We start from the raw sequence: 41,594 nt of genomic DNA on the forward strand, positions 1-41,594 counted from the left end.
ATTTTTAACGGGAGGATTATTTGTGAATAACCTATTTGAGCGTACTTCGATCAAAAAGGCCTATTTTACTCTTGCACTACCGGTAGTGTTAAGTATGGCTGTAACGCTTATTTATAATCTGGTTGATACTTTCTTTGTTTCTAAGACTGGTAACCCTGACCTAGTTGCTGGAGTATCTCAGGGAGCGCCAATTTTTACCTTGATGATTGCGATTGGTGATATTTTCGGTCTTGGTGGCAGTTCATTAATTTCACGGCTTTTCGGTGAGCGTAAGGATCAACTTGCAAGAAACGTTTCCGGCTACGCTTTCTATTACTCAATAGCCTGTGGAATTGTTGTTACAATCATTCTATTAGTCTTTCAAAATCCAATCCTTCACCTACTCGGGGCCTCACCTAGTACCTGGAAGTACGCCCGTGAATATTACCTGGTAATTGCTTGGGGAGCGGCATTTATCATCTTTGGTTTATCGCCAACCAATATTCTTCGAACGGAAGGCCTAGCGATTCAGTCAATGATTGCCTCAATGGCTGGAACAATCATTAACATCTTCTTAAACCCGATCTTTATTTTCACCTGTGGATTAGGAGCTGCCGGCTCTGCCCTGGCAACGGTCACTTCAAGCGTAATTGCAGATATTATCATGATCTATTACCTCAGAACGAAGAGCAAGAAACTGACGACCTCAATTCATGAAACGAAAATTAGCCGGCATTACCAACTTCAGATCTACGCCATCGGGATTCCCGCATCAATTACCAACATCATGGTCTCCTTTGCCACTGCAATGACTAACCGCTACTTAATTTCATATGGAGCCAATAGTGTTGCTGCAATGGGGATTGCGATGAAAGCTAATTCAATCATTATTATGATCATGGTCGGTTTTGCCTTTGGTGCCCAACCATTAATTGGTTATGCCTACGGTGCCCGAAACGAAAAACGCTTTTACGAAATTATCCATTTTGATTTATTTGTTATTTCTTCAATTAACATTGTCTTAACAATCCTTCTTCTTATTTTTGCTCCTGAAGTAATTCGTATCTTTATGAACGATCCGGTAATCGTTAAAGAAGGAGCCTTGATGCTTCGCTGGTTATCTATAACAACTACTTTAGCTGGGATAATCCTGGTATTTACCACCGCTTTCCAGTCAATGGGAAAGGCTGTCCCGGCTTTTTGGTTATCATTCAGTCGTCAAGGGTTAATCTTTGGCCTAGCTATCGTTATTTTGGCTCATTTCTTTGGTTATACGGGAATCTTAGCTGCTCAAGCATGTTCAGACGTGCTAACTTTGATTTTGGGACTAATCTTCTACAAAGTCTATGAACCACACTTTGATAGAAAGGAAAGCTGAATAATAAAGCTTTTTAAGTTTCCGATTGGTTCTCCATAAAAAGAAGACTAAAAAACTTGGGGACGGAAAAAATTTTCCGTTCCCAAGTTTTTTAGATTTTTCTTGAAAAGTAATGATCCAACTTTGCTTCAGGGTAGAAGCCCGTTACCTTTTCTTTAGCAACGCCATCGCGAAAAAGGATCAGGGTTGGGATGCTCATTACTTTGTATTTAGCAGCCATTTCTTTATTATCATCAACATTCAACTTCAAAAACTTAATTTTACCGGCATACTTTTTTTCGAGGTTTTCCAATGCCGGAGCCATCATCTTGCAGGGGCCACACCAGGGAGCCCAGAAGTCAACCACCACCACTGGAGCAGAGCTAGTCAACTCAGCAAAAGTCTGGTCAGTCACAACTGTTGCCATTGCTATTCTTCCTTTCGTTTTGGTTGACGAAGATAGTGAATGATCATCGTAACGACAAAGACAATGAGGACAAATGCCCCAAAGTAACCGGATGGTATTTCAATGTCAATTGCCGGAATAGTTAAGAAGAGCTTAATTGCAATAATGAAAATTAAGACATACGCCATTGGTTCCAGTTCTGGAATCTTCCGCATTAACTTCATAATAATTTCAGCGACACCACGCATACATGCAATCCCAATAATCCCCCCGATTAAGACGATTACTGGATTATTTGAAATTGCCAAAGATGCCAATACGGAGTCAATTGAGAAGATAATGTCCATCATTTCAATCTGGGCAACTACCGACCAAAATAGCTTTCTTCCCGTTAAGTTTCCGCCTAAACGATGAATTAACGGTTTTTTCTCTTTCTTTTGCTTATGAGAAAACTTGGCACTGAAGAATCGGTACACTAAGTACATCAGGTAAACAGAACCAAGAACCTTAATTTCCCAAAAGTGGATCAAGTAGGTTCCTAACCCAATAACCAGGAACCGGAAAATATACGAACCCCAAATCCCGTAGAAAAGTGATTCTTCCTGTTCCTTTAGCGTTGGCAAGACTCGTGTTTGGGCAGCCAACACAATCGCATTATCGACCGAAAGCAAACACTCAATTAATACTAAGGAAAGGATAATCAACCAATCCTGTCCTGAAGTAATTACCATTGCCCAATTATGACCATCAAAGAATGGACCATAAAGCTTTTCTAAAAGTGACAATCAATGTCCTCCTTTAATTTCTCTATTCTAAATGGTATTTTACCAGATCTTGACTAAAATAGTCAGGAAGCGGCGCGGTAATTGTAATTTTCTGATTACTAAACGGCACCACTAACCGTTGCTTGTACCCGTGTAAGTACATTTTAGCTGACGAAGAAGGATTATAAATCGGATCTCCCACAATCGGATGACCGCTATATTCAAGATGAACTCTTAATTGGTGAGTTCTTCCCGTTCCTAACTTCAAATCAACCAGCGAATACTCCGAATTACTCTTAACCGTTTGATAAAAGGTTTGTGCCCGTTGTGAATGCTCACCATTAACCTTCCTTTTTCGAATATCACTTGGATCATTTCCAATTGGCCAGTCCCACTCACCGCTACCTTTGATTTGACCTTCAACTAGTGCTAGGTACTCCCGATGAATTTTTCCCAGACTAATTAGTCGGTCTAAGATTGGCACAACAACCGGATTCTTCGCCACAATTACCGCCCCGCTAGTTTGCAGATCGATTCGGTGAACCATATATGCTTGATGGTGTAAATAGCCGGCAACATCGTTCATTAGCGTTCCGGTTTCTCCCGTCTCATTAGGGTGACTCTTTTGGCCTCGTGGTTTGTTAACAACCAGTAAATCACGATTTTCATACAGCACATCCAGCTTAGGATTGTTTGTTGGGATGTACTGATTATTACCTGGGTGGCGGAATTCATCCCCTCTAAATTGCAGCACCACCTGATCCCCAGGGTGAATTGCCGTGTTCATTGAATGGTACTTGCCATTTACCAACACTTGACGACGACTACGGAGATAGTGAACAAACCGTTTTGGAAGAAGCCATTGTTGCTGTAATAGCTCACGAATGGAGAGCACTGGCTGATTAGCGGCTAACTGTTCCTGAATCTGCCATTGATAGTTAACCATTACTTAACCTCCCGAACAGTTAATTGGTCAGGGACATGATAAACTTTTGGCTTGTCCCAGCTAAGCATTTCCGGTGTTAATTGCAATTTTGTAATATCACCGCGGTGGTACGGTTGAAAGTAATAACTGCGACTCTCAGCCACCGTCACTGCGCGGTATACGGAATAGGTGCTCTGGTGACGAGTATTTTGCGGAACCGTGACGCTATCTAAGAGGTGCCACTCACTGATCACCCCATGCTTTTCATCCTGTGGGACATCTGATCGTTCCTTTAAATAAGCAGCCCGAACAAATCTGGCACTTGGCGAATAATAACCTGGCGGATTGGTTTTCCCTGAAAGACGGCCAGTCGTTACCCGCGGTGTGTTGAGTGGGACACGATGTTTGTTAAAAGCTGGTGTAAATTCAACGTATTTTTCCATTTGCTGAAGCTGCTTTTCAAAATTAGGACTGTTAGTCACTACGCCTAAGGGATTCTCAATTACTCGTAACGGGTTTTGGGTTGGTTCAATCACAACAATTCTTCCCGTCCGGTCAGCAACCGCAAAGTGAAGTTCAGGATTACCATACTTGGTATCGCTATTCTTTTCACTCATTAATTCAACTTCACCGAGGTGCTCTTCAATTTCAGCGACAGTTCGAAAGTTACCGAGAAGCCAAAAGATAAATTCATACGCTGCAAGCTGAACTTTTCCCTGATTACGCTCATCTACATAGTGTGCTCCGTTAGCAAATGTCAGTTTCTGCGCCATTAGACCATGCTCATTAACCCCATCTGATACATCAATCCGAGTTGCAGAAAGGCTTCCCCCGCCAACCATTGCATATTTATTTGTATAAATTCGGTGATCAAATGCAGTGGCCCACTTGAATTGTCGAGGAACAAATAACGGTGAGACTGCCAAGGCCGGCCAATCCATTGTTCGCGCCAATAAGTGAGTATGATCAAATGTTACCTGATAAATACTGGTACACATGATGGTTTACCTCCCCTTTTTTTATCTTAAGTTTATCTGATTTCCCGGGAAATAGTTATCATTTTGTCTTCAGACTGCTTTACTTTTCTCTGCTAAAATAGTTGAATAGGATTATAAGCGATTTACGCAAGGGGGATGAACGGCAATGTTAAGTACGGAGAGAATCAACGCTCATAGCTGGTGGATCAGTGTGTTTGAACCACTCCCCCACGAGCGGCAGGATCTTATCCAAAAGTATGAGGTTACTAAGGAGCTGCTTGACTATGCCATTGACCCCTATGAAAAAGCTCGGGTTGAAGTTGATCCAGATGCTGGAGTTACTTTGCTGATCTTCGATGTCTATGTTCCAACTCACGAGGTAACTGCTCCACAGACCGCACCAATCGGTATTATGCTAACAAATAACAACCTGATCACATTCACAAATGCTAAGACTAACTTTGTTAACGGAACTATCGCTAACCAACTCAAACGTTTACAGAATCGCGATACCGTTGTTGAAAAATTAAATCTGGTTCTCGCTGTCCTGTACCGCTTGTCAACTGATTACTTTGGACCTTTACGCCGGGTTGACCAAAAGCGGCAACAAATCCAGCGCTCACTTCAAGGGCGTACCGGTCGAAAAGCCATTACTGAATTTATGGAAATTGAAACTGGTTTGGTCTACATGCTTACTTCACTAAAAGGGAACGTTTCGTTACTGGAAGAATTCGAGCGACGAATGAATCCGATCATGTCGACCCGTCAGAGGAATGACCTTGATGATGTTATTGTCGAAGCCCAGCAAGGACTGGAAATGGCACAAATGACTTCTGATGTCTCTGCCCGGGTTTCAAATGCATACAGCAAGGTCCTGGATAGTGACCTAAACCAAACAATGAAGTTTTTGACAATTTATTCAATTCTTCTTTCCATCCCCACCATCGTTGCCGGATTTTATGGTGAAAACGTCGCACTACCGCTGGCTAACAAGAGTTATTCCTGGATCATTACCATCGTAATTGCAATTCTCTTAATGATCCTCTGCGCTGTCTTCCTAATTAGGAAGGATTGGTGGAAATAAGGAAGTGCAGACGAAGCACGTTATCACTATGGTTGTTGTCTATAGGGGCTTCTCTGTGAACGCGTTTTGGCTCAGCTGAAGTAGAAAAGCCTAAGTACAAGACTATGTACTTAGGCTTTTTTGTGTGGTTAGAGATAGCGTTCTAGGCAGCTGAGTCGAGATCTGCTCGCCGTGACCGCAATCTCCATCTAACTATCCCGTCCTTGATTGTAAAAACAATCATCGTCCGGGATTCCTTAGTACTCGATTGCTAGTCCGTCACGGCTCACACTCTACTTTAAACGTGCTTTGCCCGAGTTTCCTAGAGCTAGCGACCTCCTTCCTAGGCGCAAGTCGCCTTCGTCAGGAGAAATCGCTAGCTTTCCGGAAACTCTTTGGGGCAAAGGCACTCTTTTAATAATTATCCCCTCTCTCAAACTGGAACTTGGAGTTTAAGAGGGATTGGTGGATAAGACTGTTGAGAAGGTCCTTGGTAGCGTCCATGGCGTGGGTTGCGGTCTTGTCGTTTCGCTTGGTAAGGAAGTCGGTAACGGCATCTCCTTGCTTGGTTTTTGCAATGGCGGTAATCATGTCGACCCGCTTAACGGCATAGCTTTGTGAAGCATCACGGAAAGCATTTACCTCGTTAATAAATTCATGGTAACGAGGTTCAACGATTACTTCCAATTGTTTTTGTAGCCAGTATGCACTGTCATCAACCTTGTTGCCAGCGTGATCGTATGATGCCGGCGTTGCATTAATGTTCGTAAAGAATGGAACGTATGGGCTGTACGCAAAGAAGCCAAAGTTAATCCATTGAATTGCGGCACATTCTGCCGGAACGTTATTCCGAATTTGCAAAATGCATGAGCTTTGGTTCCGGTCTAAGGCAATTGAACGGAACTTCTTTTGATCCTTTTCGTCACCAGAAGCATACGAACCGGTTGGATCATATGGTGTGCCATTGTAGTGTGATGACAGGAAGTATTCAATATCTTCAACAGCCAGCTTCTTTTCTGCCCGTTGGATGAACGGAATGTCCAAGCTGGTTGGTTCTTGTTCAACAGATGGTGTAAACAGCTTTTGACCATACCATGAACGTGGGGTGTTGTAATATTGGTCAGCTTCGTCATTAGTTCCGAAAATCTTCCGGAAGTTGAAACTACCTGGGTATGGATTTAAATTATTGTCTTGAACAAATTGTTGGATTGTTGAGGCAAACATAAAGTTGTCTGGATCTTCAAAGTTAACCTCTTCAATGCACATGATATTAGGACAAATTGCATAGGCATCATCCGGAATCCGTTGAGCAACCCACTGGTGACCGCCAGCAGTTTCAAAGTACCAGACTTCATTGTTATCACTAAATGCAATCCCGTTACTTTCACCAGTCCCGTAAGTTTCAATTAAGTGACCAAGTCGTTGGACACCTTCACGAGCACTCTTGATGAATGGCAGAACAAGGTAAACCATTGAGTCTTCGTCAACACCCTTTTCAACCAGTGGGTCATGACCAAGAACTCGTGGGTTAGTCATTTCGGTTTCGGAGGCGCTCATCGCAACATTATATTCATTGATCCCCTGTTCATCCCACCGACCATGATTAATATCACCATTAGTAGTGGCAGTGAAACGGCAGCCTCGTCCTTCTAGATCAACCTCTAGGCCATTATAGGTCGATGTGAAGTGTTCCCCTGTATAGTCCTTAGCTAGGTATACCTGGAAAGTCTTTGGGTTAACACCATCGTAATAATCTTCGTTCCGTGCAATCATAGTTGAACCGTCAATTGACGCATTCTTACCAACTAACATTGCAGTACAACTGCTCATTTTTTTGACACTCATTTTGCCCCATCCTTTCGGTTATGTTTATTATTTATAATAACACTTTTAACCTGATCCCCTTGCCTGCTTTTTCAAGTCGTGGTAGGATAACAATATTATCTGCCTATATAATACCGTAATATGGTCGGTAAGTCTCTACCCAAAGCCTTAAACTTTGGACTATAAGCAACAAGAGTAATACTAGTTTGTAGAGGGACTGCGGCATTTGTCAGCAGTCCCTCTTTTTTTATTTAAGGGAGGATTAAATCGTGGAAGAGCTCAGTTCAACAACCACTTCGAAGCATAGTAAAGTTTTATTTTCACCGAAAGATTTCGTACTCGGATTCCAACATTTACTTGCAATGTATTCCGGGGATGTTTTGGTTCCCCTACTTATTGGGAGCTATCTCCACTTCTCAGCCATGCAAATGACTTACTTGGTCTCCATTGATATTTTCATGTGTGGAATTGCAACCCTTCTTCAATTAAAGCAGACTGCTTTAACGGGGATTGGATTGCCAGTCGTTCTTGGTTGTGCTGTTCAAGCCGTTACTCCCCTCGAATCAATCGGGAGTAAATTAGGAATCACCTACATGTACGGTGCAATTATTGCATCAGGGGTCTTTGTCTTCTTGATTGCTGGGGTCTTTTCAAAATTAAAGAAACTTTTCCCACCAGTTGTTACTGGTTCTTTAATCACGATCATTGGTTTCACCCTTGTTCCTGTTGGTTTTCAAGATCTCGGTGGCGGAACACCATCTGCCCATTCATTCGGTGATCCAAAGAACCTTCTTGTTGGTTTTATTACTATTGCGGTTATTTTGCTCCTTAATGCTTGGGCAAAGGGATTTTTAAAGTCAATCGCAATCCTATTAGGAATTTTAATTAGCTCCTTTATTGCCGGTGCAATGGGAATGGTTTCCTTAAAGCCAGTCTCCCAAGCAGCATGGCTCCATACGCCACAGTTATTTTTCTTTGGTGTTCCTCACTTCAACGCGAGTGCAATGATTACTATGATCTTGGTATCACTAACAACAATGATCGAGTCAACCGGTGTCTTCTTCGCTCTTGGGGAAGTCACTGGACAAAAACTTACTAGTGAAGATATTAAACGTGGTTACCGGGCTGAAGGGATCGCAGCAATCCTTGGCGGGCTCTTCAATACCTTCCCCTACTCCACCTTCTCCGAAAATGTTGGGGTCATTCGGATGTCTGGCGTTAAAACTCGGCGTCCCGTTTATTATGCAGCCGTTATGCTCTTACTCCTTGGCCTGCTTCCAAAAGCCGGAGCATTAGCCACTGTTATTCCTGACCCAGTCCTTGGTGGAGCAATGATCGTTATGTTTGGGATTGTTGGGGTTCAAGGAATCCAAATCCTCCACAAAGTTGATTTTACAGATAACGGAAATATCCTGGTTGCTTCTGTTTCCGTCGGCTTAGGACTTGGGGTAACGATGTACCCTCATATTTTCCAGTTCTTGCCTACTGAATTTCAAATTATGATGGGAAATGGGGTCGTTGTTGGTAGCGTCGCCGCCGTAGTTCTCAATCTTTTATTCAACGGTTACGGAAAAGAAAAACCTGCTAAAAATTAATCTCATTAAATTTTAATAATCATATTGACAATTTAATTTAGCCACGCTAGAATAACTTCAACAATTATCGTTTCAGTAATTGCTTCGTTAGGTGTCAGAGAGCCGGTGGGGATGTGCGAACCGGTCAGGCGGAGTTAATGAATTATCGCGAGTATAAGATTGCTCGGCCATAGTCAGTGCCGTTACCACCTGATACGAGAGCGTATTACTATAAAGGATACGTATGTGGGTGGTACCGCGGTTAATAAATCGTCCCGTTGATGATCTTTTTCATCAGCGGGACTTTTTTATGGTTATTGTTTCAAGGAGGAACTAAAAATGAAAAATTGCGGCGGAATTATTCGTTATCAGCTTCAATTCAAATAATAACTAACTAATCAATTATGTAAGGGAGATTTAAATTATGAAGTCAATCAAGTTTGGTGAAGCGATTAGTATCTTACTAATCATGTTAATTGTTTTAGGAACGGCGGTTATTAAGTTTGGCCTTTCCCCACAAATTCCTGTACTGTTTGTAATTGCATTAATCATTCTATGGGCAAAGTTGCGTGGTGCTTCTTGGGATGACCTCCACAAAGGGATCCAAGATGGAATTGGGACTGCAATTATTCCAATCTTTATCTTTATCCTAATTGGAGCGCTCATTGCTGTCTGGATTAAAGCTGGGATCATCCCTTCCATCATGGTGGTTGGGTTTAAGATCATCAGTGCAAAATGGTTTGTCCCTTCAACCTTCGTTGTTTGTGCCTTAGTTGGGACATCAATTGGAAGTGGTTTTACAACTATCTCAACAATTGGGTTAGCCCTTTTCGCTGTTGGTCATGCGATGGGAATTAACCCTGCTCTAGTTGCTGGTTCAATCGTTTCAGGGGCTGTCTTTGGCGATAAGATGTCTCCATTATCCGACTCCACAAACCTCGCTTCAGCTATTGCTGGTAGTGACTTGTTTGCTCATATTAAGAACATGATGTGGTCCACCATCCCATCTTTCACCGTTTCATTTATTCTTTTCTGGGTTATCGGTCAAAGCGGTAGCGGGATGAACTCCAGCAAGATCGTTCACACTACTCAAGCATTGATGAACAACTTTAATATTAGCTGGTGGGCCTTGCTACCAATTGCGTTACTCTTCACCTGTGCTTGGCGTCACGTTCCTGCCATTCCAACTCTATTTATCAACATCATTGTGACCGTAATCATGATTTTTGTTCAGGATCCACACACGTCCCTTAAATCATTAACTAACTTGATTAGTGAAGGATTCGTTGCTCATACTAATGATGCTTCAGTTAATGCTCTTCTCTCTCGTGGTGGAATTACCAGTATGATGGGAACGGTCTCCTTGATTATTGTGACCCTTTCTCTTGGGGGCATCTTAATGCAATTTAACGTTATCCAATCTGCAATGGATCCCCTTGTTAAGCACCTTAAGACTCCAGGGAGCTTAATTCTGACTACAATTCTTTCTGGAATTGGCGTGAACCTCTTCGTTGGTGAACAATACCTTTCAGTAATTCTTCCTGGTCGAGCTTTCAAGACTGCCTTTAAGGACATGGGACTTTCCCCATTAGCCCTCAGTCGGGTCCTTGAAGATGGTGGAAGTGTAATTAATTACTTAATTCCATGGGGTGTTGCCGGAATGTTCGCGGCATCAACCCTTGGCGTTCCCGTTCTTCACTTCCTACCATTTGTCTTCTTCAGCCTCTTCTCTCCAGTATTTTCCGTTATTAGTGGGTTTACTGGAATCGGCCTAAAACGTGCTAAAAATTAAATATAAGGATCAAAAAAATGTCAATGTTCGACGTGAACATTGGCATTTTTGTAGTTTAAATTTAATTCTATTGCCTATGCCAGTAATACTTCAGCAACTAATAGTCCGCCACCGAAGACGAGGACAAAGACAACGACTGGCCAAACGAAGCGTACCCAGTGTGAATACTTCATGTCGAGCATTTGCAGAGTAGCCATAACTAATCCGGTTGGTGCCAAGAAAAGCATTGCATATTGACCAAATTGGTAAGCCGTAACAACGATATACCGTGGAATATGAACGGTATCAGCCAACGGTGCCAAGATTGGCATAGCAAGAACTGCCAAGCCAGATGAAGATGGCACAATAAAACCAAGAACAAAGAAGATCAGCATCATTACAATGATGAAGAATGAACCACTCATGTGAGAAACAACCTTAGATGATGCATACAGAATGGTATCTGAAATGTAACCATCACTCAAGATCATGTTGATCCCCCGAGCCAACCCAATAATCAGGGAAACACCAACCAAGCTGGCAGCCCCATCAGAAAAGGCAGTCGTGGTCTTGTATTCACCTAGGCCATCCTTCTTACCAAAGCAGGTTAAGAACATAATGATTACCGCAATCGTTAAGAATGAAGCGGCCATGTTAGGGAATGCCCAGTTCTTTGCCATAACACCCCAGATCATAATTGGGAACGCGCAGGCAAAGAGGATTAGGATAATCTTCTTTTTAAGGGTGAATGTCCGGTTATGTTCTTCTGTAGAATCCATTGACCACATCTTGTCGAATTTCTCCTTATCTTCATAAGAATACGAGAAACTCGGGTCTTTTTGAACTTTCCGTGCATACCAGTGAAGGTAAAGCAGTAAGCAAATTACCGCTACCGTGAAACCGATAATCCGGCCCATCATCCCTTGAGTAAATTGGGTACCGGCAGCATTAGAAGCAATAACAACAGAGAATGGGTTAATAATCGAGAATGTTGTCCCAATTGAACTAGCTAGGAAGATCGCCCCAACGGTCACGATTGAATCGTAACCCATGGCGATGAAGACCGGTGCCAAAATTGGATAGAAAGCCACCGCTTCTTCTTCGATCCCACAAAGGGTCCCACCAAAGGCTAACAGCACGGCAACCATGAAGACTAAGATAAATTCTTTTCCCTTAGACTTCTTGGTTAACGCCGATAGCCCAGATTCAAAGGCCCCACTAGCTTTTACAACCCCAATTAATCCACCAAGGACAAAAATGAAGATCATAATATCAACGGCCTGCATCGTCCCGTTAACCATACTGGTGAAAATTGAGTAAATACTCATCGGGTGCTGTTTAAGTCGCTTGTAAGTTCCCGGAACCGAAACCGGCTTACTAATCGCACCAGACTTAAATTGATCAACATCGATCTTAACGTGCAACTTATCCAATGTCGCCTGAGTAGCCGGATAAATTGTCTTCTTCCCACTTGGTGCAGTCACCTGAAGATGATCATGACTGTAAGCTAGTTTTGAATAGCTCCCAGCAGGAATGAACCATGTTAAGAAAACAGAAATAACTGTTAAGAAGAATAGGATGGTAAATGCACCAGGCATTTTTAATTTCCACTTCTTCTTTGGTTTAACTGAAGCGTCCATAACCTTACCCCTCACTAAAAAAATAATTGCTTTACCATCTCACTAGCCACACAAATCTAATTGTGGACAAAGTGTATAATGATAATTGATTAGGCTAATTACGAATTAGCCAATTAACCTCTTACGTTTATCATTTTAGTAAGCGCTTACGAAAATATTCAAAAATAATCACATTTCATCAAAAACATAATTAAGGAGTTCACATGTTACGGAATCTCAACTTTCTCCGTTATCGTAAATACCAACGAATTATTATTGTTGCAATTCTCGTTGCCCTGGCATCACAGATTGAGGTAAGTGCCTTTGTCCCGGGAAATACAATCGCCCTTTCGGCATTTATTCTGCCTGTTTTCTTGTATTTCAATCAGGATCTCAATCCTTTCCAAATTGGCTTAGCGATCGCCATTGCTTCTCCTGTTTTTCGGGGATTCGTTTTATTAGCTACCCAGGGGGCAACCGCAAATCTTGTTGTGACCTATATCATCGCTGATATTATCTTTTTCGTTTGCTATACGCTCCTCTATTATCTCCTGTATTGGCTCCGAACCTTCCAGAATAATATTGCCTTTTTCTTTACGATTATTATCTGTGATTACTTTGCGAACCTTGCTGAGCTCTCTTTTTTAAATCACTTTCAGCCGTTCTCCCGGTGGATTTTACAAGGGGTCTTAATCCTTGCCCTCACCAGATCCGCAGTTGCCTTTGCCCTCTCGTTCATCCTTCATTATTGCCAACTCCTTACGGTCAGCAGTGAAAGTCACGAACGCCAATACTACCACTTCATCTGGGTCGCTTCGGCCGTTAAAAGTGAAGTCTACTTTATGAAGAAAACAATTAATGAAATTGAACAAGTAACGAAGAATGCCTACCAGTTAAACGAACGCCTTGGCGCTGAACACCGTCCCCAAGAACAAAAGATGGCCTACCAGATTGCCCAAAACGTTCATGAAATCAAACATTCCTACCAAAATGTCATTAAGGGTCTCGGTGATTATTTTGACGATCGAAATAACGAACCAATGCCAATGAAGGATATCCTCAAGATCGTTACTAATTATTCTCAAATGATTATTCGAGAAAAGAAAGCCCACATTAACTTGGTCGTCCAGAATCATACTGATATTACGGTTCCTCAACATTATTACCTGGTAACAATCCTTTCCAACCTAATTCTTAACGGGATCGATGCCATTGGTAACCAACATAACGGCGAAATCTTAATCCAGGTTAAGGATAATCAAAATTGGGTCTTCCTTTCTATAACTGATAACGGCAGTGGCATCCCCGATAACCTCCTTCCCTTAATCTTCAAATCTGGTTTTTCAACTAAATTTGATGCTTCTGGTGATATTTACCGAGGAATTGGTCTTTCTAATGTTCAGACAATTGTTCAAGATGAATTTGGTGGCCAAATCACTGTCGACTCAACGCCAAAAGTGGGGACAACCTTCTTTGTTAAACTTAATCGACAAAAATTGACTGCGAAGGGAGAATAATGTAATGAAATACTATATTGTTGATGATGATCAATCGATCCTCTATGTTTTACAGAACATTATTGAACAAAACTTTAATGATGAAGTTGTTGGGATGAACGATCATTCACCTGCAGCGTTAAAAGATCTCCTGGTTCATGACGTGGACATTGTTTTAGTTGATCTTCTCATGCCTGAACTGTCCGGCATCGAACTCGTTAAGCAAGTTAAAAAGGTTAAACCAAACACCCGCTTTGTAATGATCTCTAAGGTCCAGGATAGTGAGATGCGTGCTAAAGCCTATCAAGCCGGGATCGAATTTTTCATTAACAAGCCGATCAACCTCATTGAAGTTAAAACTGTTTTAGAAAAAGTCGAGCAAAGCTTAACGATGGCTTCCCAACTCTCTTCAATTTCCCAGATGGTCCATAGTTTTAACCAGCAAACTAACCCTCCCCAAAGTGCACCGCAAGAAGATCAAGTAAGTACAACATTAAAGTACCTGGGGATGACTTCAGAAAAGGGAACTACCGATATTCTTCAAATCATTCCGCTAATGAAAAGTCAAAGCACTAACTACCGGGACCTGGATTTAAATGCCCTTTTGGATCTCAGCGAACATGAAAGAAAAGTCATTGAGCAACGAATTCGCCGGGCAATCAAGGTTGGCTTAGCAAATACCGCAAACCGTTTAATTGATAATCCCTATGATGAACAACTTTCTGATCTCGCAAGCCTCCTTTTCGGCTATGAAAGCGTTCACGCTGAAATGCTTTGCCGCCAAGGTAAGCAAAAATCAGGTGGGAGAATTACAATTCAGCGTTTTCTTGACGGATTAGCTGATCTTAATGGAACGAAAAAATAAAAGCTAGAAATTAACCTTCTCAGAAGCTTTTAAGGCTGGCGAGAAAGTTAATTCCTAGCTTTTTGATTAATCATATTGATGCATATATTTTGAAAGACGCTTAAGTCCTTCCTTAAGGGTTGCTTCTGAGGCACAGTAACCAAGACGAACATGTTTTGGAGTGTCAAAGGCATCCCCTGGCACTAGCAAAACTCCTTCATCTTTCAACAAGTTTTCGCAGAAGGTATGAATATCAACTGGAACATCTAGTTTAGGGAATGAGGTTGAAACCGCCTGAGGCATCACAACTGACGCCCGATCTTCATGTTCAATCCAATCTTGGTAAATCTTTAAGTTACCGAGGACCAGTTTCCTATTTCGTGCCAACACCTGGTCACGGTGACGAAGAACATAGGTTGCAAGCAGGTCATTAAAGACTCCTCCACAGATCATTGTATAATCACGGAACTTCCGAAAAAGATCTGCCAATTCACTATTAGTTGCGGTCCAGCCGATCCAGACAACGGGAACTGAATATGTCTTTGAAAGGGAGTTAGTTGCAATCCCCTTATCATATAAATCAACGATTGAAGTGAACTTTGTCGGGTCATCCAATGGCAAGTAAACTTCATCTACTAATACATAAGCACCCACTGACTTAGCAATTTCGACAACTTGTTTCAAAAATGCCTCATCTAAGACTGTCCCGGTCGGGTTATTTGCATTATTTAAACAGATCATCTTAGTATCAGGACGAATTAACTTTTTCAGTTCTTCAATATCTGGATACCAATTAGCTTCTTCGTGAATATGCCAAAAGTCCACGTCAGCACCTAATGACTTTGGAATGTCATAGAGTTGTTGGTATGATGGATATTCTGCAATCACGTGATCCCCAGCTTGAATCAAACTATAAAGAGCCAAAATGTTTGCCCCAGTAGCACCATTCGTTTGCAAAATATTATCTGGTTCGACATGTTGATACAACTTAGCAACTTCCTGCTTAAATGCATTACAAAAGAGCGCCTTCCAACTGTTTGGAGACGCTCTTAAATTTTTACGGTTCTACAATAAAAGGTACTAACATGGTGCGTTCAGTTAGTACCTTAATTTTATAATGCTGTTAATATTGCCAAATAAACACACGTTACAAAGAACAGGAGCAAAATAAATTTGTAAACCCATTTCCAATAAATAGTAATTGGTATTCTAGAAAGTGCTAAAGCTCCTACTAGCATTCCTGCGGTTGGCGTAATTGCGGTAATTAGGCCAGTTGCTGCCTGATAAGAAGTAACTAATACACTGCCTTCAACATGTGCAAAATGAGCTAATGATCCCATGATTCCCATTGTAGCAGCAGCTAAACCAGAACTAGATGGAATCAAAAATGACAAAATAATGAAAAAAATAAAGGCCAAAATAATAAAAGCTGCTTTGGGCATTCCTGCAAGTGAAAGTTCACCATAATGGAGAATTGTTCCTGTAATTTTACCATTATTCATAATAACTTGAATTCCACGTGCTACGGCAACGATAATCGCTACATTTAGTAACTCTCCCATTCCTTTCATAAATGAATCAATAAAATCGGTTTCCTTAATATGACCAACAAACATAATTACTACAGACATAAAGAGAAAAAGCATTGTAATTTCATTAAAGTACCAACTTCCTAATGCTGTCATATCTACGCCTAAGAAGTTGCCTAAAAATGGTATGCTAGTAAGCCATTTTGTAAAGGTATCGAAAAACGTCCACGATTTATTAATGCTTGTCCAAGGAACCAATCCAATAATCATAATGATAAAAGTTAGGGCAAAGATCCACAAAACGTGTTTCTGGATTCTAGTCAATGGACTAGGTTTACTACTACGTTCTTCTACATCAAAGAACTTCATATCAGCTTTTCTTTGCTTATACATAAGAGATTTAGTCGGATCCTTTTTGATCTTATTTGCATAATGCAAAACAAAAATAATGGTCAATGTAGTTACAATTATTAATAAAATGATCCGAGAGCCTAATCCCGCTCCTGGTGAAATCTTGATAATCCCTGAAGCTACACCCGTAGAAAATGGATTGACGGTAGATGCTAAGTCACCTACACGAGTACCTAATATAATTACTCCTGCTGCAACTAGCGAATCATATCCAACTCCCATCATAATTGGAACTATTAACGGAAAGAAAGCTAGTGTTTCTTCCCCCATTCCATACGTAGAGCCACCAATAGCAAAGATAATTGTTAAAATCACAATTAAACGCTTTTCATGTCCTTTTGAATTGGTAACAATAGAACGAATACCATCATCAAGCGCACCTGTTTTGTTAACTACTCCTAAAAAGCCACCAATAACAAGAATAAAAAGTGCAATATCAATAGCACCAGTAGTTGCTTTATCACCAATCATCCCAATTATCGGGGCCATAAAGACATCCCAGATTCCCTGAGGATGGGAAACTACAGTATGATAAGTCCCCGAAACCATATTTCCTGCAGAATCTAGCTTATAAACCCCTGCCGGAATAATCCACGTTAAAATGGCCATCAAAACTATTAACATGAACAAAATTGTAAATGCCGAGGGCATATGGAATTTATGTTTTGCCTTTATTTGGTTATCCATTAATTACACCTCACTCTTCAAAGAATTCTTTAGCTACTTGTTTATAAAATTCAATGGATTTATGAAACACCTCTACATCAACATTTTCATCAGTCTGGTGTTGCGTATTATTTCCTGGTCCAATTTCAGCAATTGCAAAATTACCTTTTCCATGTAAAAACTCGGATCCATCACTAGCTCCTGATTGACCAACTACATTTACTGAAGTATCAAAGATTTCATCATGGACTTTTTCCATTAATTTAATTAAAGGAGCATTTTTATCGCCTGGCATTGCCTCTTCCGGGAAACTATAGCGAATACTAAGATTGTAACCTGGCTTCTGGTTCAACTTTTCTACAAGCCCATTCAATGCATTAAAGACAATTTTATTAGGGTATTCAGGAATTGTTCGGATATTTCCTTTAATAATTGCTCTGGCAGGTACAGAATTGATTTGTGAGCCACCCTGAAAGACTGATTGAACATGTGTTAGTTTCCCAAGAACTGGATTGACCTTATCAAAACTATCCATAATTGGTTTAACCTGATTAGCAAAATCAACTAAATGATCAATTGCATTAATACCATTTTGCGGTTGCGAGCTATGAGCTTGTTTTCCAATAGAAGTCACAACATAATCAATAACTCCCTTGGAGGTATAACCTATTTCAGTCATATTATTTCCTGGCTCTGCAATAATCAATCCTGATAGGCCATCAGCATAACCCTTCTTAACAAGCTGAGCTGCCCCATACTCTCCTGTTTCTTCACCAACAGTACAGAGTAATCGAATTTTCCCAGGAACCTCGTGACTTTCTAACATATCCAACATTGCAATAATTAATGCAGCTAAACCACTCTTCATATCTGATGCTCCACGTCCATATAATTTTCCATCTTTAATCTTTGCGCTATATGGATCGGATGACCATTGACTTATATCTCCAGCAGAAACAACATCTTCGTGCCCGCTAAAACCCAGTAACTTATTGCCCTCTCCAATAGTTACTACAAGATTATCTCTACCTGGAGCATACTGAATACGGTCTATTTTTATATTTTGTCCCTGATAAGGCTTAAATAGAGATTCAATATAGTCAGCCACTTCCGCTTCATTGCTATTTTCTGATTTAATTGAAATTAATTTTGATAAAATTTCAATCTGCTTTGACTTTTCCATACTTATTACGTTCCTCCCATATATAATTTGTTATTGATTATTATCTATAGATAAAATTCATTCTATATACAAAATATACGTATATTTTGTATATTTATTAAATATTTACCAATTATAATACGATATTCAGTATTAAAATTCAATGATAAAATTAATTTTCCATAAAAAAGAGGATTACTGTTCATCGCAATCCTCTTTTTTCGTTTATATAAACTATTCTAAATGTGTTTATTAAGATTAATGTCCTAGGCAACTAAATTGAAATATGCTCGCCAGTGATTTGCTAAAGTACTAACAGTTCCTACTGCAACCGAGCCAAGATCTTCTCGCCCTAACTTTCCTCGAGCTAACGACCTCCACCTCCGACGATGAGACGTCGTTCGGTGGAGAAATCGTTAGCCACCGGAAAGTTTTAACGGGCTCGCACTCTACTTATCATATTCCTCTATCTTAAACTCATGATCGGTTAGGGTGGCGGTGGTGAGGCTACCATTCTTTGGACGAACGGTTACGTCATATTTACCTTCACCGAAGCGTTCCACAAGGCTCAGTAAAGTATTACCATGACTTACCCAAAGAACATTAGCATCTTCAGGGAGAGCAGCATGCCGGATCATTTCGATTCCCTTATTCATCCGTTCCCAGTATTCGTGATTATTTTCTGCGTCATGGAATGGATCGGCTTCCTTTAACCAATCCTTAGCTTGACCAATCGAGCTAGCAAGGACGATTTGCTTAAAGGTATTGTAGCCGTGAGGTGCGCCAGCATTGTACCAAGCAAAATCCATATTTGTTCCTTCATATGAACCATAGAATTCTTCCCGGAAATAAGGGGCAGTAACTGGTTCACGAACGGAGTCTGCCTGATTCAAATCAAGTATTTCTTGAATAGTTTCCATTGCCCGCGTTGTATCACTACAAAAGGCAGCATCAAAGTGAATATTCTTAAGCCGTTCACCCGCATTTTTAGCGTCTTGCTTCCCTTTTTCTGTTAATGGAGAATTACTCCATCCCTGAAGCTTGTTGTAAATGTTGTAATATGTTTGACCATGTCGTACTAAGTAAATATTCAATTTTGTCATGACTCGTCCTCCGTTCTCCTGTGATTCTTCTTCATTATAGCGCTCCCATTATTAATTTAGAAGCAAGACAGATCTTTGAACTTGCTTATCTTCCTCTTCATAACTTCTTCATACTTTCCCCCTATTCTTAATACAAGAAAGAAGGGATTGACTAATGACATTAAAAGAAACTGCTTCTCAACCAAATATTGTTGCGGCTAAGATTATTGCCATCAGCAACAAAAAAGTTACAGTAGTTACCGAAGAAGGTCATCTATTAATGATTCCCTTAACTAAAGAGTACCGTCAAGACAAGACAATGCTCGAATCATTGAAAGATATCCTTCGTGCTGGTATTTGGATTCCTGTAAACAAAAAATTACGGAAACTCTTTAGCTATGACTGGCTAACTGGGCCAGTGCCCGTTCCAGCTAAAGTAAATAATTAAATTTTGACAACAATCTTACTTATACCGATGTTTCTTCGCTAATCTATGGTAGAATGGCTGTTGATTTGCTAGTTTTGCTAGCACTAAATAACTATTAAATCTCGATTGCGAGGAACATTCCTAATGAAAAAACTAAGCAAATTTGTGGACACTAGGATTGGGTTCTTCACCCTTCTAGTAGTCCTTTTTTGGTTAAAGACATTATTTGCTTACTTTACGGACTTTAAATTAGGGGTAGAAGGGATTTTTCAATACCTTATTCTGTTAATTAACCCGATATCAATTACCGCATTAATTTACAGCATTGCATTTTATTTTAAACGTGCTCGCTTCTTCTACCCGGTTTTAATGGGGTTAGACATTGCCAACACGTTATTGCTGTACCTAAACGTCATTTATTATCGTGAATTTACGGATTTTATGACGATTGCCACAATGACTGGTTATTCAAAAGTTAATCAAGGCTTAAGTGGCAGCTCGTTAGCTTTAACAAACGTTCACGATCTTTTTTATTGGCTTGATATTGTTATCATTCTCATCCTGATGTTGATGCGGAAGATTCATTTTGATCCACGTGCCGTTAGTAGTAAATTAGCGTTTGCGTTCACTTCAATGTCATTAACCCTCTTTGGTGTAAACTTATCGTTTGCGGAAATGAGTCGCCCACAATTACTTACCCGGACCTTTGACCGAACCTACATTGTTAAGTACCTAGGGATCGATGCCTTTACCGGATATGATGTTGTTAAATCACAGCATATTAGTAAAATGCGGCAAAGTGCTACTAAATCAGAACTACTGAAGGTTAAAAAGTTCACCGATAAGCATTATGCCGCACCTAATCCCAAAATGTACGGAATTGCTAAGGGACGGAACGTTATTGTTATCCACCTGGAAAGTTTTCAACAGTTTTTGATTGATAAAAAAGTAAACGGTCAAGAAGTTACGCCATTCTTAAACTCCTTGTATCACGGGAAAGATACCTATGCGTTTGATAACTTCTTCCACCAGGTTGGTCAAGGGAAAACAAGTGATGCCGAAAACATGCTGGAAACCAGTACATTTGGTCTTCCTCAAGGCTCACTTTTTGCAACCCTTGGGAACGATAATACCTTCCAAGGTGCTCCAGCAATCCTTAATCAACGTGCTGGTTATACTAGTGCCGTTTTCCATGGAAATGTTGCTAGTTTCTGGAACCGAAATAACGTTTATAAGAATTTAGGATACCAATACTTCTTCGACGCTAGTTACTTCGATACTTCTGGCGATAAAGCTACGGGATATGGCCTTAAAGATAAGTTGCTCTTCAAGAATTCTATTAATTATCTCCAGAATTTACAGCAACCGTTCTACACTAAGTTTATTACCGTTACTAACCACTTCCCGTATAGCCTAGATGACGAAGATAAAGATCCAAACTTCCAAACAACTAACACGGGAAATACCACTGTTGATAACTACTTTGTAACGGCCCACTACTTAGACCAGTCACTTGCCGAATTTTTTGCCTACTTGCAAAAAACTGGTTTAGATAAAAACTCAGTTGTTATGATTTACGGGGATCACTACGGAATTTCAAATTCAGAAAATAAGGCTTTAGCAACTGCTCTTGACCGGAATTCTGATGATTGGACCGACTATGATAATGCCCAGCTTCAACGGGTTCCACTAATGTTTGTCATCCCCGGCTCTGGTGGTCACGGTGGAATTTACCATCAATATGGTGGAGAAGTCGATGTTTTACCAACGCTCCTGCACCTTCTCGGGATTAGCACTAAACGATACATTCAGTTTGGTACAGATCTCTTTTCTAGCCAGCACAGCCAAGTAGTTGCTTTCCGGAACCGCGATTTTGTAACCCCACACTTTTCTAGTATTAGTGGGACAGTTTACAACAACAAGACCGGAAAAATTGCTAAATTAACAGCAAAACAGAAGAAACGGTTAAAGAAGGATCAGAAGCTTGTAAATACAGAACTTTCGCTTTCTGATTCTCTAAACGAAAAGAACCTGCTTCGCTTCTATCATCCAAAAGACTTTAAGAAAGTCAATCCAGCCGATTATAACTACTCAAATGGTTTGAAACGAGAAAAACGGATTGAAAAGAAGCTTGGTAATAAATCAACTAGTATCTTCTCAAAGAATGGTAACCGTTCTACAGTTGACGATTACTCAACTGATGCTCCAGAACAAAACCACTCTTCAACCGATTCCAACCGAATTAAGATTACTAATCCAGATGCAAATAATAAGTAAACTAAAAAGCATTTAACGTCCCTGGTTAATCAGGAATGTTAAATGCTTTTTTGGTGTGTTGATTGAGTCTTTAGAAAAATTGGTCTAAGGGCAATATGGGTCGAAATGTGCTCGACCTGACTGCATACTCGAGTCTAATGTTTTATGGTAACATGGCGAAACATGCTCGCCAGGAACTTGCTAGAGCTAGCAACCTCCTTCCTAGGCGCATAACGCCTTCGTCAGGAGAAATTGCTAGCCTTCCGCAAGTTCTCTGCTGGCTCGCACTCTTTAACTAGTTCCATATTCTTTGCCAAAGGTTACCGCGATTGATGGTTTCGGCGCTACGGAGTGGGATGGTAATTGGCTTATTATTGACAGTTCTAATATCAGAGCCGGTAACAATAATATTTCCAAGTCGTTCCCCCTTCTTAACTGGGGCATTTAATCTCGCTTTATGGTTAGTTAAATACTTATAGTAATACGGCTTGATTGTAAACCGCGCAGTCTTTTGTATCTGCCAAACGCTAAATGAATGTGGTTCTACTGTTAAAATTCGTTTAGTACCATTAGTAACCCGCTTTTGTGATTGTTTCTTATTGAGGGTTAGCACTTGCTGGTGCGCATTTTGAATAAAGTACTGGTACAAACGTTGGGTTTGGGTAAAACGAGCATCCTTATCTTTTCCGTTTGCATGAAGAACGACCGTAATCAACCTATGTCCCTGGTAAGTTCCTGTACTGACAAAGCAAGCGCCAGCAGCATCAGAAGTTCCCGTCTTGAGTCCATCAATTTGAACCCCATCAACAGTGTACTTACCGCCAGGAAGCATCTTATTGAGATTTTCCACCTCTTTGACTTTCCCCTTAGCAATTGTAAATTGTGCCTTGGGTTGACTAGTAACTTTAAGAACACTTGGGTAGTGCTTAACAAGATATTGTGATAATAAGGCAACATCACGGGCAGTCATGGTATTTTCAGCATTGCTACTGATCCCTTTTTGCTTTAGCCCCTTCAGGTCACCATTCTTTAGCCCAACAGGATTTACAATTGTGGCATCTGTAATCCCAATTTGGCGAGCTTTCTTCTGCATCTTAGCGTTGAATTGCTTAATCGTACTTCCATCGGCTGTCGCCAAGGCTAGGGCAGCTCCATCAGCAGATTTAATCAGCGTCGCGTTAAAAAGTTTCTGAACCGTATACGATTGACCTGCTTGTAACCCAATTGCTGAATAATTAGCGTCATTAGAAACATCGGCAATCTTTTTATCAACTTTTACCTTAGTGTTCCATGATAATTGGTGATGATTAATTTCATCTTCAATCACGCTCGCTGCTAGCAACTTACTAATTGACGCAATTGGCAACTTTTCTTCACTATTTTGCTGGTAAATAATTTGACCTGTATCAGCATCAATCATAATTGCTGATCGCGCATCAATTTGATCAGCAGATACTGTCTGTGGTTTAAATACCATACAGCAAAACATTAAAAATAATGCCGAAAGAAAAGTAATAACCTTTTTCATTTTTTCTTCTCCACTCAGCTAGCCTTATCCAACGATTTCAACCTTAGTTCCTACCGGTAAATTTTCTTCCATCCATCGAGCATCTGCGACAGATAAACGAATACAGCCGTGTGAACCTGTTGATTTCCCTAGTTTGGCAGCTTCTTTTTTATTATATGAACCATCAGCATTTGTTGGTACACTATGGAACAAATATTCACCATGGTTCAACCATGAAGTATAGTAATTAGCGCCTTCCTTTAACTTAGCGTTATAAAAACTATCTCCCCGTTCCTGTTGAACATAAAAGGTCCCAGTTGGCGTCATACTCTTCATCTTGCCAGTCTTTGAATCCTTTTTATAAATACCCCCAGTAGAATACATCGTGTAGATCACATGATCACCATCGTAAAGGTAAGTCCGATTTGCTTTTAAATCGACCTTAATCCAAAAATGCTTAACCTTACTTAAATCAGGGTATTCCTTAGTTTCTGAAGACTTTTGCCAATCAATCGGCGTCCGCATTGCACTCTTTGAAGATGTGGTGGTCTGCTTTTGAGCGACCTTTTTTGTTACAGTAGTTGCCGCTGATTTTTCCTGATCACTCGCACTTGTTTTTAAACTTGAGTGAATACCAATAAATGCAATAATTAGGCAGAACAACGCATAAACAACGTATCTACTTTTTTTCATTGATTTTAACTTTCCCCTTTTAAATTCAACTATCAATAAAATCATTTCTATTATATTATAGACTATAAGATAATCAATTGTATTTTAAGAGGTAACCTGATGCGTCTAGATTTAAAAATATCTTATCTAACTGCGATTTTCTTTTTTATCGTTTCAGTAATTTGTGCTAACTTAATTTAACTGGAGAACCATCTTATGCAAAGTACTAAAAGCCTCTTCAATAAAGCCTGGGCCTACACAATTTCCCATAAGTGGTCCAAAGATATTCTTCGCGGGAATGTTCTCTATATTTTTCTCGTGATTCTCTATGACCTATTTCATTTCCAGTTAGCTACCATTTCATGGGGTGTCTTCCTTAAATTTTGGATTCTCCTTAATATCTGCTATATTTTCAAATTATTTCTAAAAAAATGAGGGAAAAACTTAAGGAAAGTCATTCACGATTTTCCTTTATGTTTTTCCCTTTTTAATTATCTTTTTTCGGTGTTTGGATCTTCATTGATGAACTATGCGTTGCAAGGCGCTTCTCTGGATAAAGTTTCTTAGCTAGTGCTGTAATTGCTGTTGGCGCTTCACCAAATGCCGTCGCAATTAAGGCAGTCTTACCAGGATAAGTCACCCCATCCCCAATTGCATATACTCCATCAATATTAGTTTGCATCGTTGAGTCGACCTTGATCAAATAGTGTTCTGCCGCCAAATCTAATGACCATTGATCAAGTGCAGCATTATTCGACGTAAATCCGTAGTTCACAACTAACCGGTCAACATTCAATTCCGTCATCTCGTCGCTGCGCATCCGCTTTAGTTTCAAGGTAACGGATTGATCACTTTCTACTTGAAGCTCTTTGGGTAGAAACGGTGTAACCAAGTCAATGCTTGATTTTTTTAGAAGGGAAACCGAGTGTTCCATTCCCCGGAACTGATCTCGACGGTGAATCAATGAAACTTGTTTTGCAACCGGTTCAAGCATCAAGGCAATATCAATGGCTGAGTTACCGCCACCTAAAACCGCTACCCGTTTATCAGCAAAGTCGTCCCGATGAGTGACAAAATAATGGAGTTGTTGTCCTTCGAGGTCTTCTGCTCCTTCAAGTGCTAATTTACGTGGCTTAAATGCCCCATTTCCCAATGCAATTACAATTGCCCGGGAGTGTGAAACACGGTTAGCACTCTTAATAGTAAAGGTTCCATCCGCTTCCTTTACAACGTCTTCAACTGTTTCGCCCGTAAATTGATCAATTGGTGCCACAGCAATTTGTTTTTGCAATTGCTCCACCAATTCACGACCTGTGACACCAGGAAGTCCGGCAACATCCCAAATCTGCTTCTCTGGGTAAAGAGCATTAACCTGACCACCAAGCTGCGGTAAGCTCTCGATCAACTGGGCATCCAGTTCGTGCAATCCACAGTAAAAGGCCGCAAACATCCCTGCAGGACCGCCACCAATAATTGTAATATCATACATTTTTGCCATTACGACGGCTCCTCTCTTTTTCTTTTCTCACTATTGTAATTGATTTTAGGCAAAATTAAAATTGCGGTGCACTTATCATTTAGCTATTATTAACATAATTACTAAATAAATGGAGGAAACTACCATGGCCACCAAGAAGATGATTTTGGATCTTGATACCGGTGTTGACGATGCGCTCGCACTTGCATATGCCATTGCAGATCCAGCAGTTGATCTAATCGGAGTTGTTGCTTCTTACGGTAATAACTTACTAGGACAAACCGCCAAAAACTCGTTACAACTCCTCGAATTGCTTGGACAAAATGTTCCTGTATTTAAAGGTCTTGAACACTCAAGTACTAGCGATCACTTTAACGTAATGCAGGTTAGTAAAGAAATCCACGGTAATAACGGGATCGGTGATATTTCTCTTCCAGAACCAACCCATAAAATTCAAACACAAGATGGTGTTGACTTTATCATCGAAGCAGCACACCAATACGGTAAGAATTTAATCATTGTTCCAACTGGTCCTTTAACTAACCTTGCCGCAGCGTTACACAAGGATCCCCAAATTAGCCATTTGATTGGTAACGTTACTTTAATGGGTGGGGCACTTACGGTTGAAGGAAACGTTAGTGACGTTGCTGAAGCAAATATTAATCAAGACGCTGAAGCTGCTAATGAAGTCTTCACCAGTTCACTTCCAATTACAATGGTGGGTCTTGACGTTACTCTTCGGACGCTGCTCAAAAAAAAAGAAACAGCGAAATGGCGCCAACTAGGAACCAAATCGGGGATTGCTTATGCTGACCTAACTGATTTTTACATTGACGCTTACTATAATCTCGGGATTGACAAACACGGTTGTGCAATTCACGATCCCCTTGCTGTCGGCGTTGCAATCGACCCAACATTTGTCACAACCCTTGCTTTACCGATGAAGGTAATCACTGAAGAACATAATTATGCTCGAACAATTGGGAATAAAATGAGGCTCAATACTTCTCATCCAAATGTCAATGTTGCAATCAACGTCGATAAAGAGCGGTTTGTTCCTAGCTTCATGGAACACCTTACCAGCCTTTTAGCTAATCACTAAATTGGCTGTCAAATCGGTTATTTTTGTTGTATGATTAGAGTAAATATTTATCTGGGGTGCCCACTTGGCTGAGATTAGACCCATCGAACCTGTCTAGGTAATACTAGCGAAGGAAGCGCATTCTGAATGCTTGGTAAGTTTGGAGTCTATTAATAATAGATCAAAAGTGGGAAAAGTCACTACGCTTTTTCCACTTTTTTATTTTCCCCAAGAAAGGAAATTATTATGTTTCGTCAATTTCATTTAAAGGATATTATCCTCCTTGCGATTATTGGGATTATTTTCGGGGTAATCTATCTAGTAACGGGGATTATTTACAATGGCCTTACAATTGCACTAACTCCATTTGGTTACGGCCCAATGGCTAATGACATCACGTTAGGAATTTGGTGTATGGCCGGGCCATTAGCCGGATTTATGCTCCGTCTTCCTGGCGCGTCATTTCTTGGCGAGTTTCTTAGTGCTGTTGTCGAAATGCTCCTTGGAGATCAATGGGGCGTGACCACTCTACTTTCGGGACTGGTGCAAGGGATTGGTACCGAGCTTGGATTTACCTTCACCCTTTACAAAATGTACAACTGGGTGACACTTCTACTTTCCGCAACTGCTACGACAATTTTTACATTTGCTTGGGACTGGTTCCGTAATGGTTATAGTCACTTCCCGTTCTCCATGTTAGTTGTAATGTTAATCGTTCGTTGGCTATCGATGCTTTTCTTCACCGGTATCCTAGTTAAGTTAATCATCAACCTACTAAACCGTAGTCACGTTTTGGCGAGATAAAAAATGGAAAAAATACTTATTCAAAACCTAACATTTGCATATAAAGAAGGCCAGCCCATTCTCGATGACGTTAACCTTGAGTTGCCACTCCACACTTCGATTCTTTTGAGCGGCCCGATTGGCTGTGGAAAAACAACTCTCCTAAAGTTAATTGCTGGTCTGTTCCCTAAATACGGTGGAACCTGTTCTGGAAAGATCAAGCTTCCGCATGATCAACGAATTGGAATGCTCTTTCAGGATCCGGCGATGCAGTTTACGATGGACACACCACAGCACGAACTCGAATTCACCCTTGAGAACCTTCAAGTACCACATAACGAGATTAGCAACCAGGTAAAAGCAGCCTTGGCATTTGTTAATCTTCAAAATGTGGCGCACCAAAAGTTGACCACTCTTTCCGGTGGTCAACTACAAAGGGTGGCCTTAGCAGTAATTATCGCTATGAAAGCTGAGATTATCCTATTAGATGAACCATTTGCTAGTATCGACGAACCAAATCGCCAATTTTTGCTTCAAAAATTAGCTCAATTGCAGTCTCAAAAAGGGATAACTATTATTATCAGTGACCATAACCTCCGGAACTACCAGAATTTCATTCAATTCATTGTCCAATTTCATGAACACCAGGTTAAGCTGCTTTCAAGTAATGCTAGTCACCAGCTTTTAATGAATGCTAATCAACATTCCACTAATTTATCCACTAACCTTCCCCCACAGACCGATCCGTCAATTATAAAATTACACAATTTTTCGATTACCCGTAACCAGCTTTCATTAATAGGGGTAACGAACTTAAAATTAATTCAAAATAAGGTTACCCTGCTAACTGGTCCCAGTGGTTCCGGAAAGTCAACACTTCTTAAATCTATTGCGAAGTTAACTTCCTACTCAGGGCAAATAACATATGATGGAAATAACATTCAAAAAATATTCCCCGGGAAATACTATTCTCAAGTTGGCTTAATCTTCCAAGAAACTAACCAGCAATTTTTAAACGTTACCGTTGGCGAAGAATTAAGCTTAAGTATTAAAAATGGGGGAAATACATTTTTCAAAGGGAAATCATCCCAGGAGCTTTTAGCGATGGTCGGGCTCCCTGACCTCACTGAACGAGTCATCTACTCCTTAAGCGGTGGGCAACGGAAACTGATCCAGAATTTGATCATGCTAATGATGGGACAAAAGCTCTTATTAATGGATGAGCCTTTTACCGGTCTCGATCAACCATCATTAAAGAAATTGCTCGCCCTCATTAAAAAAAGTCGTCAACAATTTCCACAAGCCCTACTAATCGTTAGTCACCAATTAGATTTTCTGGAGGGCTTTGTTGATTACCACCTTTCACTTACAGACCAGCAGCTTACATATCAAGGAGGATCACAAAATGAATCCTAGCGTTAAACTCTTGCTTCTTCTTTTGATCTCCCTTGAGATAAGCTTTACAGACAATCTTACTGTCAACTTAATCCTCATTGTCTGCCTCTTTATCGTCCTCCTTTTCCACCACCTTACTTGGCGACAATTTTGGTGTTTAATGATAATTCCGCTAATTCCGGGAATTGCCGTTTTAATTACTATTGGTGGTTACGGGTCACCACATAATTGGCTTACGGGTTGGAGCATGGTAAGTCGTTTTTACGTTTATGTCTTTGCCGGTGGCGTAATGACTTTCACTACTTCTCCCCTTCTTCTAGCTCGATCACTAGAACAGAATTTTCACTTACCAAGCAAATTTGCTTACGGGACCTTAGCTGCCTTAAATATTTTACCGAAAATTAAACAAACCGTTATTTCAATCAGGATTGCCGGTAAGATGCGTGGAATTAATCTTCATTGGTGGTCACCGAGACTCTATTTCAAGGCAATCCTTTCAGCAATCCGTTGGTCTGATCAGCTAGCACAAGCAATGAAAACTCATGGCTTTCGTGAGGGACAGCCGCGAACAACCGCCGTTAAAGTTTCTCTCTATTGGACAGATTGGATAATCCTGATTATTAGTATGGTATTACTACAATTCCTGCTAATTGCACTCCATTAAGAGATCGGTCATAATTAAGAAAAAATAAATTGGAGATTTTACTATGAATAATATTAGTTTATCTAAACGAATTATTGGTGCTCTTTCCTACCTCAGTATTCTCTTTCTTCCAGTAATCTTCCCACTAATCGTGTGGATAGTTGCTGGTCCAGAAAATCCTTGGGTTAAAAAGCAAGCTAAGGTAGCTTTTTGGACGCAAATTTTCCCATTGATTTACATTATCTTCTCACTATTATTTATTAGTGTTGCTGCTTGGCATTCAATGGTCGTGAACCTCGGTGCCTTCAGTGGTGTCTTGTTAACCTTTGCCCTCCTCATCGCATTAATTCTTTACATCTATAACATTGCAATGGCGGTAAAGGTTCTCCTCGGTCGTGAATAAAGTGTCTCTTAGAAGGAGCTGAATAGGAAAATGGACACTATTTTCACAATTTTTCTATTACTGACCGCCGTTGTCGTCGCAAATATCATTCACCTGGTTTACCCCAAAATTCCCTTATCAATTTACCAAATTGCTGCCGGAATTCTGATGGCATCTTTACCGACTACTGCTACCGATTTTACAATGCACCCGGAGTTATTCATGATGGCAGTGATCGCTCCATTGATGTTTAATGATGGCCAGAACCAGTCATTTAAGGTCCTCTCGAAAAACATTAAAAATATTCTGTCTTTAACTGTTACCTTTGCTCTTGTTGCTGTAATTATTATTGGGACAGCCTTGCACTTTACCTTTCCACAAGTCTTTTCGCTCCCCCTTGCATTCATGCTGGCAGCAATTATTACACCAACAGACGCGGTTGCTGTAAAATCACTCACCACTAACGTAACGATGCCTGAAAACGTTAATACCACACTAGAAGTTGAATCCCTATTCAACGATGCTTCAGGTATTGTTCTGTTAGATCTTGCCTTAGCTGCCTTTACTTCTGGAACATTTTCCGTTACTCACGGTATCTGGTACTTTTCCTACGTTTTCTTTGGCGGAATTATCTTTGGGGCAATTATGGGAAACCTCTTGATCACACTCCGAATGAAGTTGATGAGCCGCCACGTTGATATTGGTTCAATCGTAATTCCCATTAACGTAATGACACCAGTGGTTATCTACTGGTTAGCCGAAGAATTCCACTTTTCTGGTATCCTCGCTGTCGTTTCTGCCGGAATTATTCATAGTATCCTTTATGATCGGTTACGCTTAACCTCCGCAAAGATTCAAATGGCTACCAAAACTATCTGGTCAATTATCAGTGAGGCTTTAAACGGAATTGTTTTTGTCCTTCTTGGTCTTTTAATTCCCCAAGTAATTGGCCGGACAACACCAACCAATCTACTGAAACTCGTTGGTCTCGCTGTGGTTCTTTTCCTTGTAATGCTTATCCTTCGTTATGCCTGGGCTCGTTGGCGGCTAGTTAACCTTAAATCAAAGAAGGAAACCCGTAATCGTGATAGTTGGTTACTCGCACTTGGTGGTGTTCACGGGACAATTACTCTCTCATTAGCGTTCTCCCTTCCAATTCTGGTACGTGAACGCCCCTTCGCCTTTCGAAATTCGATTATCCTTATTTCCGCACTGGTAATCCTAATCAGTATTATTGTTGCTGCGATTGCCTTTCCAATTATTTTGCCACGCAAAGCAAATGATTACAGTGCAACCGAATTCCATAATGCCCTGGTTAAAACAGTTCAATACGCCATCGATGAATTAAAGGCAAATACTGAGGATCGAACTGAAAAGGCTATTATTATGGATCAATTGAGTAGTCAAATGACCCAATACCACCGGATCAACGCTGATGTTTTTGAGAAGATTGCCCGCAAAACCCACCAATTAGAGTTAGAGGTTATCGAACAGCTTGCCGATGAAGAAAAGATCTCTGAACGTCAGGCAGATTGGTACTCACGAATTGTGGCTCGTTCAATATATAATACGGGGAATCATACCTTCATGTCATTTGTTTCAACCGTTATTCACCGGATTAAGTGGCGAATTATCCGTCACAGGAATGCCAAAATTCAGGCTCAGCATCGCCGCCACCTTGAACAACAGCAACTCCATCCGGACCAGTTCATGTCATTTAAGAACGTCTTTAACCTCCTTAACCAGCGAATCAATAAATACCTCGATAAAGTTCAAACACCAAAGAACATCAATGAAATCACAATGATTCGCCGGGCCTACCTCCAGCGTTCTCATTTCTTTAATCGTGACTCTAAGGTTGACGATGACCGAATAAATGCCCTCTTCGTTGAGGCATTTCAACTTGAACACTCCTATGTTCAACAAAACCTCGCTGATGGCAAGTTTTCTCAATCTCTTGCCAATGCCCTTAATGAACATATCTCTACCGATGAGCTTGTAATGGTTCAATCAATTGAATAGAAAAAATTCCCACAATCTCTACTGATCGTGGGAATTTTTTAATCCTATGTTTTATAAAGACAAGAGTAATCCAATAATTGCTGGAATAAATTGGAACAGCCAAATCTTCTTTGTTGCAGTTAGGGCACCATACAGTCCCACTACTGCAACAAAAAGTAATAATAAACGACCAACGAGAATTGCTGTCATCCCCGCAAAGATAAATTGACTGACAATCAATGATAAACCAAGCATTCCGTTATAGATTCCCTGGTTAGCCATAGATATTCTTGCTGGTCTTTGCCGAAGGAAGTCCTCATCCATATCAAATGCCCTTGCTTGTTTTGCTGGACTAGCAAACATCTCCAAAAGCATGATTCCAAGATGTTCAATTCCAATTAAGATCGTTACAATTTCAAATGTAATTCCCAATTTTACTTCTCCCGTTTACTTTACATATTTTGCCAGGAACTTCTCAATATGATGTTGGTAAGCAGTTGGGTTATTAGCAAAGGATGAAGCATGTGCGGCACCTTTTACAACCCAAAGTTCTTTTGGCCCCCGACTTGCCTGATAATTTGAGTATACCATTTCTGTTGGTACAAAGTGATCCTTACTCCCGTGAATGAAGAGCATTGGACGGTGATTATGGTGCAAACTGTTCACTGCACTAGCCTCACCAATGTAAAAGCCATTTCGAACCCGATTCATCAAGCTTAGAATCTTAATCAGGGGCCACCGAATTGACGTTGGGATGCTATACAAGTTCCCTGCTTCATAGTTTAATTCATCATTCAGATTGGTATAACCGCAATCTTCCACGTATGCCTTTACCTGTTTTGGCATTTGGATCCCACTAGTCATCATCGTAGTAGCACCACCCATGCTGACACCAAAAATGACTACCTGACTATTTTGACCGTTATGGGCAATTAATTTTTTAGTCCATTTACGAACATCATACCGTTCCGGCCACCCATAACCGATATATTTCCCTTGACTTTGACCATGCGCTCGCACATCAGGCATCAAGACATTGTAGCCCATCTGGTGAAAGAGTGTTGCGTATTCTCCCATTTTCTCCTTGTTTCCCATGAAGCCATGGAGGATCACCACATTTTTAGTCGTTTTATGTGCTGCCGGAATATAATCCGCGTCTAACCGGTAGTTCCTCGTTGCCGAAGTCATTACCCACTGTTGCTTTTTGGCATTTTTAAACCACATTTTCTGGGTATAAAGTGGATCACTTTTTTCGATCTTTTGACTATTATTAATAAATGACTTATGCCCCGGTACCATTGCGACATGATAAAAGTACGTACCTGCGCTAAATAACGCTACAACAATCACTAATATTACCGCAATAATCGTTCGTCGCAGCCAATGTTTTTGTTTCTTTTTTTGTTCTTCCAAATTGATTAACCCCATGTTGCATTTTTATTAACGGTCCTGATTTTATCATAGAATATTTTTAATTGCACATTTTTCCACGAATCGTGGTTTCCAATGTTAAAATAAAGGTTAGTACTAAAGGGAGTGACTTGATGTTTCCAGAAAGATTACGTGCCTTACGCAAAGGACAGAAAATCACATTAAAAGAATTAGCCGAACACCTTAACGAAAACCTTGGTCCAAATGAAAAGCCTAATACCGCATCACAAATCGGTAACTGGGAACGGGGAATTCGGACGCCATCTTACGTTGAAGCACGAAAATTAGCTGAATTTTTTGATGTCAGTCTTGACTACCTTACTGGGAAGTCTGATCGAGATGACTTTGATCTCGCTAAATTATTAATTTCTGCTCGCAACCTTACCTTTAACCAAACTAACATTAGTAGTGATGACCGTTATGAAATCTTTCAATTAATTGACGGTTACTTAAAGGGACGGAACAACCGCCTTGATACTGATAAATTTTATGGTAAGCAAGAGCAACTTAATTTAAAGCTAAAATAAGGAGCAATTATGAATCCAAAGCAATTAAAGAAGCTCAAAAAAAGAGTTAAAAAAGCCAAAAAGGTTGTCCAACAGCCTAAATACATTGAAGAATTAACTCAATATCGAGACTTGTTTGATCCCTTCCCTGAAGTTAAGTTCTTAATTAATAACGCTCTCGAAAGTGATCGGTTGTTAAAAAACGGTCTCTTGCCGCAACCATTACCACAACTTCTTCTTCCGGATGATATCCAGGATCAAATTTTCAAATACGTAAACCAACATTACGCTAAGGGTGACGCACAAGGCGACGCGCTGTGGAATAAGTATTCAACGGTCCTTCCAAAGCTAGATAAGGCACTGCGAAACTTCCGTGACTATTTGGAAGACACCTATGGGATGTGGTCGTACGTTAATGCTCCCTTTGCTAAAGCTTTGTCGGATTACCTGGATGGTGAACCAGTTCTCGAGATTATGGCTGGTAATGGCTACATTTCTAAGGGACTCCGGAATAATAATTCTACCCAAAAGATTTACACTACGGATAGTCAAGCCTGGATCAAGGAAAACGAAACCGGCAAACACCCCGTTACTCAAATTGAAAAACTTGATGCGATCGAAGCAATTAAAAAATATGGTGACCAAGTTAAGTACGCAATCATGTCTTGGGCACCTGACAAGCAGGAAACAGATTGGGAAGTCCTCCAACTACTTAGAAAGGATTATCCTGAAGTTAACCTCCTCGTGATCGGTGAAAAGGATGGTGCAACCGACTCAAAGGCCTTTTGGACACAGGCAAAGTTAAGCCAGGACGACAAGCTTAAACAAGTTAACCGCTACCTCCACTCCTTTGACTTAATCGATGAACAAGTCTACCTCGCAAAGTAAATTAAGAACCACTTCAATGTGGGTCTTTTTTTATGACTGGTTATTCGATACAATATTGCAAGTTTAAAATTTTTAAAGAAAGGAAAACTGAACGACACAATGTCAGTCAGTAAGGGTTGAATACAATGAAATACCGTCTTCAATCAATTTTATTCGTGTTTGTTGCGTTCATGCTTGGCTGTAATGAATACATGATCGTTGGGGTCCTCCCCGATATCGCCGCTCAATATCATGATTCACTGTCACAGCTGGGGCTCCTCGTAACTGTCTTTGCACTTGTTTATGCCATTTTTACTCCAATTATTACTTCACTAGCAAACCGCTGGCGACGACACCATGTTTTGCTGGCTTTGATGGTTGTCTTTTTCATCGGTAACACCTGGACCGCCCTTGCTAGCAACTTTATTTCAATGCTCTTTTCACGGGTGTTAACAGCTACGGTTGCCGGGGCAATTATTTCAATTGTCTTGGTCATGGCTAGTTTTGTAGCGCCACGGGAAAAGCGCGCTAGTTTGGTTTCGTGGGTTTTTGCTGGATTTAGTATTGCTTCAGTTATCGGGATCCCAATTGGAACGGTAATTAGTACGACTTTCTCCTGGCACGATAGTTTCTGGATGATTTCTGGACTAACCCTTTTTGTCTTCGCAGCACTCGTTTGGTTAGTACCTCGTGATACTCCTCAATTTAAGAGTACCCTTAGTAAACAATTTACTCTTTTAAAGGATTCTCGAATCCTTCTTGGGGTTATTTTTATTGTTACTGTCTGTGCAGCCGACTATACTATTTATACCTATATTCGTCCATTAATAACCAACGAAATGGGCTTTAGTAACACTTGGTTAAACTGGCTCCTCTTCGGGATGGGGATTTTCTTCATTATCGGTAATAAATTTGGTGGTTGGATCGCAGATAATGGTGGTGTTAACCGCCTCGGGATTATTTACATTGCCATGACGATCCTCTATCTCTTGTTCGGTCCACTACTCTCATTCAAGTGGGTTGCAATTACCATTGTGGCGCTTCTCTGTGTGGCCTTTTCTTCCTATGGTTCTTCAACCCAGTTAATGTTCCTTGACATTGCTGAAAAGGAATATCCGCAGTCATTAGACCTTGCGTCATCCCTTAACTCAATTTTTGCTAACATTGGGATTTCATTAGGTTCCTTTACCGCATCTCAAGCAGTTGCTTTAACACCAATGCGGAATCTTGGTTATGTTGGTGCCGTATATAGTATTGCTGCAACAATTCTCGTATTTACTCTAAGTAAGAAGTACACTGCAAAACGATTTTAAAAAATAGAGGCTGGGAAAAAACTCTCAGTCCAAAATGAAAGCCGGACGATGAACCAAGATTTGATTCATCGTCCGGCTTCTTATGTACACAGGAAATCGTTCCTGATATGATGTAATTATCCCTAAAAACAAACATAAAGGAGCGATTTTCATGTATCAAAATTATATCACGGGACAAACAGAATTCGTACTAAATTATGACTACAATGTGCCAAAAAATCATCTGGTTCGGTTAATTGATACTTTTGTCGATTCCATTCCACAAGAGGTTTTGTTAGAAGAGAACGTGGCCGTCACCGGCCGCCCACTTTCTCACCCTGCACTGATGTTAAAAATTCTGTTGTTTGCGTACTCTCGTCAAACTTATTCTGGCCGGAAAATAGAAACCTTGTTAGAAGAAAACTTACCAATGCGATGGTTAGCCCGTGATCATTCATACAGTTACCATACCATCAATAACTTTCGACGGAGTGAGCACGCCAGGAACCTAATAAAACGTACCTTTGTTTACTTTACTATGGCTCTTACGGACCATGGGCTAATTCAAAATGACGCAGTCTTTATTGATGGCACTAAGGTTGAAGCGGATGCCAACAAGTACTCGTTTACTTGGCGTCGGGCAATAGAAAAGTATCACGCTAAGTTGAGAGGAAAGACGGCTAGTATTTATGATGAGTTAGTAGAAAAGCAAGTCACCAAAGAGATGAAACCAGAAATGATTGAATCTATCGATGGTATGGAATTAATGGCTGAAGAAGTGGAAAAAGAAGTCGCTAATCTAGATGAAGCCATTAAACAGGAGCCGAAGATAATTAAAGGTGGTTCAGTTAGAAAACGTCGGCGACGTTTTCTAAAGAAGCTTCGTCGTCAACTGAGAGAAGACTTAATTCCACGGGCTAAAAAATATGAACGTGTCGAAGATATTTTTCAAGGACGAAATAGCTTTTCAAAAACAGACCACGACGCAACTTTTATGTGCATGAAAGAAGATCCGATGATGAACTGAGAACTCAAACCCGGATATAATCTTCAGATCGCCACGCATAATCAGTTTGTTCTTGATTATGCTTTATTTTCCAATCCTACAGATACTAGGACTTTAGTACCATTTCTCAAGCAATTCCATGGCTTGGATTTCTTTACACACGTGGTAGCTGATGCTGGTTACGGTAGTGAATATAATTACACAACACTGCTTGACCAATTCGATAAGCAACCACTCATTCCATACACTACTTATCAAAAAGAGCAGAAGCGTAAGTTCAAAAATGATTCAACAAAATCTCAGAATTGGCAGTACAATGCCGAGGATGACTACTATATTGATCATTTAGGCGTTCGCTTCAGTTTTTATCGCTATAGTAAACGAACTGATAAGTATGGATTTAAGCGCGATTTTAAACTCTATCGTGCCGACACACACCAATTATCAGAAAAGTTAGATCAGTTAGCTAAAACACCAGGTAAGCGTCAGCGCTACATCCAGGTTAATCCAACTTGGAATTATTACAAGGCAAAAGTCAAAGAGACCCTCTCAAGCGATGAAGGTAAGATGATCTATCGTCGACGCAAGTTCGACGTTGAACCAGTCTTTGGTCGCATGAAGAGGGATTTTGGCGTACGCCGAACTCATTTGCGCGGCCAACGGGCTGTGGAAAATGATGTCGGATTAACCTTAATGGCATTGAACTTAACGAAATTAGGTAAAACGATCAACCAATTAAGACTCTTTTTATCTCCCTTCTTTCATTGCAGGTGTTAATTTGAAGCACTATAATGAACGTGTAATTATATATTTTAAACAGGGAGGATAATAGTACACATGAAAAGTAATGTTTCAAATAAGTTCCTTATAAGCACCGCTGCTTTAGCTGGAATGATTTTAGCCGGAGCAAGCACTACAGTTCACGCTGACACAACCAGCAACAACCAAGTAACTGCTACTCAACAGGCTCAACCAACTTTGAATCAACTGAACCAACAACTGGCTAACCACTAACAAGCTGTTAAGACACAAAAACAACTTGTTCAAAATGATCAACGACGGGTTTCAGATGATCAAGCTGCAATTTCAAATGCTGAAACTGCCCAACAACAAGGCATCAGTCGTCTCCAAGCTGCTCAAAAGAATCAAAAGCAAGCACAATCTGCTTATGATCAACAGGTTAAAAACGTTAATGCTAAGCAAGCACAAGTTAACCAAGATCAAAAAGATTTGAATGCTGCTAAGGCTGCTCTTCAAAGCGCTATTAACCCAAGTTCATCTGCTGCTTCTGATTCAGCCAGTGCTTCTACTACCCAACCTTCTAGCTCAAGTGCTTCTTCATCCGCAAGCTCAAGCTCAGCAACTAGTCAAGATGCTGCTAAACTTCAACAAGCACAAAAGGCTGTCAGTGATGCACAAAATGATGTAACTGTTAAGTCAGATACTGCTAAGGCTGCTGAAACTGCTGCCCAAGCTGCTCAAGATCTAGTAAAAAAAGATCAACAAGCTATTAAGGATGCCCAACAAAACATCGATAGTTTAAAGAAGAGCTCTTCAGCTAATATCACTGAACTTCAAAAAGACATTGATCAGCTCAATAAACAATTAACCGCTGATCAAGCAGACCTTACTACCGCAAAGGATACTGCTAAAAAGGCCCAAGCTGCATTAGATACTGCTAAGAAAGCAGTTGTTGATGCACAAAAGAAGGTAAACCAAGCTAAGACTGTTCTTGAAAATGCCAAGAATAAGCTACAAAAAGATCAATCCACACTTAGCGATGCACAAAAAGCTGCCGATCAAGCTCAACAAGCAGTTAAGGATGCTCAAAAGCAATTAGCAGCTGCAAAGAACCCACAAGCCACTACAGATGAAATAGCTGCTCAAGCACCTGCAATTGTCCCTGATGGTTTTGCAAATGCTTTTGCAGGGTTTGATCCACAATCTGGCAATAATAATTCAGCTGCTATTAACTATGCTAAGCAAGCTCTTACTGCAAACAATGTTGATCTTAATTCTCCGTTTGAGGTTTACCATTACAGCTACACAGATTCAAACGGGAATACAACTAATACTGTTAAATTTAGTATTAATTATAAGCACAATAAAATTGACGAAAATAGAATTGTTGATACTCAAAATTTATCAGACAATGAGAAACTAGAAATTAATACTTTTGTCGCTAATATTGTTAACCGAATTCGTCAACAAATCCAAAATCAGTCAGATGGAAAGACATATTCTGCTGGTTATCTAAAAGTATCAGAGGGTGCCACTTCATTAGGCTGGAATTTAATGGATCTAGCTTATAATAAAGCAGGTATAACTTCATTCGAGCATAATAAAAAAGGCTTAGCTAATGCTGCTGAGAAATTAGGCCTAGGTGAGGATATCTTTTGTGGTGAAAACCTACTTAGTGGTTTAATCTTATCGGATAAAGAAACAGGAACTACTAAAATAAGCATGGATGCCCTTAAAGAGTCTCTTTATGCGGGTATTCTCCAAATGATGTATAAAGACGCTGATTCTCGAGGCTTTGGTTTTGGTGGCCATACAACAGCCTTTATCAATGATCCTAAGAGAAATAACCCCGCCGCTGGTGAAGAGGGTAATGCTATTGCTTTAGATAAAAATGGAAATCTAATTGCTAACCAATACCTTTCTGTTTCTATTGCAAAAACTGGTATTGTTCACTTCAACTTCATTAGTGACGAATATGCTTCTGCAGCAGTCAAAGCCAAATTAGCCCAAGGCGTAACTACTCCGGGTATCAGTGCTGCTAAACCAACTGTTGACCAAGCAGCGGTTGAAAAGGCACAAGCCGCTTTAACTAACGCTCAAAAAGATAGTCAAAATGCTCAAGCCAAGGTAACTGCTGCTAAGAAGGCTGTTCAAGCTGATAATGATGCTGTTCAAAAAGCAACTAAAGAACAACAAGCTGCCCAAAGTGCTTTAGATAAGGTCAACGATAATGTTACTGCTAAGAGCAATTCATTAAAGGTTGCTAACGAAAGTGCAACCAAGCTTCAAAGTAAGATTAATGATGCTCAAACTAGTCTTAAAGCTAAGCAAGAGAAGTTAACTGACGCTAAGAATGCTAGTCAAGACAAGAAGACTGCTTTACAAAAGGCTAACCAAGAACTCAGCAATGCTAAGCAAGCACTTACCAAGGACCAAGCAACTGCCACAGCTAAGAACACTGAATTACAAAAGGCAAATAAGGCTTTAGCCGATGCAAAGCAAAACTTGCAAAAGAAGCAAAGCGACTTGGCAAAATTACAAAAGACAAGCGCAACACCAGCAATGGTCCTTCTTACTAACTCCTTTGTTGAAGTTGCTAATCAACCATCCACTACCCAACTTCAACAACGTGTTCAAAAACTAACTGCTCAACTTACACAACACCAAGAAGAATTGAAGCAAGAACAAGCAAAGCTCAGTCAATTAAAGGCTAAGTTAGATGCTGCTAATAAAGCAGTTAAGGATGCTTCAGTAACTACCAATATTGCTGATTTAAAGAAGAAGCTTGCTAAGGATCAACAAACATTAAAGAAGGATCAAGCTAAACTAGATCAATTATTAAAGGACGTCCAAAACGATAAGGATCAAATTGCGGCTCTTCAAAGCCATCCTTCATCTGACTCACAATCTAGCGATGCTTCTAAGCCTGCTACTAGCGACTCTGCTCAAACTAGCGACGCTTCTAAGCCTGCTACTAGTGACTCTGCTCAAACTAGCGACGCTTCTAAGCCTGCTACTAGTGACTCTACCCAAACTAGCGACGCTTCCAAGCCTGCTACTAGCGACCCTGCCCAAACTAGCGACGCTTCCAAGCCTGCTACTAGCGATTCTGCTCAAACCAGCGATGCTTCCAAGCCTGCTACTAGCGACTCTGCCCAAACTAGTAATGCAGTTTCTGAAGCAACAGATACTACTGATATTAATGCTTCATCATCTTCTGTTAATTATCAAGAAATTACTAACAAAGAAAACACAGCTGCTACAATTAAGACAACCAATCATGTTGCAGTTCAACCTGTAGTAACACATGTTGCCTTTGCTACACCAGCAGCTCATACTTCAAGTAATAATCAAAAGCAAGCACAATTACCACAAACAGGTAATACAACTTCAACAGGAGTCTTTGGAATCCTGTTAGCATCGCTTACTTCACTATTCGGTGTCTTCTTTAATAAGCAACGGAATTAAAAAAGTTTATCCTAAACGCAAAAAGTAATTGAGAACGTCAAAATTCTCATGAAGTGACCCCCATAGTTGAACAGAGATTCCAACTATGGGGGTCATCACAATTTTATATTTTCATTTAATTCTTAAAAATAATGTAAGCAGTCAATAACGATACGTCTAGGCGCGGTCGACCAATCCCCCTATACTGAAGACATAAGATTCAGTACAGGA

33 protein-coding genes, 2 pseudogenes and 2 riboswitches are annotated in these 41,594 nt (G+C 40.4%); of the genes and pseudogenes, 20 read left to right on the forward strand and 15 right to left on the reverse strand.

Features of this window, described 5'->3' with window-relative positions; all coding sequences use genetic code 11:
* The first annotated feature begins 22 nt into the window (after nt 1-22).
* Nucleotides 23-1,357, forward strand: a complete 1,335-nt coding sequence (locus H9564_RS03480) for an MATE family efflux transporter (RefSeq protein WP_098044524.1) — start codon at nt 23-25, stop codon at nt 1,355-1,357.
* 91 nt (nt 1,358-1,448) lie between these two features.
* Here the strand turns inward: H9564_RS03480 and trxA are convergent, their stop codons facing one another.
* Genes trxA through H9564_RS03500 form a run of 4 tightly spaced genes read right to left on the reverse strand, consistent with a single transcriptional unit; the run spans nt 1,449 to nt 4,429 of the window.
* On the reverse strand, nt 1,449-1,763 hold the full coding sequence (gene trxA / locus H9564_RS03485; RefSeq protein ID WP_098044523.1) for a thioredoxin: 315 nt from the start codon (nt 1,761-1,763) through the stop codon (nt 1,449-1,451).
* Nucleotides 1,764-1,765: 2 nt separating this feature from the next.
* On the reverse strand, nt 1,766-2,527 hold the full coding sequence (locus tag H9564_RS03490) for a DUF475 domain-containing protein (protein WP_098044522.1): 762 nt from the start codon (nt 2,525-2,527) through the stop codon (nt 1,766-1,768).
* Between the two features lie 22 nt (nt 2,528-2,549).
* Nucleotides 2,550-3,452, reverse strand: a complete 903-nt coding sequence (locus H9564_RS03495; protein ID WP_098044521.1) for an RluA family pseudouridine synthase — start codon at nt 3,450-3,452, stop codon at nt 2,550-2,552.
* Complete coding sequence (locus H9564_RS03500; RefSeq protein WP_040530699.1) at nt 3,452-4,429, reverse strand: choloylglycine hydrolase family protein; 978 nt, start codon at nt 4,427-4,429, stop codon at nt 3,452-3,454. Before H9564_RS03500 ends, H9564_RS03495 begins: the two co-directional genes overlap by 1 nt.
* A gap of 145 nt (nt 4,430-4,574) precedes the next feature.
* Here H9564_RS03500 and H9564_RS03505 point away from each other — a divergent pair, with 145 nt between their 5' ends.
* Nucleotides 4,575-5,492: a magnesium transporter CorA family protein gene (locus H9564_RS03505; RefSeq protein WP_003716508.1), complete on the forward strand. Its 918-nt coding sequence runs from the start codon at nt 4,575-4,577 to the stop codon at nt 5,490-5,492.
* Between the two features lie 393 nt (nt 5,493-5,885).
* On the opposite strand, the gene H9564_RS03510 is transcribed toward H9564_RS03505, so the two are convergent.
* Nucleotides 5,886-7,316: a C69 family dipeptidase gene (locus H9564_RS03510; protein ID WP_191684144.1), complete on the reverse strand. Its 1,431-nt coding sequence runs from the start codon at nt 7,314-7,316 to the stop codon at nt 5,886-5,888.
* Nucleotides 7,317-7,399: 83 nt separating this feature from the next.
* Nucleotides 7,400-7,498: riboswitch (purine riboswitch) on the forward strand.
* 66 nt (nt 7,499-7,564) lie between these two features.
* Between H9564_RS03510 and H9564_RS03515 the strand changes: the two genes are divergently transcribed.
* Both H9564_RS03515 and nhaC read left to right on the forward strand, forming a co-directional pair.
* Nucleotides 7,565-8,890 carry a nucleobase:cation symporter-2 family protein gene (locus H9564_RS03515; protein ID WP_318241067.1) on the forward strand — a complete coding sequence of 442 codons (1,326 nt, stop codon included), beginning with the start codon at nt 7,565-7,567 and terminating at the stop codon, nt 8,888-8,890.
* 403 nt (nt 8,891-9,293) lie between these two features.
* Nucleotides 9,294-10,661: a Na+/H+ antiporter NhaC gene (gene nhaC / locus H9564_RS03520; protein ID WP_191684145.1), complete on the forward strand. Its 1,368-nt coding sequence runs from the start codon at nt 9,294-9,296 to the stop codon at nt 10,659-10,661.
* A 74-nt stretch (nt 10,662-10,735) separates the two neighbouring features.
* On the opposite strand, the gene H9564_RS03525 is transcribed toward nhaC, so the two are convergent.
* Nucleotides 10,736-12,280, reverse strand: coding sequence for a YfcC family protein (locus tag H9564_RS03525; RefSeq protein ID WP_191684146.1), 1,545 nt, complete (start codon nt 12,278-12,280; stop codon nt 10,736-10,738).
* A 203-nt stretch (nt 12,281-12,483) separates the two neighbouring features.
* Here H9564_RS03525 and H9564_RS03530 point away from each other — a divergent pair, with 203 nt between their 5' ends.
* Entirely contained in the window at nt 12,484-13,776 is a 1,293-nt protein-coding gene (locus H9564_RS03530; RefSeq protein ID WP_191684147.1) for an ATP-binding protein, read from the forward strand.
* 4 nt (nt 13,777-13,780) lie between these two features.
* Complete coding sequence (locus H9564_RS03535) at nt 13,781-14,620, forward strand: response regulator (protein WP_191684148.1); 840 nt, start codon at nt 13,781-13,783, stop codon at nt 14,618-14,620.
* 66 nt (nt 14,621-14,686) lie between these two features.
* Here H9564_RS03535 and H9564_RS03540 read toward each other — a convergent pair.
* The 4 genes and pseudogenes from H9564_RS03540 to H9564_RS03555 all read right to left on the reverse strand — a co-directional run.
* Nucleotides 14,687-15,607, reverse strand: a pseudogene (locus H9564_RS03540) (aminotransferase); the annotation flags it as partial.
* A gap of 104 nt (nt 15,608-15,711) precedes the next feature.
* Entirely contained in the window at nt 15,712-17,226 is a 1,515-nt protein-coding gene (locus tag H9564_RS03545; protein WP_191684149.1) for a YfcC family protein, read from the reverse strand.
* A gap of 10 nt (nt 17,227-17,236) precedes the next feature.
* Nucleotides 17,237-18,388 (reverse strand): ArgE/DapE family deacylase, encoded by a 1,152-nt coding sequence (locus H9564_RS03550; RefSeq protein WP_191684150.1) that lies wholly within the window; start codon nt 18,386-18,388, stop codon nt 17,237-17,239.
* Nucleotides 18,389-18,816: 428 nt separating this feature from the next.
* Nucleotides 18,817-19,470, reverse strand: a complete 654-nt coding sequence (locus H9564_RS03555) for a histidine phosphatase family protein (protein WP_191684151.1) — start codon at nt 19,468-19,470, stop codon at nt 18,817-18,819.
* A 154-nt stretch (nt 19,471-19,624) separates the two neighbouring features.
* On the opposite strand from H9564_RS03555, the gene H9564_RS03560 reads away from it, so the two are divergent.
* Both H9564_RS03560 and H9564_RS03565 read left to right on the forward strand, forming a co-directional pair.
* A complete protein-coding gene (locus H9564_RS03560) occupies nt 19,625-19,897 on the forward strand; it encodes a hypothetical protein (RefSeq protein ID WP_191684152.1) in 273 nt (90 codons plus the stop codon).
* A gap of 123 nt (nt 19,898-20,020) precedes the next feature.
* Entirely contained in the window at nt 20,021-22,153 is a 2,133-nt protein-coding gene (locus H9564_RS03565; RefSeq protein WP_191684153.1) for an LTA synthase family protein, read from the forward strand.
* 274 nt (nt 22,154-22,427) lie between these two features.
* On the opposite strand, the gene H9564_RS03570 is transcribed toward H9564_RS03565, so the two are convergent.
* From H9564_RS03570 to H9564_RS03580, 3 genes are all read right to left on the reverse strand, one after another.
* A complete protein-coding gene (locus tag H9564_RS03570; protein WP_191684154.1) occupies nt 22,428-23,660 on the reverse strand; it encodes a D-alanyl-D-alanine carboxypeptidase family protein in 1,233 nt (410 codons plus the stop codon).
* 24 nt (nt 23,661-23,684) lie between these two features.
* Nucleotides 23,685-24,332 carry a L,D-transpeptidase gene (locus H9564_RS03575; RefSeq protein WP_191684155.1) on the reverse strand — a complete coding sequence of 216 codons (648 nt, stop codon included), beginning with the start codon at nt 24,330-24,332 and terminating at the stop codon, nt 23,685-23,687.
* Nucleotides 24,333-24,798: 466 nt separating this feature from the next.
* The gene (locus H9564_RS03580; protein ID WP_191684156.1) at nt 24,799-25,809 is read right to left on the reverse strand and encodes an NAD(P)/FAD-dependent oxidoreductase; all 1,011 of its coding nucleotides are present in this window, start codon (nt 25,807-25,809) and stop codon (nt 24,799-24,801) included.
* Between the two features lie 124 nt (nt 25,810-25,933).
* Here H9564_RS03580 and H9564_RS03585 point away from each other — a divergent pair, with 124 nt between their 5' ends.
* The 6 genes from H9564_RS03585 to H9564_RS03610 all read left to right on the forward strand — a co-directional run bounded on the left by H9564_RS03585 (nt 25,934) and on the right by H9564_RS03610 (nt 32,094).
* Entirely contained in the window at nt 25,934-26,890 is a 957-nt protein-coding gene (locus H9564_RS03585; protein WP_191684157.1) for a nucleoside hydrolase, read from the forward strand.
* A gap of 42 nt (nt 26,891-26,932) precedes the next feature.
* Nucleotides 26,933-27,022: riboswitch (TPP riboswitch) on the forward strand.
* Nucleotides 27,023-27,115: 93 nt separating this feature from the next.
* Nucleotides 27,116-27,673: an ECF transporter S component gene (locus H9564_RS03590; protein ID WP_191684158.1), complete on the forward strand. Its 558-nt coding sequence runs from the start codon at nt 27,116-27,118 to the stop codon at nt 27,671-27,673.
* Nucleotides 27,674-27,676: 3 nt separating this feature from the next.
* Nucleotides 27,677-29,068: an ATP-binding cassette domain-containing protein gene (locus tag H9564_RS03595; RefSeq protein ID WP_191684159.1), complete on the forward strand. Its 1,392-nt coding sequence runs from the start codon at nt 27,677-27,679 to the stop codon at nt 29,066-29,068.
* Entirely contained in the window at nt 29,058-29,711 is a 654-nt protein-coding gene (locus H9564_RS03600; protein WP_191684160.1) for an energy-coupling factor transporter transmembrane component T family protein, read from the forward strand. Before H9564_RS03595 ends, H9564_RS03600 begins: the two co-directional genes overlap by 11 nt.
* 43 nt (nt 29,712-29,754) lie before the next feature.
* On the forward strand, nt 29,755-30,093 hold the full coding sequence (locus H9564_RS03605) for a DUF4870 domain-containing protein (protein ID WP_191684161.1): 339 nt from the start codon (nt 29,755-29,757) through the stop codon (nt 30,091-30,093).
* A 30-nt stretch (nt 30,094-30,123) separates the two neighbouring features.
* Nucleotides 30,124-32,094: a cation:proton antiporter gene (locus H9564_RS03610; protein ID WP_191684162.1), complete on the forward strand. Its 1,971-nt coding sequence runs from the start codon at nt 30,124-30,126 to the stop codon at nt 32,092-32,094.
* 51 nt (nt 32,095-32,145) lie between these two features.
* Here H9564_RS03610 and H9564_RS03615 read toward each other — a convergent pair whose 3' ends face one another.
* Both H9564_RS03615 and H9564_RS03620 read right to left on the reverse strand, forming a co-directional pair.
* On the reverse strand, nt 32,146-32,505 hold the full coding sequence (locus H9564_RS03615) for a DUF1304 domain-containing protein (RefSeq protein ID WP_225209530.1): 360 nt from the start codon (nt 32,503-32,505) through the stop codon (nt 32,146-32,148).
* Nucleotides 32,506-32,520: 15 nt separating this feature from the next.
* Nucleotides 32,521-33,501 carry an alpha/beta hydrolase gene (locus tag H9564_RS03620; protein ID WP_191684163.1) on the reverse strand — a complete coding sequence of 327 codons (981 nt, stop codon included), beginning with the start codon at nt 33,499-33,501 and terminating at the stop codon, nt 32,521-32,523.
* Between the two features lie 116 nt (nt 33,502-33,617).
* On the opposite strand from H9564_RS03620, the gene H9564_RS03625 reads away from it, so the two are divergent.
* From H9564_RS03625 to H9564_RS03650, 6 genes and pseudogenes are all read left to right on the forward strand, one after another.
* On the forward strand, nt 33,618-34,031 hold the full coding sequence (locus H9564_RS03625) for a helix-turn-helix domain-containing protein (RefSeq protein WP_191684164.1): 414 nt from the start codon (nt 33,618-33,620) through the stop codon (nt 34,029-34,031).
* 9 nt (nt 34,032-34,040) lie between these two features.
* Nucleotides 34,041-34,898, forward strand: a complete 858-nt coding sequence (locus H9564_RS03630; RefSeq protein WP_191684165.1) for an SAM-dependent methyltransferase — start codon at nt 34,041-34,043, stop codon at nt 34,896-34,898.
* A gap of 125 nt (nt 34,899-35,023) precedes the next feature.
* Nucleotides 35,024-36,190, forward strand: a complete 1,167-nt coding sequence (locus H9564_RS03635; RefSeq protein ID WP_191684166.1) for an MFS transporter — start codon at nt 35,024-35,026, stop codon at nt 36,188-36,190.
* Nucleotides 36,191-36,341: 151 nt separating this feature from the next.
* Nucleotides 36,342-37,952, forward strand: a pseudogene (locus tag H9564_RS03640) (IS1182 family transposase).
* A gap of 60 nt (nt 37,953-38,012) precedes the next feature.
* Nucleotides 38,013-38,189, forward strand: coding sequence for a hypothetical protein (locus tag H9564_RS03645; protein ID WP_191684167.1), 177 nt, complete (start codon nt 38,013-38,015; stop codon nt 38,187-38,189).
* A 216-nt stretch (nt 38,190-38,405) separates the two neighbouring features.
* Nucleotides 38,406-41,384: an SEC10/PgrA surface exclusion domain-containing protein gene (locus H9564_RS03650; RefSeq protein ID WP_191684168.1), complete on the forward strand. Its 2,979-nt coding sequence runs from the start codon at nt 38,406-38,408 to the stop codon at nt 41,382-41,384.
* Nucleotides 41,385-41,594 lie beyond the last annotated feature (210 nt).

Source organism: Limosilactobacillus avistercoris (assembly GCF_014836425.1).
Classification (GTDB): domain Bacteria; phylum Bacillota; class Bacilli; order Lactobacillales; family Lactobacillaceae; genus Limosilactobacillus; species Limosilactobacillus agrestimuris.

What these genes read in the sequence shown, in the direction of transcription:
- trxA (WP_098044523.1), bottom strand. Translation starts at nt 1,763, where the DNA reads ATGGCAACAGTTGTGACTGACCAGACTTTTGCTGAGTTGACTAGCTCT.
- H9564_RS03495 (WP_098044521.1), bottom strand. Translation starts at nt 3,452, where the DNA reads ATGGTTAACTATCAATGGCAGATTCAGGAACAGTTAGCCGCTAATCAG.
- H9564_RS03500 (WP_040530699.1), bottom strand. Translation starts at nt 4,429, where the DNA reads ATGTGTACCAGTATTTATCAGGTAACATTTGATCATACTCACTTATTG.
- H9564_RS03505 (WP_003716508.1), top strand. Translation starts at nt 4,575, where the DNA reads ATGTTAAGTACGGAGAGAATCAACGCTCATAGCTGGTGGATCAGTGTG.
- H9564_RS03510 (WP_191684144.1), bottom strand. Translation starts at nt 7,316, where the DNA reads ATGAGTGTCAAAAAAATGAGCAGTTGTACTGCAATGTTAGTTGGTAAG.
- nhaC (WP_191684145.1), top strand. Translation starts at nt 9,294, where the DNA reads ATGAAGTCAATCAAGTTTGGTGAAGCGATTAGTATCTTACTAATCATG.
- H9564_RS03525 (WP_191684146.1), bottom strand. Translation starts at nt 12,280, where the DNA reads ATGGACGCTTCAGTTAAACCAAAGAAGAAGTGGAAATTAAAAATGCCT.
- H9564_RS03530 (WP_191684147.1), top strand. Translation starts at nt 12,484, where the DNA reads ATGTTACGGAATCTCAACTTTCTCCGTTATCGTAAATACCAACGAATT.
- H9564_RS03535 (WP_191684148.1), top strand. Translation starts at nt 13,781, where the DNA reads ATGAAATACTATATTGTTGATGATGATCAATCGATCCTCTATGTTTTA.
- H9564_RS03545 (WP_191684149.1), bottom strand. Translation starts at nt 17,226, where the DNA reads ATGGATAACCAAATAAAGGCAAAACATAAATTCCATATGCCCTCGGCA.
- H9564_RS03550 (WP_191684150.1), bottom strand. Translation starts at nt 18,388, where the DNA reads ATGGAAAAGTCAAAGCAGATTGAAATTTTATCAAAATTAATTTCAATT.
- H9564_RS03555 (WP_191684151.1), bottom strand. Translation starts at nt 19,470, where the DNA reads ATGACAAAATTGAATATTTACTTAGTACGACATGGTCAAACATATTAC.
- H9564_RS03560 (WP_191684152.1), top strand. Translation starts at nt 19,625, where the DNA reads ATGACATTAAAAGAAACTGCTTCTCAACCAAATATTGTTGCGGCTAAG.
- H9564_RS03565 (WP_191684153.1), top strand. Translation starts at nt 20,021, where the DNA reads ATGAAAAAACTAAGCAAATTTGTGGACACTAGGATTGGGTTCTTCACC.
- H9564_RS03570 (WP_191684154.1), bottom strand. Translation starts at nt 23,660, where the DNA reads ATGAAAAAGGTTATTACTTTTCTTTCGGCATTATTTTTAATGTTTTGC.
- H9564_RS03575 (WP_191684155.1), bottom strand. Translation starts at nt 24,332, where the DNA reads ATGAAAAAAAGTAGATACGTTGTTTATGCGTTGTTCTGCCTAATTATT.
- H9564_RS03580 (WP_191684156.1), bottom strand. Translation starts at nt 25,809, where the DNA reads ATGGCAAAAATGTATGATATTACAATTATTGGTGGCGGTCCTGCAGGG.
- H9564_RS03585 (WP_191684157.1), top strand. Translation starts at nt 25,934, where the DNA reads ATGGCCACCAAGAAGATGATTTTGGATCTTGATACCGGTGTTGACGAT.
- H9564_RS03590 (WP_191684158.1), top strand. Translation starts at nt 27,116, where the DNA reads ATGTTTCGTCAATTTCATTTAAAGGATATTATCCTCCTTGCGATTATT.
- H9564_RS03595 (WP_191684159.1), top strand. Translation starts at nt 27,677, where the DNA reads ATGGAAAAAATACTTATTCAAAACCTAACATTTGCATATAAAGAAGGC.
- H9564_RS03600 (WP_191684160.1), top strand. Translation starts at nt 29,058, where the DNA reads ATGAATCCTAGCGTTAAACTCTTGCTTCTTCTTTTGATCTCCCTTGAG.
- H9564_RS03605 (WP_191684161.1), top strand. Translation starts at nt 29,755, where the DNA reads ATGAATAATATTAGTTTATCTAAACGAATTATTGGTGCTCTTTCCTAC.
- H9564_RS03610 (WP_191684162.1), top strand. Translation starts at nt 30,124, where the DNA reads ATGGACACTATTTTCACAATTTTTCTATTACTGACCGCCGTTGTCGTC.
- H9564_RS03620 (WP_191684163.1), bottom strand. Translation starts at nt 33,501, where the DNA reads ATGGGGTTAATCAATTTGGAAGAACAAAAAAAGAAACAAAAACATTGG.
- H9564_RS03625 (WP_191684164.1), top strand. Translation starts at nt 33,618, where the DNA reads ATGTTTCCAGAAAGATTACGTGCCTTACGCAAAGGACAGAAAATCACA.
- H9564_RS03630 (WP_191684165.1), top strand. Translation starts at nt 34,041, where the DNA reads ATGAATCCAAAGCAATTAAAGAAGCTCAAAAAAAGAGTTAAAAAAGCC.
- H9564_RS03635 (WP_191684166.1), top strand. Translation starts at nt 35,024, where the DNA reads ATGAAATACCGTCTTCAATCAATTTTATTCGTGTTTGTTGCGTTCATG.
- H9564_RS03645 (WP_191684167.1), top strand. Translation starts at nt 38,013, where the DNA reads ATGAAAAGTAATGTTTCAAATAAGTTCCTTATAAGCACCGCTGCTTTA.